This is a genomic window from Microbacterium sp. DT81.1 (assembly GCF_049844955.1).
Taxonomy (GTDB): Bacteria; Actinomycetota; Actinomycetes; order Actinomycetales; family Microbacteriaceae; genus Microbacterium.
Window position 1 is genome coordinate 928,868 of the sequence record NZ_JBNCMA010000001.1, and the last position, 56,512, is coordinate 985,379.

Sequence of the window (56,512 nt, forward strand, 5' to 3'; positions counted from 1 at the left end):
TTGGCGAGGCCGAGCGGCGTCTGCCCGCCGAGCTGGCAGATGACGCCGTAGATCTCACCCGAGGCGCCCTCCGCGTGCAGCACCTCGAGCACGTCCTCCAGGGTGAGCGGCTCGAAGTACAGGCGGTCGCTGGTGTCGTAGTCCGTCGAGACCGTTTCGGGGTTGCAGTTGACCATGACGGTCTCATACCCGGCGTCGGAGAGCGCGAACGATGCCTGCACGCACGAGTAGTCGAACTCGACGCCCTGCCCGATGCGGTTGGGGCCGGAGCCGATGATGACGATCTTGCGGCGGTCCGACGGCTCCACCTCCGTCTCGAAGTCGTAGCTGGAGTAATGGTAGGGCGTGAGTGCGGGGAACTCCCCCGCGCACGTGTCGACCGTCTTGTACACGGGGCGCAGGCCCAAGCCGTGCCGCAGGCCGCGAATCTCGGCCTCTCCCGTGCCGCGCAGCTGCGCGACCTGCACGTCGCTGAAGCCGTGCTCCTTCGCGATGCGGAGGGTGTCGGCATCCAGCTCAGGGGCGGCGCGCACGAACTCGGCCACCTCGTTGATGAGCACGATCTGGTCGAGGAACCACGGGTCGATGCCGGTGGCCTCGAACAGCTGCTCCACGGTCCCGCCGAGACGGAGCGCCTGCTGCACGGCGATGATCCGCCCGTCGGTCGGGGTCCTGGAGATCTCGATCAGCTCGTCGACCGTCAGATCGCCGGTCCCTGAGCCTGTCGAAGGGTCCCCCCAGTGGAAGCTCGATCCCCGCTTCTCGAGCGAGCGCAGCGCCTTCTGCAGCGCCGTCGCGTAGTTGCGCCCGATCGCCATGGCCTCGCCGACCGACTTCATGGTGGTCGTCAGCGTCGTGTCGGCGGCGGGGAACTTCTCGAACGCGAAGCGCGGAACCTTCACGACGACGTAGTCCAGCGTCGGCTCGAAACTCGCCGGCGTGACCTTGGTGATGTCATTGGGAATCTCATCGAGCCGGTAGCCGATCGCGAGCTTCGCGGCGATCTTGGCGATCGGGAAGCCGGTGGCCTTGGAAGCGAGCGCCGAGGAGCGCGACACCCGCGGGTTCATCTCGATGACGATCACGCGGCCGTCGGCCGGATTGACGGCGAACTGGATATTGCAGCCGCCGGTGTCGACGCCGACGGCGCGGATGATGTCGATGCCGATGTCGCGCAGGTTCTGGTACTCGCGGTCGGTGAGCGTGAGCGCGGGCGCCACCGTGATCGAGTCGCCCGTGTGCACGCCGACGGGGTCGACGTTCTCGATCGAGCAGACGACCACCGTGTTGTCGGCGGTGTCGCGCATGAGCTCGAGCTCGTACTCCTTCCACCCGAGGATCGATTCCTCCAGCAGCACCTCGTGCGTCGGCGAGTCGTGCAGGCCCGCGCCGGCGATGCGGCGCAGGTCGCGTTCGTCGTACGCGAAGCCGGAGCCGAGACCGCCCATCGTGAAGCTCGGCCGCACGACCAGCGGGTAGCCGAGTTCCTCCGCGGCGGCGAGGCACTCGTCCATGGTGTGCGCGATCCTGCTGGCCGCGACATCCGCCCCCGCGTCGAGCACGAGCTGCTTGAAGATCTGGCGGTCCTCGCCCTTGTTGATGGCCTCGAAGTTGGCGCCGATCAGCTCGACGTCGTACTTCTCCAGGATCCCGTGGTTGTGCAGCTCGATCGCGGCGTTGAGCGCCGTCTGGCCACCCAGGGTCGGAAGGATCGCGTCGGGCTTCTCCTTCGCGATGATCGTCTCGAGCACCTGCCAGGTGATCGGCTCGACGTACGTCGCGTCGGCGAAGTCAGGGTCGGTCATGATCGTCGCCGGGTTCGGGTTGACGAGGATGACGCGAACGCCCTCCTCGCGCAGCACGCGGCACGCCTGGGTGCCCGAGTAGTCGAACTCGGCCGCCTGGCCGATCACGATGGGACCGGAGCCGATGACGAGCACGCTGGCGATGTCGTCGCGCTTGGGCATTACTTGTTCCCCTCGGAGAGGTCGGTCGCTGACGCTTGGTCTCGCTGCGGGCGCTCATCGATTGTGGTCAGCACGAGCTCGGCGAAGCGGTCGAAGAGGTAGTTGGCATCGTGCGGTCCTGCGGCGGCCTCGGGGTGGTACTGCACGGAGAAGGCCGGGATGTCGAGGGCGCGAAGGCCCTCGACCACGTTGTCGTTGAGCCCGACGTGGCTGACCTCCACCCGCCCGTAGCCGTTGGGGCTGTCGGTGACGCCCTCCAGGGGCGCGTCGACGGCGAAGCCGTGGTTGTGCGCGGTGATCTCCACGCGTCCGGTCTGCTTGTCGAGCACCGGCTGGTTGATCCCGCGGTGGCCGAAGGGCAGCTTGTACGTGCCGAAGCCGAGCGCCCGCCCGAGCAGCTGGTTGCCGAAGCAGATGCCGAAGAACGGCAGCTTCTCATCCAGCACGCCCCGCAGCAGCTGGACATGGTCATCGCTCGCGGCGGGGTCGCCGGGGCCGTTCGAGTAGAACACCGCGACAGGCTCGATCGCGAGCAGCTGCTCGAGCGTCACGTCCTGCGGCAGCACGTGCACGTCGAATCCCCGGGCGGCGAGATTGTTGATCGTGGCCTGCTTGACGCCGAGGTCCAGTACGGCGAGGTTGCCGATCTTCTGAACCGTCGCCGCCGTCACCTCCGCGGCCGGCACGGAGACGGATGCCGAGAGGTTGAGCCCGGCCATGTTCGGTGCCTGGGCGACCAGCGCCAGCTGGGCGTCGGCGCTCAGCGCAGCCGCATCCCCCGAGAAGATCCCGCCGCGCATGCTGCCCGCCGAGCGGATGTGGCGCGTCACGGCGCGGGTGTCGATGCCACTGATGCCCACGACGCCGTCGGTGACGAGCGCGTTGTCGAGGGACTCCTCCGACCGCCAGTTCGAGACGATGCGGGACGGGTCGCGCACGATGTACCCCGAGACCCAGATCCGCCGCGACTCCTCGTCCTCGGCGTTCATCCCGGTGTTGCCGATGTGCGGTGCGGTCTGCAGCACGATCTGCCCGGCATACGAGGGATCGGTCAGCGTCTCCTGGTAGCCCGTCATCCCCGTTGCGAACACGACCTCGCCGACCGTCGTGCCGCGCGCGCCATAGGCGCGGCCGTTGTGGCGGGTTCCGTCCTCGAGCACGAGCACGGCGGGTTCGGGGCTGCGGAGGGAGGCTGCGAAGGCGGAGGTCATTATTCCTGTCCCGTCTGGGGCTGATCGGCGCGGCGAGAGGCGTCGGTGATCGGTGGGGTTCCGCCGGGAGGCAGCAGCTGCGCGACGGCATCGAGCACCGTCGCCGGGTCGGCATCCTGCACGCGGAAGTAGCTGTCGGCGGTCACCTCGTCGGTGACCTCCCAGGCGAGAAAGGGAAGTCCGCCGGGCTCCACCACCCGATCGATGGTCCAGGTGGCCCGGCCGACGGCACGGAGGCGGTCCCTGGCGACGAACACCCGCGGGGCGCCCGGCATGTCCAGCGCGACACCGGCGCTCGTCACGGTGACCGTGACCCGCGAGCGGAAGGCGAGGGGGCGGATGCTCAGGCGGTCGAGCGGCCTGTCGTGCGCGGTCGTCGCCACGTACAGGCCCTCGGCCGTCGCCAGCACCTCCGCGCCGGCGGGGATGTCGCCGAGCGGCGCCTGCAGACCGGCGTCGCGGCCCCTCCGGCGACGCCAGCCCCACAGCATGGCGACGAGGACGAGCAGCGCGACACCGACCATCACCAGCACGGCGGCCTCGCGCGTCATGCGCGCACCCCGTGCTCGGCGAGGACGCCGTCGGCGACGGTCGGCGCCCCGCGGTGGATCGTCCACACGACGCGACCAGGCAGCTCGGTGCCGAGGTAGGGCGAGTTCCTGCTGCGGCCGTGCAGGTCGGATGCCGAGAAGACGCTCGTGGTGCGCGGATCGTAGAGCGTCAGCTCGGCGGGCTGACCGACGTCGAGAGGGGTGCCGTGACCGTCCAGCAGTCCGATCCGCGCCGGCGTCTTCGACAGCACGCGCGCGACGTCGGCCCACGACAGCATCCCGGTGTCGACGACGGCCTTCTGCACGACGTGCAGGGCGCTCTCCAGCCCCACCATGCCGTTGGCGGCCGCCGGCCATTCGCACGTCTTGTGCTCGGAGGGATGCGGAGCGTGGTCGGTGGCGACGATGTCGATCGTCCCATCGGCGAGGCCCTCCCGCACGGCGAGCACATCCTCCTCGCGACGCAGCGGCGGGTTGACCTTGTACCGGGCGTCGTAGCCGCGCACGAGCTCCTCGTTCAGCAGAAGGTGGTGCGGGGTCACCTCCGCGGTCACGCGGATGCCGCGCTTCTTGGCCCACCGGATGATATCCACCGAGCCCGCTGTGGAGAGGTGGCAGACGTGCAGGCGCGAGCCGACGTGCTCGGCCAGCAGCACGTCGCGGGCGATGATCGACTCCTCGGCCACCGCCGGCCAGCCGGCCAGCCCGAGCTCGGCCGACACGGCGCCCTCGTTCATCTGGGCGCCCTCGGTGAGGCGCGGGTCCTGGGCGTGCTGGGCGATCACGCCGTCGAAGGCCTTCACGTACTCGAGCGCTCGCCGCATGATCAGCGGATCCCAGACGCAGAAGCCGTCATCGCTGAAGACGCGAACGCGCGCGCGGGAAGACGCCATGGCGCCGAGTTCGGCGAGTCGCTCGCCCTTCTGGCCGACCGTCACGGCGCCGATCGGCTGCACCGTCGCGTAGCCGGCTGCCTCGCCGAGGGCGAGTTCCTGCTCGACGACTCCGGCGGTGTCAGCCACCGGTGAGGTGTTGGGCATGGCGAAGACGGCGGTGAATCCTCCGGCGGCGGCCGCGCGGGTGCCGGAGAGGATCGTCTCCGACACCTCGTAGCCCGGCTCGCGCAGGTGCGTGTGCAGATCGACCAGCCCGGGAAGCGCCACGAGTCCGTCGGCGTCGATGCGCGTCGCGCCGGCGCGTGAGAGCCCGGTGCCCGCTTCCACGATCCGGCCGCCCTCGACGATCAGATCGGCGGCGTCGCCGCCCTCGATGCGCGCGCCTGCGATGAGGAGCGTCTCGCTCATCGTCCCCCCTCGTTCGTCAGGTCGCCAGTGAGCAGCAGATAGAGCACGGCCATCCGCACCGAGACGCCGTTCGCGACCTGCTCGAGCACCGTGGAGCGCGGCGAGTCGGCGGCATCCGATGAGATCTCGAGCCCGCGATTCATGGGACCGGGGTGCATCACCATCGTATCCGCGGGCAGCATCGCCAGCCGACCCGCGTCGAGACCCCATCGCCTCGCGTACTCGCGTTCCGACGGGAAGTAGGCGGCGTTCATCCGCTCCAGCTGGATGCGCAGCATCATGAGGGCGTCGGGATCGGCGGCGATCGCCTCGTCGAGGTCGTAGACCACCCGCACCGGCCACGCCGACACATCCTGCGGCACCAGTGTCGGCGGAGCGACCAGCGTCACTTCGGCGCCCAGGGCATCGAGCAGCCACACGTTCGAGCGGGCGACGCGAGAGTGCAGGATGTCGCCGACGATGGTGACCCGCAGGCCCTCGAGGTCGCGCCCGCGGCTCGCCGCCCCGTGCCGGCGCTTGCGCATCGTGAAGGCGTCCAGCAGGGCCTGAGTGGGGTGCTCGTGGGTGCCGTCGCCGGCGTTGACCACCCCGGCGGTGATCCAGCCGCTGGAGGCCAGGGTGCGCGGTGCGCCGGAGGCGCCGTGCCGGATCACCACGGCATCCGCCCCCATCGCCTGCAGCGTCTGAGCGGTGTCCTGCAGGCTCTCGCCCTTCGACACGCTCGAGCCCTTGGCGGCGAAGTTGATCACGTCGGCGCTCAGGCGCTTGGCGGCGGCCTCGAACGAGATGCGGGTGCGGGTCGAGTCCTCGAAGAACAGGTTCACAACCGTCTTGCCGCGCAGCGTCGGCAGCTTCTTGACCTCGCGGGACTGGGTGTCGGCCATGTCCTCGGCGATGTCGAGGATGCCGAGGGCATCCTCGCGCGAGAGCGTCTTGGTGTCGAGCAGGTGCCTCATGACTCGATCGTCCCCTCCGCTGCGATCGACACGAACTCCTCGCCGTCGGTCTCGCGCAGCCGCACCTGCACCCGCTCGTCGCGGGCGCTGGGCAGGTTCTTGCCGACGAAGTCCGGCCGGATGGGCAGTTCGCGGTGCCCCCTGTCGATGAGGGTGGCGAGCCGCACGGCCGCCGGCCGGCCGATGTCCTGCAGCGCATCGAGGGCGGCCCGGATGCTGCGACCGGAGAACAGCACGTCATCCACGAGCACCACGACCTTGCCGTCGATCCCGCCGTCCGGGATGTCGGTGCGCTGCGGCGCGCGGGTGGGGTTGCGGTGCAGGTCGTCGCGGTACATCGTCACATCCAGCGCGCCGCACGGCACGGGCTCGTCGCCGAACAGCTCGATCTGGGAGGCGATGCGCCGTGCCAGGGTGACGCCCCGAGTGGGGATGCCGAGGAGGACGAGACCCGCGGGTCCCTTGTTGGACTCCAGGATCTCGTGCGAGATCCGAGTCAGGGCCCGGGCTATGTCGGCCTCGTGCAGCACGGTTCGCGTGCTCATCCGCCGCTCCCTTCTCCGCCTCACGGGACGGTGTTAAAGGTTGCTGGTTGTCTCAGCCTATCTCGGCTCGTCGCTCGCCGAGAATCAGTGCGGCGACCGAGAACCTCCGCGCCGCACAGAGTCTCGGACGCTCGACCCGATTCTCGCGCCGCCTGCACGGCGTCACGCGGCCGGCTGCGCCGCCTCGCGGGTGAGGGCGTCCTCGGCGGTGCGCGAGCGGATGGGATGCCCGTGCGTGCTCAGGCAGCGACCGCTGGCCAAGTCCCACTTCCAGTCGTGCAGGCTGCACGTGAGCACGCCGTCCTCGATCTTCGCGGTCTTGGACAGGTCGGCCCGAAGGTGCGGGCAGCGGCGCTGAACGACCCAGTCGTCGAGCTGCACGTCCTCCGACACGTCAGACTGCTCGGCGTACCAGTTCTCGACGTACTCGATCCGGTCGCGCGACAGGCACTTCATGAAGGTGTAGATGAACTCGTTGAACTTGCCGACGCGGCCCGCCTGGAACTGCATCGACAGGAAGATCGAGTTGGACCAGTCGATCTCGCGGTCGCGGATGTTCGTCGAGACCAGGTCGGCCGGGATGGTGAACCAGTAGCCGGTCTCCTCCCCCGCGTACTCGCGCAGCTTCGCCTTGGGGAAGTCCACGACCATGTCGAGGTCGCCGATCGTGTATCGCACCGGTCCGCCGACGCCCTCCCGGAAGATGCGGCCGCGGCGCAGCAGCGGCTCCCACCACTCCTTGAGCGCGGCGAGCATCTCGTCCGGTGGCAGCACCGGGGCCCGGGAGGCCTCCTCCGCCGCGAGCTCCGCCTGCCGCGAGTCCCGCTGCTCGGCGAGGTAGGACCACTTGTCGTCGAAGATCCGGTCGATCTCGGCATCCGTGTAGAGCGTCTGCGTGACCGAGAGGTCGCCGTCGTTCAGCTCGACCACGGTGCCCGGCAGGAACTCGTAGCCCTTCTGATCGGGTCGATGCTCCTTCATGTGGGCGAGGAACTGCCGCTGGTCGGTGAAGATCGCGTCGCCTTCCAGCCCGTGCCCGTTGTACCGGAAGAGCTCCTCCCGCAGGAACATCGGGGGCCCGGCCATCGGGAAGACGTGCTCGGCATCCACCTTCTCGATGTAGTACATCGCCCGCTTGTCCTGTGCGTCGCGCTTCAGCTTGGCGAAGTTCTGCTTGGCGTCCTGCGGCAGGTCGTAGACCATCGGCCACCAGATCGCGCCGGACACCTGGGTGAAGTACGCCTGAGGCTTGGAGAAGGACAGCAGCTTCTCCAGGTCGAGAGGATGCGAGTCGTTCTGGTTCAGGATGCTCGCGGTGCCGTCGTCGACGCTCAGCGACGAGTCGCCGATCGGGCCGTCGCTCGGCGCGCGGAGCGGGGTGACCATGAGCTTGAGGTCCCCGAACTGCAGGGGGACGCCGGCCTGCGTGTAGATGATGTTGTCGTAGCCGAGCCGCCGCAGATCCTGCTCGAGGTCATCGGTCGGGTAGTCCGGCAGCAGGACCTTGATGTCCTTCGGAATGTAGCGCTCCATCAGGGCGGGGTCGAAGTGATCCCGGTGGCGATGCGAGACGTACAGGAAGTCCGCCTTGCCGAAGCGCTCCCAGTCGAGCCCTCGGTTGTCGGGGAACGGGAACCACGACCCGAAGAAGGTCGGCCCGAGGACGGGGTCGCAGAGGATGCTCCCGCCGAGGGTTTCGATGAACATGCCGGCATGGCCGAGGCCTGTGATCCGCATGGATGTGCTCCCTTCAGGTTCGAGTGTAGGCAGGGGTACCCAGCGAGGCGACCGTCCGCGCCGGGCGGCCCGTCAGCTCGTGCGGGCGACGCGCGCGAGGACGCCGTGCACGAAGGCGCCGGAATCGTCCGTCGAGAATTCCTTCGCGAGCTCGACAGCCTCGTCGATCGCGACGGCCGTGGGGACCTCGTCGTTGAAGAGGACCTCCCAGACGCCCATGCGCAGCAGCGCGCGATCGACCGCCGGCATCCGCTCGAGCTTCCAGTCCCGGCTGTGCGTCGTGATCTGCTCGTCGATCTCGTCGCGGTGATCGATCACGCCGTCCACGATCTCGCGGGCGTACAGCCACGAGGCCTCGCGCGCGGGCTCGGCGGCGGCGCGCTTCGCCTCCGACGCGAGCGTCACACCGACATCGTCACCGCGGACATCGGCCTGGAACAGGATGTCGAGGGCGCGCTTGCGCGCCTTCGAACGAGCACTCATCTGAACAGCACCCGCCGCGTCAGTTCACGCGCCCGAGGTAGTCGCCCGTTCGCGTGTCGACCTTCACCTTGGTGCCGGTCTCGAGGAACAGCGGCACCTGGATCTCGTATCCGGTCTCGACGGTCGCGGGCTTGGTACCGGCCGACGAGCGGTCGCCCTGCAGACCGGGCTCCGTGTAGGTGATCTCCAGAACGACGGATGCCGGGAGCTCGACGTACAGCGGGTTGCCGTTGTTCAGCGCGATCTGCACCTGCTGGTTCTCAAGCAGGAAGTTGGCCGCGTCCCCGACGACCGTGGCCGGCACGGTGAGCTGGTCGTAGTCGGCGACATCCATGAAGACGTAGCCCTCGCCGTCGTTGTACAGGTAGGTGAAGTCGCGGCGGTCGACGTTCTCGATGTCGATCTTGGCGCCGGCGTTGTAGGTGCGGTCGACGGTCTTGCCCGAGACCACGTTCTTGAGCTTCGTGCGAACGAACGCGCCGCCCTTGCCGGGCTTGACGTGCTGGAACTCGATGACGTTCCAAAGCTGACCGTCGATGCTGAGCACGACGCCGTTCCTGATGTCTGCGGTGGATGCCATGGCCTGGAGTTCTTCTTTCGGTTGCTGAGCTTGTCGAAGCATCGGCGAGGTGGCTTTCAAGCGCGCCGACCCTCGAGTCTACCGGTCTTCCCGAGCCGGGCCTGGGGTTCAGCCGTCGGCGCGGCGCGTGATCACGTCGAGGAGCAGCCGCACGGCGGTTGCGTACCCTTGCACACCCTCGCCGACGACGTGCACCGATGCGACATCCCGCACATAGGAATGGTGGCGGAACTCCTCGCGCGCGTGGATGTCGGAGATGTGCACCTCCGCGACGGGCAGCGCGACACCGGAGAGGGCATCCCGGAGAGCGATCGAGGTATGGGTCAGTCCGCCCGGGTTGATCACGATGCCCGCGCATGTCTCGCGAGCCGAGTGGATGGCGTCGATCAGCACGCCCTCGTGGTTGCTCTGCACTGCCTCGACGTCGAACCCGAACCGGCCGGCGGTCCGGGATACGAGGGCCTCGACATCGGCGAGCGTCTCGGTGCCGTAGAGCTCCGGCTCCCGCGTGCCGAGGAGGTTGAGGTTCGGTCCGTTGACCAGGAGCAGGCGCCGGGGAGTCGTCACGTTCGCACGATACCAGCGCCGCCGCCGTCGGGGTGGAGCCCTATGGCAGCGAGCGGGCCATGACGATCTCCGGCCCGATCGGGCCGGAGAGGGTCTCGCCGGTGGGCTCGAATCCCGCCCTGCGGTAGGCCGCCTGTGCGCGTGGGTTGTCGCGATGCACGTCGAGCTGCAGCCGGTCGAGCCCGAGCCCCATCGCCCATTCGGCCGCAGCGGTCAGCAGCAGGTCGACCGCGCCGGAGCCTCGTCGCTGAGGCCGCACATAGACCCCCACGACGAAGGCGCGACGATCGTCCGCGATCCTGCCGAAGTAGTCCGCCTCTCCGCTCGCCCGGATGATCACGGACAGGCTGCCCACCCACTCGTCGGCGTCGACCGCGACGAACTGCGCGGCGACCTCGCTCTCCGCCCCCGTCGCGGCGCGCGTGCGCCAGAAGTCGTCGGGGCGCGCGGCGACCTCGTCGTGGCTCTCCAGGAAGGCGATCGGTGCGTCGGGGTCCGCTGTGGACTCCAGCCGCAGTGCGCGAACAGCGCGCCACTCGTCGGCGAAGATGCGCCGGACCAGAAGGCTGCTCACCCCGCCACTTCCTGGTAGGCGGCGAACAGGAGCGACTCGTCCGGAGCCTGCAGAACCGTGGGCTTGGCGATGTCATCGAGCACGATGAAGCGCAGCAGGCCGCCGCGGCTCTTCTTGTCGCGCTGCATGGTCGCGAGCAGCGTCGGCCATCTGCCCGCGCCGTAGGCGGTTGGTAGCCCGAGCGAGTCCAGCACGTCCCGGTGCCTCTGCGCCGCGGCATCCGAGAGCCGCCCGGCGAGGCGCGAAAGCTCGGCGGCGAAGACCATGCCGACCGATATGGCGGCGCCGTGGCGCCAGCGGTACCGCTCCGCGTGCTCGATCGCATGCCCCAGCGTGTGCCCGTAGTTGAGCACCTCGCGAAGGCCGGCCTCGCGGAAGTCGTCGCTCACGACGCGGGCCTTCATGTCGATGGCCAGCTCGATGCACCGGCGGAACGAGGCCGAGGTCACATCCGTCGCCTCCGCAGGATCGGCCTCGACCAGATCGAGGATCTCGGGATACCAGATGAAGCCGGCCTTGACCACCTCGGCGAAGCCGGCGACCGCCTCGTTCCGCGAGAGCGTGGAGAGCACGTCCAGGTCGCAGAGCACCGCGTGCGGAGCCCAGAACGCGCCGACGAGGTTCTTCCCCTCGGCGGTGTTGACCCCGGTCTTGCCGCCGACGGCCGCATCGACCATCCCGAGCACGGTCGTCGGCACCTGCACCACCGCCACACCGCGCAGCCACGTGGCAGCCACGAAGCCGGCGAGGTCCGTCACCGCTCCACCGCCGAAGCCGACGACCGCATCCGTGCGCGTGAAGTCCGCCTTCCCGAGCACCTGCCAGCAGAAGGCCGCCACCTCGATCCGCTTGCCGGCCTCGGCATCCGGGATCTCCGCCAGCAGCACTTCGCGGTCGCCGCTCAGCGACGCCCTCAGCTCCTCGGCCTGGGCGGCGAGCGTCGGGGGGTGGATGACGAGCACTTTGCGCGCGGCGGGTGGAAGGACCGCGCCCAGCGTCGAGAGGACGCCGTGGCCGACCGTGATCTCATACCCCGCCCCGCTCGTCACTGCGATCGTGGTCGTGTCGCTCATTCGTCTCTCACTTCTGGTCGGTCAGCGCCTCGAGCGGGCCCAGGCGACGATGGCGTCGGCCACGGCGCTCAGGGGTCCGTGCGAGGTGTCGAAGGTGGCGTCGGCCACCTCCGCGTACAGTGGTGCGCGCTCCTCGCTGATGCGCGTCCATTCCGCGATCGGGTCCCCGCCCTGGAGCAGGGGCCGTGTGGTGTCCCGCAGTCTCGAGGCCACGACGCGGGGCTCGACCGTGAGCAGCACGACGTCGTGCGGGGCGAGGTCCGCCCGGGTGTCGGCATCCAGCACCGCCCCTCCCCCGAGCGCGACGACGCCGTTCGTTGCGAGACCATCTCGCACCGCGGCGCGCTCGAGGGCTCGGAAGTGCGCCTCGCCCCGCGCGCGGAAGAGCTCGGGAATGGGCCCGTGAGCCCTCACGATCGCCACGTCCGTGTCGAAGAATCCGACGCCCAGGCCCTTGGCGACCCGCCTCCCGACGCTCGACTTGCCGGCGCCCATCGGGCCGACCAGCACGAGCGCGCGCTGGAGCGGGGTCATGCCCCGGCGAGCGCCGCGTCGCTGCCGGTGAGGGTGCGCAGGGTGTCCGGGATGCTCGCGAGGTACGACTGCAGGTTGCGGCGGGTCTCCGCGACGGAGTCCCCGCCGAACTTCTCGAGCGCCACCTCGGCCAGCACGATCGCGACCATCGCCTCGGCGACGACGCCTGCGGCCGGAACGGCGCAGACGTCCGATCGCTGGTGATGGGCGGATGCCGTGTCGCCGGTGGCGACATCCACCGTCCGGAGGGCGTGCGGGACGGTGGCGATGGGCTTCATCCCTGCGCGGACGCGCAGCACGGTTCCGGTGGACATGCCGCCCTCGGTGCCGCCCGCTCGATCGGAGGCACGCGCGATTCCGCCGTCGGTCGCGAAGAGCTCATCGTGTGCGGCGGACCCCCGGCGGGTCGTCGTCAGGAACCCGTCGCCGACCTCCACGCCCTTGATCGCCTGGATGCTCATCAGCGCCTGGGCGAGCTTGCCGTCGAGCCGGCGATCCCAGTGCACGTGCGAGCCGAGGCCGGGCGGCAGCCCGTAGGCCAGCACCTCGACGATGCCGCCGAGGGTGTCGCCGTCCTTGCGGGCCGCGTCGACCTCCTCGACCATGCGGGCCGACGTCTCGGCATCGAAGCACCGAAGCGGGTCGGCGTCGAGCGCGTCGACGTCCTCCGGCCGCGGAAGGGCGGCGTCGTCGGGAACGCGAACGGGGCCGATGGAGAGCGTGTGGCTGACGAGGGTGATGCCCAGCTCGCCGAGGAATGCGCGGGCCAGGGCGCCGAGCGCGACCCGGGCGGCCGTCTCTCGCGCGCTGGCGCGTTCGAGGATCGGTCGGGCCTCGTCGAAGCCGTACTTCTGCATGCCGACGAGGTCGGCGTGCCCCGGACGGGGGCGGGTGAGGGGTGCTCCCCTGCCGCGCGACTTCTCCGTGAGCTCGAGAGGCTCGGGGCTCATCACCTCGACCCATTTGGGCCATTCGGTGTTCGCGATGCGGAGCGCGATGGGGCTGCCGATGCTGAATCCGTGCAGAACGCCGCCCGAGAAGGACAGTTCGTCCTCCTCGAACTTCATGCGCGATCCCCGGCCGTAGCCGAGCTTGCGCCGGGCGAGGTCGGCGCGCACGGCGTCGGCGGAGATGGGGACGCCGGAGGGAAGGCCCTCCATGATGGCGACGAGTTCCGGGCCGTGCGATTCGCCGGCCGTGAGCACGCGGAGCATTCGTCTAGTCTCCCATGAGTGCCGCGCGCATCGCGGCGAGCGCCAGGGGCTCGTCCGGAAGCGGCGCCTCGACGTCGCCCGTGACGAAGATGCGCACCTGCAGAAGCGCCTGGTGCAGGAGCATCTCCACACCCGAGATCGGCGCACCGCCGCGGCGCTCCCATGCCGTGCCCAGGTGGCTCGGCCACGGCGCGTACGCGGCATCCAGCAGCGCTCCGCCGCCCTCCGCGAGGACGTCCGCGAAGCTCCCCGGCAGTTCGGTGCCGCTCGGAAGCGTGGCGACCGTCACGTCGACGGGTCGCCCGACGGTGCCCGACAGCGGATGGATGCTCACGCGCGTGCCCAGCGCATCGCCGAGGTGCACGAGTGTCGCAGCACGGTCGGGGCGTCGCGCCACGACCTCGATCTGCCGCGCGCCCATCTCCTGCAGGGCGACGACCGCAGAGGATGCCGTCGAGCCCGCTCCGATGACCCTGGCCGCCTCCACCCGCTCGACGCCGCGATCGCCGAAAGCGCCCACGATGCCGCCGACATCCGTGTTGAAGCCCCGCGGTCCGTCTTCGTCGCCGAGCACCAGTGTGTTCACGGCGCCCGTCAGCTCGGCACGGCGATCACGGGTGGGCGACGCGGAGAAGGCCCTCTCCTTGAGCGGCATCGTCACCGACAGACCCCGCCATTGCGGGCCGAGCTCGGCCAGCGCGGCGTCGAACTCCCGCGCGTCGACCCGTCGCCGCTCGTACGTCCAATCGAGCCCGAGCACGGCGTACGCCGCGCCGTGGAGCTGGGGCGACCTGCTGTGGGCGATGGGGTCGCCCCAGACGGCCAGGCGCGTCCCGGTCGGCGGGGGCGTCACTCGGTCAGCACCCGGAGTCCGGGTGATCTTCGCACCACTGGGTCCACTGCTCGATCGCCCGTTCGTGGTCCGCGAAGTTGTCGGTGAACACGGTCTCACCGGTTTCGAGGTTGACGGTGACGAAGTACAGCCATGGGCCGTCCGCCGGGTGCATGGCCGCGTCGATCGCCGTATCGCCCGGATTCGCGATGGGTCCGATCGGCAGACCGGGGTGCACGTAGGTGTTCCACGGGTTGTCGTCGAACTGCGCCTCGGCGGACGTGCTGACGGTGCCGTCGTCGATCTCGTCGAAGCCGTACTGCGCCGTGGAGTCCATCTGCAGCAGACCGAAGGTCTCCTGGTTGTCGGGCTTCAGCCGGTTCTCGATCACCCGGGCGACCTTGTAGAAGTCCTGCTGGAAACGGGCCTCGCGCTGGATGATGGAGGCCTTGATCAGGACCTCCTGGCGCTGCTCCGCCGGCACTCCGGCCGCGTCGAGAGACGCGATCGTGCGGTCCACCATCGTCTGGATGACCTGCGGAGCGGTGACACCCGGATCGAAGGTGTACATCGCGGGAAAGAGCCAGCCCTCCAGGCTGTCAGCCGGCACGCCGTACGCGGCCGGATCGGTCACGGCCGCCTGGAAGTCCTCGATCGGCAGCCCGATCCCCTCCGACAGCTCCACGAGCGTCTGCTCGACGGTGAGGCCCTCGCGCAGCAGCGCCGAGTTCTCCAGCTTGCTGGCGGGATCCTGCAGTGCCGTAAGGGCGGCCGCCGAGGTCATCTTCTGCTGCAGCCGGTAGACGCCCGGATAGAAGACGGGCTGCTCGGGCTGCGCGATCAGCATGGAGTAGAACGCTTCGGGGGTCTTCGTGACACCGGCTTCGTAGAGCGACTGGGAGATCGCCTGGCCGCCGTCGCCCGAATCGATGGTGAGCACCGCCTCACCGGTGGCGAGCCCCTCCTCGTAGTCCTTGGGCTCTTCCCAGCCCATGACCTCGCGGATGTTGTCCTCGTAGGTGTTCCAGACCCAGAACCCCGCCGCGACGATGCCGCCGACGAACAGCGCGAAGATCACCAGCGCGATCAGGCAGCCACCGCGTCGCCTGCGGCGCTTCGCCGCGGGCGGGTCGGCGTGGACCTCGTGCGCCTCCGCGCTGAACAGCTCGTCGATCGTGGGCTGCGCCACCGCGGCCGAAGTTCCGAGGGTCTCGGAAGCCCGCGCCGCCTGTGGGCCCCGAGCCTGAGGAACGGCGCTCATGGCGACCGTCGGCGGTCCGACCCAGGGGTCGTCATCCGGGCGCACCGAAGAGGATGCAGGCACGGAGGGCGCCGCGGGGATCGTCGCGGAGGGAGTGGTGGAGGCCAGTCGAGCGGCGCGTCGCGAGACCGGCGCGTCGGGCGCAGGGCCCCGCGCGCCGCCGCCGGCCGGCGAACGGCCGTCGCCCAGTGGGTCTCCACCGTCTGCGGCGCCTGCCACTCCCCCGTCGGCGTCGCGCTCGTCCGCAGCCACACGGGCTTCCCGCTCCTTCGGATCGGGAAGCTTCCCGTAGAGGTCGGAGAACGGATCGTCGGACGTTGACGATGGATCGGGCATGGTCAGGCGGGCTCCTGGCTGGGCGGTACGGGCAGACCGGGTGCTCGCCCGGTCTGCTTCTCGGTGTCGAGGGCGTGCTGAAGAAGCACGACCGCCGCCACTTGATCCACAATGCTACGAGAGGATCGCTGAGAACGCCCCGCATCGCGCAGAACGGAATTCGCGCTCACGGTGCTGAGACGCTCATCGACCATGCGCACGGGTATCTCGGATGCCGCCGCAAGGGCCTCGGCGAACTGGCGGGCGTCGACCGTCGAGAGGGTCTCATCGCCCTTGAGGTTCAGCGGAAGCCCGACGACGAGCTCGACCGCGGAGTACTCGCCCGCGAGCTCGCGGATGCGCGCGATCGGGTCGCCCACGGCGCGCGCGACGGTCTCGACGGGGGTGGCCAGCATGCCGTCCGGGTCGCTGCGAGCGACGCCGATTCGGGCCTTGCCCACGTCGATGCCGAGGCGCGCGCCGCGCCGGAATCCGCTCACGCCGCGGTCTTGCCCAGCGCGTCGCGCACAGCGATGAGCGCGGCCGGCAGGGCCGAGGCATCCGCGCCGCCGCCCTGCGCGATGTCATCGCGCCCTCCCCCGCCGCCGCCGAGGGTCGCGGCGGCGAGCTTCGCGAGAGCACCCGCCTTCGCGCCTGCCTTCCGCGCTTCGTCGTTCGTCGCGACCATCACGACGGGCCGGCCGCCGATCTGGCCGCCGAGCGCCACGATCGCCGGTGCGTGGCCGAGGCGATCGCGCACCGAGGTGACGAGAGACCGCAGATCATCCTGCGAGGCCACGGCGCCCACCTGGTCCGCGACCAACTGGAACCGTCCCACCGGGACGGCCTGTCCGGCCAGGGTGGGAACCCGCACCGCGAGTGCCCGCGCTTCGTAGGCCGCGATCTTGCGCTCGGCCGCCTTGAGGCTCGCGGCGAGCTCGGCGATGCGGCCGGGAAGCTGGTCGCGCGGCGTCTTGAGCGCGGAGCTCAACTGGGAGACGATGGCGCGCTCCGCCGCCAGCTCGCGGAACGCGTCCTGGCCGACCAGTGCCTCGATGCGGCGGTTCGAGGCGCCGACCGAGGACTCGCCCACCAGGCTGATCAGGCCGATCTCGGCGCTCGAGGAGACGTGGGTGCCCGCGCAGAGCTCGCGCGACCAGGGGCCGCCGATGTCCACCATGCGCACCTCGGAGCCGTACTTCTCGCCGAACAGCGCCATCGCGCCTGCTTCCTTGGCCTCGTCGAGCGAGACGATGCGCGTCTGCACCTCGAGGTTGTCGCGCACGGCGTTGCCGGCGATCTCCTCGATCTCGGTGCGAGTCTCGGGCGAGAGCGCCTGACCCCAGGTGAAGTCGAAGCGCAGGTAGCCGGCGCGGTTGAGGGACCCCGCCTGCGTCGCGCCCTTGCCCAGCGTGTCGCGCAGCGCGGCGTGCACCAGGTGCGTCGCGGAGTGCGCCTGCCGAGCGGCGCGCCGGTTGGCGGCATCCACGACGGATGTCGCCGGCTGGCCGACGCCGACCTCGCCGCGCGTCACCTCGACCGTGTGGCTGATGAGCCCCTGGATCGGCTTCTGCACGTCGAGCACCTCGAGTTCGAAGCCCGGGCCGACGATGGTTCCCTTGTCGGCCACCTGGCCTCCGGACTCGGCGTACAGCGCGGTCTGGCCGAGGATGACCTCGGCGATCTGACCCTGTGCAGCCCGGTTGACGGACTGACCGTCCACGAGCAGGCCGAGCACCGCCGATTCCGTCTCCAGGTCGCTGTATCCGGTGAAGACCGTCTCGCCCTGAGCGCGGAAGTCCCGGTAGACGCTCAGGTCCGCCAGCGCACGCTTGCGCGACTTCGCGTCGGCCTTCGCCCGAGCGCGCTGCTCCTGCATCAGCGTGTCGAACGCGGCGCGGTCGACTGTGAGCCCGGCCTCCTCCGCGATCTCGAGGGTGAGGTCGATCGGGAATCCGTAGGTGTCGTGCAGCAGGAAGGCCTCGTCCCCCGCGAGCGTCGTGCCGCCGGCATCCTTCGTCAGCTCGAGCGCGGTGTCGAGGATCGTCGATCCGGACGCCAACGTGCGGAGGAAGGTCTCCTCCTCGGCGTACGCGTACGCGGAGAGGCGCGCGTAGTCGTCGCCGACCACTGGGTAGGACTCCTTCATCGCATCGCGCGACGCCGTGAAGAGTTCGGGGAACGTCGGACCGTCAACGCCGAGGAGGCGCATGGCGCGGATGGCGCGGCGCATCAGGCGGCGCAGGATGTAGCCGCGCCCCTCGTTGGACGGCGTGACACCGTCGGAGAGCAGCATCAGGGATGACCGGACATGGTCGGCGACGATGCGGAAGCGCACGTCGTCCTCATGATCGGCCCCGTACGTCTTGCCGGAAAGGGCGACCGCTCGGTCGAGCACCGGCCGCACCTGGTCGGTCTCGTACATGTTGTCGACGCCCTGCTTGATGAACGCGACGCGCTCCAGACCCATGCCGGTGTCGATGTTCTTGTCGGGCAGGTCGCCGAGGATGTCGAAGTCGACCTTGGATCGCACGTTGTCGATCGCGTACTGCATGAAGACGAGGTTCCAGATCTCCACGTACCGGTCGTCATCCGTCGCCGGGCCGCCGTCGACGCCATATGCCGGTCCGCGGTCGAAGAAGATCTCGGAGCACGGGCCGGCGGGACCGGGCGTTCCGGTGTGCCAGTAGTTCGACTCCTTTCCGAGACGCTGGATGCGATCCTCCGGGAGGCCGGCGATGCGCTTCCACAGCTCCATCGCCTCATCGTCGTCCTCGTACACCGTGACCCAGAGGTCCTTCGGATCGAAGCCGAGCTTTCCGTCGGCCTCCGACCCCGTCAGGAGATCCCACGCGAAGGTGATCGCGCCCTCCTTGAAGTAGTCGCCGAACGACCAGTTGCCGAGCATCTGGAAGAACGTCCCGTGGCGGGGCGTCTTGCCCACCTCTTCGATGTCGTTCGTGCGGATGCATTTCTGCACATCGGCGGCGCGCGCGTACGGCGGCGGCACATTCCCGCTCAGGAATGGGATGAAGGGCACCATTCCGGCGACCGTGAACAGGAGGGTCGGGTCATCGCTGACGAGCGATGCGCTCGGCACGATGACGTGGCCGTTCTTCTCGAAGTAGTCGAGGTAGCGCTTCGCGATCTCCGCGGTCTTCATCGGTCAGGTGTTCCTTGCATGCGGGCGCTCCCGCTCCCCGGGGTCGTCCGGAGCTGCGGGTTGGATGCGCGAAGGGTCAGTCTGCGAGCTTTTCTGAGGACTGGGTTGCGGCGTTCCCGGCGTCGGCCGCGAGCGCCTGCGCCTTCTGCACGGCTTCGGCGGCGGCGTCCTTGGCGGACTCGATGGCGTCGGAGGCGGCATCCTGAACGTCGCTGAGCAGGCCGCCGAACTTGGCCTCCTGCAGGTGGTACGCATCGGACACGCGGTCGGTGAATTCGGCTATGCGCGCGTCGATGTCGGCGAGCAGCTCGTTCCCGCGCGGATCCTTGCTCATCAGGTGCGCCGCTGCGAAGCCGCCGATCACACCGATCAGAAACCAGAGAGCGTTCTTCATGTCACCCATCCTCGAGCATCCGGGCCGCCTGATCGCGGCATCCGTCCATCGTAGGCCGAAACCACGAGAGGCGCCGGGGGTTTGCCCCCGGCGCCTCTCGGCTGCTCTGCGACCTTCCGGTCATTGAGCCTGTCGAAGTGCTAGCGCGCGGCGTAGTACTCGACGACGAGCTGGACTTCACAGGTCACGGGAACCTCGGCGCGCTTGGGGCGGCGCAGAAGGCGTGCCTGCAGCGTCGGAAGGTCGACCTCGAGGTAGCCGGGAACGGGGGGCAGCACGTCGGCGTGACCACCGGCGGCGGCGACCTGGAACGGCTCGGTGCCCTCGCTCTTGGTCTTGACGTGGATCAGCTGACCCGGCTTCACGCGGAAGGAGGGGCGGTCGACGAGCTGGCCGTCGACCAGGATGTGGCGGTGCACGACGAGCTGGCGCGCCTGCGAAGTGCTGCGGGCGAAGCCGGAGCGGAGCACGAGCGAGTCCAGACGCATCTCGAGCAGCTCGACCAGGTTCTCACCGGTCAGGCCCTCGGTACGACGGGCTTCGTTGAACGTGTTGCGCATCTGCTTCTCGCGGATGCCGTACTGGGCGCGCAGGCGCTGCTTCTCACGCAGGCGGACCGCGTAGTCGCTGTCCTGCTTGCGCTTGGTGCGGCCGTGCTCACCGGGAGCGTAGGGGCGCTTCTCGAGGTACTTGGCGGCCTTCGGGGTGAGGGCGATTCCGAGCGCGCGGGAGAGGCGGGTCTTGCTGCGGGTACGTGACTTGGTCGACACGAGAACCTTTCGATGACGTGGCCGCGTCGTTCGCGGCTCACGGACGTATCGCTCTCCCCTGCAGTTTCGGGCGCACGCCGGGGCGCATCGAAAAGTGGTGTGGGGGTGAGAGGATGCTCGAAATCCGTTTCGAGCCGGTTCAGTCTACCAGGTCGGGCGTTTCCGCCCGTGCGGCGGCGGCGTTCACCGCTCACCGTCCAGGATGCGGCGGATCTTGTCGAGCCGGGCTTGGATGTCGCGTTCCGTGCCGTGGTTGGTCGGCTCGTAATAGCGCGTCCCCCGCAGCTCGTCCGGCAGGTACTGCTGCGCGACGACACCGATGTCGGTGTCGTGGGGGTATCTGTAGCCCTTGCCGTGCCCCAGCCGCTTCGCACCGGCGTAGTGCGCGTCGCGCAGATGGACCGGCACGCGGCCGATCCTGCCGGCTCGGACGTCGGCGATCGCCTTGTCGACCGCGAGATAGGCGGCGTTGGACTTGGCCGTCGTCGCCAGGTAGGCGGTGGCTTCCGCCAGGGGGATGCGGCCTTCCGGCATCCCGATGAAGGCCACGGCGTCGGCGGCCGCGACCGCGATCTGCAGCGCCTGCGGGTCGGCCAGTCCGATGTCCTCCGCGGCGGAGATGACGAGCCGGCGGGCGATGAAGCGCGGGTCCTCCCCCGCCTCGATCATCCGCGCGAGGTAGTGGATGGCCGCGTCGACGTCCGATCCGCGAATCGACTTGATGAACGCGCTGATCACGTCATAGTGCTCGTCGCCCTGCCTGTCGTAGCGCAGCAGCGCCCGATCGACGGCCTGCGCCACGATGTCGGCCGTGACGAGCGGTGCATCCTCGCCGTCGGTCGCCGCCATCCCGGCCGCCGCCTCGAGCGCGGTGAGAGCCCGCCGCGCGTCGCCGGAGGCGAGGCGGATGAGCGCCGCCCGCGCATCGGGCGCGAGGGTCACCGTGCCGTGCAGCCCGCGGGGATCCTCGAGGGCACGGTCGACCAGTGCGCCGAGGTCCTCGTCGCTGAGGGGTTGGAGGGTCAGCAGCAGCGAACGTGAGAGCAGGGGCGAGATGACGGAGAACGACGGATTCTCCGTGGTCGCGGCGATGAGGATGACCCAGCCGTTCTCGACGCCAGGGAGCAGCGCATCCTGCTGCGCCTTCGTGAAGCGATGGATCTCGTCGAGGAAGAGAATCGTGGAGTGACCGTAGAGGTCACGCTGATTCAGCGCGTCCTGCATCACCTCCCGCACGTCGCGCACTCCCGCGGTCACGGCCGAGAGCTCGACGAACCGCCGGCCCGACGAGCGGGCTATCGCCTGCGCGAGCGTCGTCTTGCCGGTGCCAGGCGGGCCCCACAGGATGATCGACACCGCACCGGGTGCGACGGCTTTCGGATCGGCGAGCGCCGTGATGGGCGATCCCGGCTTCAGCAGGTGGGCCTGCCCTGCGACCTCGTCGAGCGACACCGGCCGCATCCGCACCGCAAGGGGCGTCTGTCCCTGGAAGAGGGCGGTGGGACTCGTCACCCACCCAGGCTAATCGCCGACGCCGACACGCGCTCCGCGCACCGGTTTGGGGATGCCGGGACGGGATGCGTAGGCTTCTGCTCGGTTCGATCGGACCACCGTGTCACCGAGGAGGACCCGTGGCGTCTGGCAGCAAGCCGCCCAGCGGCAAGGATCGCGCCGGCCGCGCCGCCCGAGAACGTGCACGTCTGTATCAGGCGCGAGCCGCCTATCACCAGGGTCAGCAGCGCCGCCGCACGCGCGACAACTGGACGGCCGGAATCGTCGCCGGCGTCCTGATCCTCGGCGCCATCGGATCGCAGTTCCTGTACTACACCGTGGGCCCCGCTGCTCCGGAGCCCGCTCCGACGCAGACGACGTCGCCGTCGCCCACGCCGACGCAGACCACGTCGCCGTCGCCCACGCCGAGCGCGACGCCCACGGGTGAGCCGGTGCCGGGACCCACCGAGACCCCCTGAGCGGAACGCCCCGGCGTATTAGGCTGGGGGCGTCCATCCGCACTCCCGTCGGCCCTGGGCCGCGCAAGGAGAATCACGTGTCTTCCACCGAGTCCGCCACCGACGTCCCCGACTCCTCCGGCTCTTCCGAGTCCACCATCGAGACCCCGGAAGGCGCCGACGCGCCCGAGTCCTCCGCCGAGATCACCGAGGCGCCCGAGTCGCCGTTGGAGCGCGACGACGCGGAGGGGTCGTCCCTCGAGGCGGATGACTCGCCCGCGGTCGCGGACGACCCGGCCACCGCCGGACAGCTGGCGGATCCGCGGGAGGTCCCGGCCGACGGCGACCCCGAAGCGGATGCCGCGGGCTCGTCACTGGAGGAGCCGGAGGTCGAGCCGGAGCCGGTCGGCGCACCCGAGCCGGCCGCGGAGCCGGAGCCCGCCGCTGAGCCGGAGCCCGCCGCTGAGCCCGCCCCCGAACCGGAGCCCGCCGCTGAGCCGGAACCCGCCGCTGAGCCCGCCGCCGAACCGGAGCCCGCCGCGGAGCCCGCCGCGGAGCCAGAGCCCACCGCCGCGCCGGAGCCTGCAGCAGAGCCCGAATCCCCCGCAGAGCCCGAACCCGCCGGAGAGACGGAGCCGGTGGCCGCGGCTCCCATCGGTCCCGTCCCCACCCCCCGCCCCGTACCGAGGCCGGCGCCGCGGCCGGGACGTCCGGTCTCCTCGACCGCGCCCAAGCCGGCCGAGCCGTGGGGCCGCGTCGACGAGGGCGGCACCGTCTTCGTGCGCGAGGGCGACTCCTGGCGCGAGGTCGGGCAGTTCCCCGACGGCGACCCGCAGGAGGCGCTCGCGTACTTCGAGCGCAAGTTCCAGGACCTTGCCGCCAAGGTGCGGCTGCTCGAACAGCGCAACAGCCGCGGTGGCGCATCGGCATCCGATCTCGGGTCGGCCGCCGCACACCTGCGCGAGGAGATCACCGGCGCCGCCGCCGTCGGCGACCTGGCCTCGCTGGAAGCCCGCATCGACGCGCTCACGGAGTCGCTGTCCGCCGCCACCGAGACCGAGGCGGCCGCCGCCCGCGAAGCGGTGGACGCCGCCATCGCCGAGCGCACCTCGCTCGTCGAGAAGGCGGAGGCCCTCGCCGCACGCGATCCGCGCACGACGCAATGGAAGCAGGCATCCACCGAACTGGCCGCCCTCTTCGAGTCTTGGCAGTCGCAGCAGCAGAACGGCCCGCGCCTCCCCAAGTCGATCTCCCAGCAGCTCTGGAAGCGATTCCGCGACGCTCGCTCGACGGTGGAGCGGCACCGTCGCGAGTTCTACGCCGAACTGGACGAGACGCACAAGGCTGCCCGTGACCGCAAGACGGCGCTCGTCGAGAAGGCCGAGGCGCTCATTCCCAAGGGCGAGGACGGTATCACCGCGTATCGGGGACTGCTCGATGACTGGAAGACCGTCGGCAGGGCCGGCAAGAAGGTCGATGACGCCCTGTGGGCTCGCTTCAAGGCGGCCGGCGATGCCATCTACGGCGCCCGCGTCGAGCGCGACGCCGCCGAGCAGGCGGAGTCGCAGCCGCGCATCGAGGAGAAGCGCGCCCTACTCGCCGAGGCCGCGGCCGTCGCGGATCAGGCGGACATCGTCAAGGCGCGGAGCATCCTGACGGGCATCCAGCGTCGCTGGGACGAGGTCGGCCGCATCTCGCCGCGCGAGAAGGAGCGAGCCCTCGACGATGAGCTCCGCAAGGTGGAAACGGCTCTGCGGGCGCGGGAAGACGTCGACTGGAAGCGGAACAACCCCGAGACCAAGGCGCGTGCCGGCGACATGTCGCGTCAGCTCAACGAGGCGATCGAGAAGCTCGAGAGAGAGCTGGCGAAGGCCGAGGCGGCCGGCGACAAGGGCGCCATCGCGAAGGCGCAGGAAGCGCTGGACGCTCGGAAGGCCTGGTTGCGGGCGCTCGGCGTCTGAGGATTCCTCGGCCGCGGCCGCTGTGGACGACTGTGTTCTCCACAGAGGGGCGCCTTCGGGCTTCGGGCCCTCCGATTTCGGGCACACTCCAGAGATGCACTCGTCGTATCTCTACTTCGCCGATGACCGGTTCTCTGCGGCCGAGCTGTCGGCGGCGCGGCTCGACGGTCACCTCGTCGAACTCGGAGAGGGATACATCCCCGCGGATGCCGTCGAGACGACGCACCTGAGGGCGGCCTCCCTCGCCGTGCTGCTGGGTGACACCCTCGCGGCGACGCACCTGTCCGCCGCCTGGGTCTACGGCGCCCTCGACGAGGTGCCGGCCCGTCACGCCGTGCAGCGCGCGGTCCCCCGGCGCATCCATCAGCTGATAGATCGCCGTTTCCTCTACCGCGACGGGTACATCGAGACGGATGACGTGACGACCGTAGGCGGGGTCCTCGTGACCGCGCCCGCCCGCACGACGGCGGATCTGGCCCGCATCGTGCAGGCGGAGCCGGACTCCGCCGTCGCGCTCCGAGGCATGGCGCGGGTCTTCCCCGGCGTGCTGGCCGAGGCGCGCGCCTGGTTCCACGCCCACGGGCCCGTACCGGGGAAGCGGGGCGCCCTCCGGGTGCTGGAGGACGAGGAGTCGGAGCTCGTCAGGATGATGTGACGCGATAGACGTCGTACACGGCGTCGATGCGCCGAACGGCGTTCAGCACACGATCCAGGTGCACGGTGTCGCCCATCTCGAACACGAACCGGCTGATCGCCAGGCGATCGTTGCTCGTCGAGACGGTGGCCGAGAGGATGTTGACGTGGTGCTCGCTGAGCACCCGCGTCACGTCCGACAGCAGGCCCGAGCGGTCGAGCGCCTCGACCTGGATCTGCACGAGGAAGAGGCTTTTGGTCGTCGGCGCCCAATCCACCTCGATGATCCGCTCGGGATCCTCCATGAGGGACCGCACGTTCGTGCAGTCACTGCGGTGCACCGAGACGCCGCTCCCCCGGGTCACGAAGCCGACGATCTCATCGCCCGGCACCGGCGTGCAGCACTTGGCGAGCTTGACCAGGATGTCGGGGGCACCGCGCACCAGCACGCCGGAGTCGCCGCTGCGCGGCTGCCGCTGCCGGCCGATCTGCGGGAGGTCGATGGGGCCGGTCGAGGTGTCGTTCGCTCCGACGAGCGACGTGACCTTCTCGATCACCGACTGCGTGGAGACGTGTCCCTCACCGACGGCGGCGTAGAGCGCCGACACGTCCTCGTACTTGAGGTGGTGTGCGACCTCGGTGAAGGAGTCCTGACTCATCAGGCGCTGCAGGGGCAGGTTCTGACGGCGCATCGCTCGGGCGATCGCCTCCTTGCCCTGCTCGATCGCCTCTTCGCGGCGCTCCTTCGTGAACCAGCCGCGGATCTTGTTGCGCGCCCGTGTGCTGGCGACGAAACCCAGCCAGTCCTGGCTCGGCCCGGCATCCGGGTTCTTCGATGTGAACACCTCTACCACGTCGCCGCTGGTGAGCTTCGACTCGAGCGGCACGAGGCGCCCGTTCACCTTCGCGCCCATCGTGCGGTGCCCGACCTCGGTGTGCACCGCGTAGGCGAAGTCCACGGGCGTCGCGCCGCCCGGCAGGCCGATGACGCGGCCCTTCGGGGTGAAGACGTAGACCTCCTTGGCACCGATCTCGAACCGAAGGGAGTCGAGGAACTCGCCCGGATCGGCCGTCTCCGCCTGCCAGTCGGAGATGTGCGCGAGCCAGGCCATGTCAGCGTCCATCGACTTGCCGGTCTCGGACTTGCCGCCGTTCATCCGCTCTTTGTACTTCCAGTGCGCGGCGACGCCGAACTCGGCCTGCTGGTGCATCTCGTGGGTGCGGATCTGGATCTCCACCGTGCGGCCGCCCGGCCCGATGACCGTAGTGTGCAGCGACTGGTAGAGGTTGAACTTCGGGGTGGCGATGTAGTCCTTGAACCGGCCGGGCAGCGGTGTCCACCGTGCGTGGATCGCCCCGAGCACCGCGTAGCAGTCGCGCACCGTGCCGACCAGCACGCGGATGCCGATCAGGTCGTAGATGTCGTCGAACTCCCGGCCCCGCACGACCATCTTCTGGTACACCGAGTAGAGCTGCTTCGGCCGGCCGGCGACCCGCCCGCGCACGCGCAGCTCACGCAGGTCCTCGTCGACGGCCTCGATCACGCTGTGCACGTACTGTTCGCGCTGCGGGGTGCGCTGCTTGACGAGGCTCTCGATCTCGGCATAGAGCTTGGGGTGCAGAACCGCGAACGAGAGATCCTCGAGCTCCGACTTGATGGTCTGGATGCCGAGGCGATGCGCCAGCGGGGCGTAGATCTCAAGCGTCTCGGTGGCCTTCTTCTGGGCCTTCTCGGGCTGCACGAAGCCCCACGTGCGTGCGTTGTGCAGCCGATCCGCCAGCTTGATCAGCAGCACGCGGATGTCCTTCGACATCGCGACGATCATCTTGCGGACCGTCTCGGCCTGGGCGCTCTCGCCGTACTTGACCTTGTCGAGCTTGGTCACGCCGTCGACGAGCATGGCGACCTCGTCGCCGAACTCGGCGGAGAGCTGATCGAGCCCGTACCCGGTGTCCTCCACCGTGTCGTGCAGGAGAGCCGCCGCGATCGCACGCGGGCCGAGTCCCAGATCGGCGAGAATCTGGGCGACGGCGACCGGATGCGTGATGTACGGCTCGCCGCTCTGGCGCACCTGCCCCTCGTGGGCCTTCGACGCGACGGCGTACGCGCGCTCGATGACGCTCAGATCGCCCTTCGGGTGGTTCGAGCGCACCGTGCGCAGCAGATGCTCGAGGTCGTCCCTGCGGGCGGACCTGGAGAAGATGCGCGGAACCAGCCGGCGGAGGCTGGATGACTGCGCGGCCGCCGGGACTGTCTCTGTCACCGCATCACCCCCCTGCCTGCCTGGACGAACTGGTCAATCCTACGCCCGGGCGAGGTGCCTCCAGAGCCGCCTAAGCGGCCACCGTCGCCCGCTGACGCGACTCCAGCACACGGGCGTCCCGCTCCTTGATGGGAGCCTCGTTCTCGCGGAACAGCGAGTACAGCGGCGCCGCGACGAACAGCGTGGAGTACGTGGCGACGAAGATGCCGACGAAGATCGCGAGGGAGATGTCGGTGAGGGTCTCGGCGCCGAGCCAGAAGGCGCCGATGAAAAGGATGGCACCGACCGGGAGGGCCGCCACGATCGAGGTGTTGATCGAGCGGATCAGCGTCTGGTTGACGGCGAGGTTGACGGACTCTCCGAAGGTGCGGCCGGATATCTCGCCGTCCTCCGTCGTGTTCTCGCGGATCTTGTCGAACACGACCGTGGTGTCGTACAGCGAGTACGACAGGATCGTCAGGAAGCCGATCACCGCCGCCGGGGAGATCTCGAAGCCGGCCAGGGCGTAGATGCCGATCGTGATGATCAGCACGTCGATCAGGCCGAGGATGGCCGCCACGGACATCTTCCAGGTGCGGAAGTACAGCGCCAGGATGATGAACGTCAGCGCGAGGAAGATGGCGAGACCCCACAGGGACTGGCGGGTGACGTCCTGGCCCCAGCTCGGGCCGATGAACGACGCGGTGACCTCGGTGACCGGAACGTCGTACGCCGCGGCGAGCGCCTCGGTGACGTCCTGGGTCTCATCCGGGGTGAGCTGATCGGTCTGCACGCGGACGGCCGTGCTGCCGATCGTCGTCACCTTGGTGGTGGCATCCGGTACGACGCTCTGCACGGCCTCCGTGGCATCGTTCTGGTCGGGCGACTCGAGCCCCGACACGGTGAACTGCGATCCGCCGGTGAACTCGATCGAGAACTGCACCGGCCGGATCAGCGGGACCAGCGCCGAGGCGATCACCAGCACGGCGGCGAGGATGAACCACAGCCGCCGGCGTCCCACGAACGGGAACGAGGTCTTGCCGGAATAGAGCTCGTTGCCGAGCTGACTCATGGAGCGCATCAGCGGCCTCCCTCCTTGCCGGACGTGGTCGGTGCCTTGGCTGTCGTCGTGGTGGTGGTCGGCGTGACCGGCACAGCCGTCGTGTTCTTTGCGGGCGCAGGGGCTTTCGTCGACGTCGGGTTCTTGCCCGTTGCCGCATTCTTGCCCGATGCCGGGGGCTTCACCGGCGTGGGGGCCGACGTCTTCGCGGCCGCAAGTTCTGCCTGCTTGCGCTCGGCGATCGTCTGGCGCCGTTCGGCCTCGCCGCGCGAGCGGGTGGCCCGTCCGGCGGCGCCGCCCCTGACCGCCACGGGAACGGGCTCGCGGAACTGCGCCCGACCGCGATAGACCGCCCCGAGCGCCTCGGGATCCAGACCCGACAGGGGGTGTCCGGACCCGAAGAAGCGCGTGCGGGCCAGCAGCTGCATCACCGGATGGGTGAACAGGATGAAGATCAGGATGTCGATGAGCGTCGTGAGGCCGAGGGTGAAGGCGAAGCCCTTCACGGTGGCGTCGGCCAAGATGTACAGCACCACGGCGGCGAGGATGTTGATCGACTTCGAGATGTAGATCGTGCGCCGCGCTCGACCCCAGCCGTCCTCGACGGCCGACGTGATCGACTTGCCGTCACGCAGCTCATCCTTGATGCGTTCGAAGTAGACGATGAACGAGTCGGCGGTGAAGCCGATCGTCACGATCAGGCCGGCGACGCCGGCGAGCGACAGGCGGAAGCCCATGCGCCACGCGAGGATGCACATCGTGATGTAGGTGAGCACGCCCATGACGATCAGCGACGCGATGATCACGAATCCGAGCGCGCGGTAGACGATGAGCGAGTAGATCGCCACGAGCGCGAGTCCGATGAGACCGGCGATGAGCCCGATCTGCAGCTGCTGCGAGCCCAGGGTCGCGGAGATCGTGTCCGAGCTGACCACCGCGAAGCTCAGCGGGAGGGCGCCGTACTTGAGCTGGTCTGCCAGCGTCTTGGAGGTCTCCTGCGTGAACGAGCCGGTGATGCTCGGCTTGCCGTCGAGGATGACGCCGTTCATCTGCGGCGCCGAGAGCACGTAGCCATCGAGCACGAAGGCGAACTGGTCGAGCGGCGCCGTCGCGCCGTACAGCCGCTGGCTGATCTCGCCGAAGGTGTTGGTGCCCTCGTCGTCGAAGTCGAGGTTGACGGCCCACCGGCCGGTGGTCTGCTCGAGGCCGAAGGTCGCATCATCGATGGACGAGCCGTCGAGCTCCACCGGGCCGAGGATGTACTTGACCGAACCCGTGGGGTCGCAGGTGATCAGCGGCTGATCGGCCGGCGCCTGCGCGGGGTCGTTCGCCGGGTCCGCGCAGTCGTAGGCCAGGAACTCCGCCTGCAGGGCCGGCGTGATCCACGCCGGGTCGCTGCCGCTGCTCGGAGCAACGGAGGGCGTCGCCTGCAGCGTCGGGTCCGGTGTGGGATACGGGGTGCGGTTGCCGTCCGTGCCGACGAAGTCGGTGGCGGGCTCGCCGGCGTACAGCACGGCCCGCAGCTCGAGCTGAGCGCTCTGCTCGATCCGGTTGCGGGTCTCCTCATCGGCCGTTCCGGGGATCTGGACGACGATGTTCCGGCCGCCCTCCGTCGTGACATCCGCTTCGCCGACGCCCGTGGCATCCACGCGCTGGCGGATGATCGTCACCGCCTGGTTCAGCTGATCCTCGTTCGGTGCTGTGCCGTCCTCGGTCTGCGCCTCGAGGATGATCTGCGTTCCGCCCTGCAGGTCGAGGGCCAGCTCAGGGCTCCACGAACTCTGCTTGAAGACGTAGACGCCGAGGGCGTTGATGCCGAAGAGAACGGCCGTGATGATGAGGAGGCCGAGGAGCGCGCGCCAGGCGTGCCGGACGGGGGTGGATGTCGCCACGAAGGGATCAGCTTTCTGCGTACGCCCGCGAGCGGGCGAGCGGGTTTAGTCCTCGGTCTTCTTGCGCGTGTCGGGGTCGACGGCGGGCTTGATGGCCACGTCGTCGATCGACTCGATCGCGGGTGCATCCTGGATGGGCTCTTCGGTGAGCTCCGTCTCGGCCACGGGGTCCACGACGCGGAGGATCGCCTGGCTGTGCACCTTGATGACGGTGCCGGGTGCGATCTCGACCTCGGCCGGCTGGTCGAGGTTATCGGGGTCGTACGCCACGATGGTGCCGTAGAGCCCGCCCTGCAGCAGCACCTCGGCGCCGGGCACCGTCTGCCGTGCCTTGGCCTCCTGCTCGAGCTTCTGCTTCTGCATGCGCTTGCGCGAGTTCCAGAACATGAAGACGAGGAGCACCGCCAGCAGGATGAACAGGCCGTAGTTAGCGAAGAATTCTGCCATGCGAGAGGGGATGACCTTCCGGGAGCGGCACGCCACGACGACGAGGATGCCTAGGGGATTGCGGCGAGAAGCCTTCAGCGATTATAGGTCATCGAACCTGAGCGCACCGTCTGGGTGTGGGGCGCCCAGATGCGCGTAGGCCTCGGGGGTGGCGATGCGACCGCGCGGCGTCCTGCCCATGAAGCCGATGCGCACGAGGTACGGCTCGACGACGCTCTCGACGGTGTCGGGCTCCTCGCCGACCGCGATGGCGAGCGTGTTCAGTCCCACCGGACCGCCGCGGAAGCGCTTGACGAGTGCCTCCAGCACGGCCCGGTCCAGCCGGTCCAGGCCGATCACATCCACGTCGTAGAGCTCGAGCGCCGCGCGCACGGCGTCCAGTCCGGCCGGCAGCTCGTGCACCAGCACGTAGTCGCGCACGCGGCGCAGCAGCCGGTTCGCGATACGGGGCGTCCCCCGTGAGCGCCGTGCGATCTCGGCTCGGGCCGGTGGCGGGATGTCGACGCCCAGCATCGCCGCTGAGCGCTCGATCACCCGCTCCAGTTCCGCGGGCTCGTAGTACTCGAGGTGCGCGGTGAAGCCGAACCGGTCGCGCAGCGGGTTGGGCAGCAGCCCCGACCTGGTCGTCGCTCCGACGAGCGTGAACGGCGCCAGGTCCAGTGGAATGCTCGTGGCGCCCGCGCCCTTGCCGACCATGATGTCGATGCGGAAGTCCTCCATCGCGAGGTAGAGCATCTCCTCGGCGGAGCGCGCCATCCGGTGCACCTCGTCGATGAACAGCACCTCGCCCGGCGTCAGGCTCGACAGGAGAGCCGCCAGGTCGCCGGCGTGCTGGATCGCCGGCCCGCTGGAGAGGCGCAGTGGCCGCGCGCTCTCGTGCGCGACGATCATCGCGAGTGTCGTCTTTCCCAGACCAGGAGGCCCCGACAGCAGGATGTGATCGGCCGGGCGCTGCTGGATGCGGGCCGCATCCAGCAGCAGCTGGAGCTGTCCCCGCACCTTCTGCTGCCCCACGAACTCGGCGAGCGAAGCGGGCCGGAGCGCTCCCTCGATCGCGAGCTCGGTCTCATCGACCGGATCGTCGGCGTCCCGGATGTCATCCACGAGCGGCCCCATGCGGTGCGGGACCGAGGGCGGCGAGCGTCAGGCGCAGCAGCACGGGGACCGAGGCGCGATCGACAGCGGATGCCTCGGCGGCGGTCGTGGTGACCGCCTCGGTCGCGACCCGTTCGGGCCAGCCGAGTCCTGTCAGCGCCTCCGCCACCTGCGTCAGTACGGCGGCCGGAGCGTCGATGACCCTGGCCGCGGTGCGCACGGGAGCTTCGAGCTTGCCGGCGAGCTGCACCACGATGAGTTTGGCGGTCTTCGGGCCGATGCCCGGGACCCGGCGGAACGGCGCGTCGTCGTCGGCCGCCACCGCGGCGGCGATCTGCTCCACGGAGAGCCCGGAGAGCACCCCGAGCGCCGACTTCGGACCGACGCCGGTGACTCCCAGCAGCAGCGAGAAGACGGCCAGCTCCTCCCGCGTCTCGAAGCCGAACAGCGACAGCGCGTCCTCGCGCACCACGAGGTGCGTGTGGATGTGCACGACGTCGCCGGGGTGCGTGGAGCGGGCGAGACCCGCGGGGACGGCGACCGTGAGGCCCACTCCCCCGACCTCGACGACCAGGGTGTCCGCGTCGACGTGCGCGGTCGTTCCCCGAAGAGAAGAGATCATTCGCCAAGCCTAGGCGGCGGCGCGGACAGCCTCAGGGTGCCACGCGGGGTGTAGGGCGCCGCGCGATGCGGGATGCCCGTCGCTCGGCATCGCGCCACGCGCGGAGGGCCGGTGTGTCGGACTGCGAGGCATCGCCGGCGGGGCCTCCGCGCCAGCCGTGGCAGAGGGCGAGGGCCAGCGCATCGGCGGCATCCGCCGGCTGGGGAAGGGCCTCCAGGCGCAGCACGCGGGCGACCATGGTCTGCACCTGGCGCTTGTCGGCGGCGCCGTACCCCGTGACTGCCGCCTTGATCTCGGTCGGCGTGTGCAGGGCCGCCGGCAGCCCGTGCTCGGCGGCGATGAGCAGCGCGATGCCACTGGCCTGGGCCGTCCCCATCACCGTGTGCATGTTCTGCTGGGCGAAGACGCGCTCGACCGCGACGACGTGCGGGCCGTGCTCATCGATGACGGCACGGATGCCGGCCGCGATGGCGGCGAGGCGCTCGGCGATCGGTGCGTCCGGAGACGAGCGGACCACTCCCACGTGCACCAGCGTGGCCGATCGGTCGCGCGCGACATCCACCACGCCCACACCGCAGCGGGTGAGGCCGGGGTCGATTCCGAGCACACGGAGGGAGGCCACGCTCCCACGCTAGGCGGGAGGTGCCGGACGGGTCCGCAGGCGCGCCCTTCGTCTCGTCGCGAAGCCGGTCGCTGAGCGAGCGAAGCGAGACGAAGCGTCGCTCAGGGACCGCCTTCGCCGGCGAGGGCCCCATGCGTCTCCGCGGGCGCAGCGCCGACTACTCGTCGTCGGCGAGCTCGGCCTGCACCTCGGGCGTCAGGTCGAAGTTGCTGTACACGTTCTGCACGTCGTCGCTGTCCTCCAGCGCGTCGATGAGCCGGAACACCTTGCGAGCCGTGTCCGCATCCACCTCGACCTTGAGCGAGGGAACGAACTCGACATCCGCCGACTCGTAGTCGATCCCGGCATCCTGCAGCGCCGAACGCACCTTCACGAGGTCGGACGCGTCCGTGATGATGCCGAATCCATCGGCGTGCGGCTCGATCTCCTCCGCCCCCGCGTCGAGCACGGCGAGCATGACATCGTCCTCCGTCGTGCCATCGGAGGACACGACGATGACGCCCTTGCGGTGGAAGTTGTAGGCGACGCTTCCCGGATCCGCCATGGTGCCGCCGTTGCGCGTCATGGTCGTGCGCACCTCCGCGGCAGCGCGGTTCTTGTTGTCGGTGAGGCACTCGATGAGCAGCGCCACGCCGTGAGGCCCGTAGCCCTCGTACATGATCGTGGAGTAGTCGACGGACTCGCCCGTCAGCCCGGCGCCCCGCTTGACCGCGCGGTTGATGTTGTCGATGGGCACCGACGTCTTCTTGGCCTTCTGGACGGCATCCTGCAGCGTGGGGTTTCCCGCGAGGTCGGCGCCGCCCATCTTCGCGGCGACTTCGATGTTCTTGATGAGCTTGGCGAACGACTTGGCACGGCGGGAGTCGATGACCGCCTTCTTGTGCTTCGTCGTGGCCCACTTGGAGTGACCGGACATGCCCCCAGTTTACGGTGCGCGGGGGATGCCACACGTGCCGGGTGCGCGCCCGGTTGCGCACGAGCGGACCCGGTGCAACACTGACGCCCGTGGACGATCGAGACCGCGCGCTCGACGCGGCGCATCGGCGGGCGACGGAGTTCCTGCACTCCCTGGACGAGCGACCGGTATGGCCTCCGGTCTCGCTCGAGGGCATGCTGGCGCAGCTCGACGTGCCTCTCGACGATGCGGGGATGGATGCCGAGGCCGTCGTCGAGGACCTCGCCCGCATCGCGGACCCGGGCCTGGCCGGGATCGCCGGCGGCCGCTTCTACGGATTGGTCATCGGCGGATCGCTGCCGGCCGCCCTCGCGGCGGACTGGCTCGTGTCGTCGTGGGACCAGAACTCCGGCTCGTCGGCGCTGACACCGGCGACCGTCGCGCTCGAGCGCGTCGCGGGCCGATGGATGCTCGACATGTTCGGGCTGCCCGCCTCGGCGAGCGTCGGGTTCGTGACGGGCGGCCAGGTGGCGAACTTCACCTGTCTCGCCACGGCGCGCAATGCCGTGCTGGCCCGCAGCGGGTGGGCCATGGCGGAGCGTGGGATCCGATCCGCTCCATCGGTGCGCTTCGTCGTCGGCGAGCACCGGCACGGGTCCATCGACAGGGCAGCGCGCATGCTCGGGATCGGCCGCGACGAGTTCGTGATCGTGCCGGCGGACGGCGAGGGACGGATGTCGCCCGATGGGCTCCGCGAGGCGCTCGCGCAGGGAGAGGGGCCGCTCATCGTCTGCCTTCAGGCCGGCGAAGTGCACACCGGCGCGTTCGACGACTTCGTGAGCCTCGTCCCCATCGCGCGCGATCGGGGCGCTTGGATCCACATCGACGGGGCGTTCGGCCTCTGGGCCGCCGCCTCACCGTCGCTCCGACACCTCACGGAGGGGATCTCGGGCGCCGACTCGTGGGCGACCGACGCCCACAAGACGCTCAATGTGCCGTACGACTGCGGCATGGCGATCGTGCGTGATCCCGCGGACTCCATCGCCATGTTCCGCACGGGTGGGGACTATCTGGTCCATACGCGACTCGACCCGTGGGATGTCACGCCGGAGCTGTCCAGACGAGCGCGCGGCGTTCCGGCGTGGGCCGCTCTGCGCAGTCTCGGACGGAGCGGCGTCGCCGCCCTCGTGGACAGGTTGCGCGTCAATGCGCGAGCGATGGCGGACGGGCTGGCCGACATCGCGGGCGTCGAGGTCGTCAACGATGTGGTCTATACCCAGGTTCTGTTCCGGCTGAGCGACGACGAGGCGACGCGGAGCCTGGGCTCGGCCATCCTGAGCGACGGAACGGCCGTCGTCACGGGCGCGGAGTGGCATGGCCGCGCGGCGCTGAGGTGCTCCATGTCGTCGTGGGCCACCACACCAGAGGACATCGAGCGCACTCTTGCGGCGATCCGCAGGCTGGTCGTCGACTCCTAGGCGCCCGCTCTGAGGTCGTTCATGATCCGCTCGTACTGACGCCGGCCCACCAGCGCGTAGAGGATCTTGATGGGCAGCGGCACCTCTTTCGCGAAGCTCTCCCGCTCCTGGGGGCTCATCAGGTCCAGGATCAGTCCGTAGAAGAGGAAGATCTGCGAGCGCGCGTAGGACTTCTGCGCGACGTCGCCGAACTCCTCCCACTCCTTCGCGGTCATGACCTCCTCGATCACCGGCACGATGTGCTCCTCCTCGGCCGTGAGGTGGTCGCCCAGCACGCGAGAGATCTCATCGAGCGTGGACGCGAGGGGGGCGGATGTCGTCGGCCCGGGGCCCGTCTGCCATGCCTCCAGCAGGGCGGGCATCTCATCGAGCAGGAGCGCAACCTGGGCGTGGTGGCGCTTCATCAGCTCGACATGGATGGCGCATGCCGGTCGACGACCCTCCACGGTGTCCCACAGCATCGCGTCTTCGAGGCGGTGGTGGTGGTGCAGCGCGTCGTCCACAAGCGACACGTTCTTCCCGATCGATGCGATCCGAGCGCGATCGCCCGGGTCCGCGTGCCGGACCGCCTCGGGTGCGAGCGCGTAGAGCCGCCGGAAGCACAGGTGCGCGAGCACGAGGTCCTGCGCGTCGCAGAGCTTGGCCGGCGGCGGATCGCCGGTCGCGGGCAGCGGAACGCTCATCGCACGGACCCCCGGTTCTGAAAGGATCACCCATTGCCATTGCGCAGGTTATAGCGCGCACGCTTCGAACGGCAAGCGCCTCAGGACGCGATCTTCGCGAGCGTGCGCAGGTTCCGGTTGGTCGTCCGCGACTTGTAGGTCGCCTTCGCCAGGATCTTCGCGAACGGGGTGTCGGTCGTCGAGCCCTTCACGGGATTCCAGTACACGACGCCGGGTCCGGCGGCTGCCGGGTCCACGGCGGGGTCGAGGGATGCCGCTGCCGCCGCGAGCTCGTCGCGGGTGGCCATGTCGACGCAGAAGATCACCCACGGCTGCCGCGCGGCGTCGGACGCGTCGTACGGGAATCCCTCGACCGCGCGGACCAGTTCGGTCAGGGTGACCAGAACGATCCAGGCGTCGTAGCCGAATCGTTCGCGGAGGCCGGCTTCGATGGAGGCCTTGAGCGGATCCCGGCGGCCGGCCGCGGCATCCGTCTCGAATCGCACGTTCCCGCTCGCGAGGTACGTGCGCACGTCATGGAAACCCAGAGTGTCCTGGAACAGCGCAACGAGGTCGGCGTTGCGGATCGTGATGCCACCGACGTTGACCCCGCGAAGGAGCGCGACCCAGGTGGTCACCGGACTGCCCGCACGCTCTCGAGGAAGAGCTCGTGGAAGCGATGCTCGCCCGTGACCTCCGGATGAAACGACGTGCCGAGCAGCGCACCCTGCCGTACCGCGACCACGCGTCCGTCCTCGAGGCTGGCAAGGGTTTCGACACCCTCCGCCGACTCGAGGACGAGCGGGGCGCGGATGAACACGGCGTGGACGGCCGGGTCACCGAGCACCGGGACGTCGAGATCGGTCTCGAACGAGTCGACCTGGCTGCCGAATGCATTGCGCTGGACGGTCACATCCAGTCCGCCGAACGTCTGCTGACCCTCGATGCCGTCCGTGATCCGGTCGGCCAGCAGGATGAGTCCGGCGCAGGTGCCGTACATCGGCATCCCCGCGGCGATGGCGTCGCGCACCGGCTCACGCATGCCGAACGCACGAGACAGCTTGTCGATCACGCTCGACTCGCCCCCGGGTATGACGAGGCCGTCGACGGCGGCCAGCTCCGCAGGGCGGCGGACCAGCTCGACGTCTGCACCGAGGTCGGTCAGCACCCGCACGTGCTCCCGGACGTCGCCCTGCAGCGAGAGGACGCCGATGTGCGGGCGACGCGTGCTCACGCTCGCGAGCCGCTACCAGCCACGCTCTGCGAGGCGGTGCGGCGCGGCGAGGTCCGAAACGTTGATGCCGACCATGGCCTCGCCCAATCCGCGGGAGACATCGGCGATGACCTTGGCGTCGTCGTAGAAGGTGGTGGCCTTGACGATCGCCGCGGCGCGCTCAGCGGGGTTGCCGGACTTGAAGATGCCCGAGCCGACGAACACGCCGTCGGCGCCCAGCTGCATCATCATCGCGGCGTCGGCGGGGGTGGCGACGCCGCCAGCGACGAACAGCACGACGGGAAGCTTGCCGGTCTCGGCGATCTCGGCGACGAGCTCGTACGGCGCCTGCAGCTCCTTGGCGGCGACGTAAAGCTCGTCCTTCGTCAGGGAGCGCAGCACGTTGATCTCGGCGGAGATCTTGCGGATGTGCTTCGTCGCCTCCGAGACGTCGCCGGTGCCCGCCTCGCCCTTGGAGCGGATCATCGCCGCGCCCTCGTTGATGCGGCGAAGCGCCTCACCCAGGTTGGTCGCGCCGCAGACGAAGGGAACGGTGAACTTCCACTTGTCGATGTGGTTCACGTAGTCGGCGGGTGAGAGCACCTCGGACTCGTCGATGTAGTCGACGCCCAGCTCCTGCAGCACCTGCGCCTCGACGAAGTGCCCGATGCGGGCTTTCGCCATGACGGGGATGGAGACGGCGCTGATGATCCCGTCGATCATGTCGGGATCGCTCATGCGGGAGACTCCGCCTTGGGCGCGGATATCGGCCGGCACCCGCTCGAGCGCCATGACGGCGACGGCGCCGGCATCCTCAGCGATCTTCGCCTGCTCGACGGTGACCACATCCATGATGACCCCGCCCTTGAGCATCTCGGCGAGTCCGCGCTTCACCCGGCTGGAGCCGGTCTGTGCGCGGGATGTGGTCTGGTTGCTGCTGTCCGTCATGATGGTCGATTCTATTCCGGTCCGTGGTTCTCGCTTTACCGCCAGTGGGGAGGCGGTGGCATGATCGAGCGGTGAAGATCCTGTCCATCCAGTCCGCGGTCGCGTACGGCCATGTCGGCAATTCCGCCGCCGTCTTCCCCCTGCAGCGCATCGGCGTCGAGGTCCTTCCCGTCTACACGGTCAATTTCTCGAACCACACGGGGTACGGGGCTTGGCGGGGGCCGCTGATCTCCCCGAATGATGTGCGTGATGTGATCACCGGCATCGAGGAGCGCGGCGTCTTCCCCGAGATCGACGTCGTGCTGTCCGGGTATCAAGGCGGCGAGGGCATCGGCGATGTCATCGTCGACGCCGTCGCCCGGGTCAAGGCGGCCAATCCGTCAGCCGTGTACGCGTGCGATCCGGTGATGGGCAACGCGAAGTCGGGATGCTTCGTCGCCCCGGCCATCCCGGAGCTGCTGCGCGAGCGGGTCGTTCCGGTCGCCGACATCATCACGCCGAACCAGTTCGAGCTCGGCTACCTCACCGGCACCGAGCCGGACACGCTCGTGTCCACTCTCGAGTCCGCGGACGCCGCCAGGGAGATGGGACCGAGCACGGTTCTCGTGACCAGCGTGGAGCGTCCCGACCGTGAGCGAGAGACGATCGAGATGCTCGTGGTCGACGATGCGGGGGCGTGGATCGCGCAGACGCCCTTGCTGCCGATGAAGGCGAACGGGTCGGGGGACGTCACGGCCGCCCTGTTCACCGCTCACTATCGCCGGCTCGGGGATGCCGCACAGGCGTTGGCCCACACGGTCTCGAGCGTGTTCGATCTGCTGCGCACCACCCACGAGTCCGGTTCGCGCGAGCTGCAGCTCGTCGAGTCGCAGACGTTCTACGCCCACCCCCGCCTTCAGTTCCCCGTTCGCCAGGTTCGCTGAGACCCGTTCACGAACCGGACGGTGGCCAGCCTTCGGCGATGCTGGCGCGCACGTCACCCAGCAGCTGAGGCAGCGCCTTGGTCTTCGCGATGATCGGGAAGAAGTTCGCATCCGACGCCCAACGGGGCACGATGTGCTGATGCAGGTGAGCGTCTACGCCCGCGCCGGCGATCGATCCCTGGTTCATGCCGATGTTGAACCCGTCGCACCGGGACACCGCACTGAGCACGCGCATTCCGGTCTGCGTGAGGGCGCCGATCTCGGCGACCTCCTCGTCGGTCGCCTCGTCGTAGGTCGAGATGTGACGGTAGGGGCAGACGAGCAGGTGTCCCGAGTTGTACGGGAAGAGGTTCAGCAGCACGTAGGCCGTGCGCCCGCGGGCGACGAGAAGCCCCTCCTCATCCGACAGCGCGGGTGCCGCGCAGAACGGGCATGCGTCGCGCAGCACCTGCGGCCCGGCCTTGATGTAGGCCATGCGGTGCGGTGTCCACAGGCGCTGGAACTCGTCGGGAATCCCCGCGAGCGTCGCGGCGTCCTCCAGCGACCCCTCTTTATCAGTCACGATCCGGTCCCTGAGCGAGCGCGCCCTCATCGGGTCCCTGAGCGAGCGCACCCTCATCCGGTCCCTGAGCGAGCGAAGCGAGACGAAGGGTCACGCCAGGTCCTCCGCGGTGTGCACCAGCGCGTGCGAGTCGATGGCGGTGCGGATGCGCCCGACGGCCTCATCCACCGGCACGCCGTTCTGCTGTGAGCCGTCCCGGAACCGGAACGACACGGTACCCGCCGCACGGTCCTGCTCCCCCGCGATCAGCATCAGCGGCACCTTGCCCGTCGTATGGTTGCGGATCTTCTTCTGCATGCGGTCATCGGAGTGATCGACCTCGGCCCGCACGTCGTCGGCGCGCAGCCGGGCGATCACATCGTCGAGGTACTCGCCGTACTGCTCCGCGACGGGAACTCCGACGACCTGCACAGGCGACAGCCACACCGGGAAGTCGCCCGCGTAGTGCTCCAGCAGGATCGCGAAGAACCGTTCGATCGACCCCATCAGGGCGCGGTGGATCATGACCGGCCGCTTCTTGGCGCCGTCGCGATCCGTGAATTCCAGGTCGAACCGCTCGGGCAGGTTGAAGTCCAGCTGCACGGTGGACAGCTGCCAGGTGCGGCCGATGGCGTCCTTGACCTTGAGGTCGATCTTGGGTCCGTAGAACGCCGCCTCGCCGGCGACCTCGGTGAGCTTCAGCCCGCTCGCGAGCGCCACCCGGCGAAGCGCGTCTGTCGCCTCGGCCCAGTGCTCCTCGTCGCCGATCCACTTCGACTTCTCGTCGTCGCGCATCGAGAGCTCCAGCTCGAAGTCGTTCAAGCCGAAGTCGCGCAGCAGCGAGAGCACGAACTCGAGCACCTCCGCCACCTCGCCCTCGAGCTGCTCGGGGGTCACGAACAGGTGCGCATCGTCCTGGGTGAATCCACGGACGCGGGTGAGACCGTGCAGCGCACCCGACAGCTCGTTCCGGTAGACCGTCCCGTTCTCGGCGAGTCGCATCGGCAGATCGCGGTAGCTGCGCGCGCGCTCGCGGTAGATCAGGATGTGCATCGGGCAGTTCATCGGCTTGAGGTAGTAGTCGACGCCCTGCTTGGTGATCTCGCCGTTCTCGTCGCGCTCCTCATCGAGGTGGATCGGCGGGAACATCCCCTCCTTGTACGTCACGAGGTGGTTGGACTCGATGAAGAGGTCCTTCTTCGTGATGTGCGGGGTGTAGACGTAGGTGTAGCCGGCACGCTTATGGCGACGCAGCGCGTGCTGCTCCATCTCCTGGCGGATGATGCCGCCGCGGGGGTGCCAGACCGACAGGCCCGAGCCGATCTCGTCGGGGAACGAGAACAGGTCGAGCTCCTTGCCGAGCCGGCGGTGGTCGCGCTTGGCGGCCTCTGCGAGGCGCTCCTGGTAGGCGCGCAGCTCATCCTTCGAGGGCCATGCGGTGCCGTAGATGCGCTGCAGCTGCGGGTTCTTCTCACTGCCGCGCCAGTACGCCGCGGCGATGCGGGTGAGATCCCAGCCGTTGCCGATCACGCGGGTGCTCGGCAAGTGCGGACCGCGGCAGAGGTCCTTCCAGACCACCTCGCCGTCGCGGTTCACGTTGTCGTAGATCGTGAGCTCGCCGGCTCCGACCTCGACGGATGCGCCCTCCGCGATCTCGGTCGCTGAGCCTGTCGAAGCGCCGCCCTTGAGCCCTATCAGCTCGAGCTTGAACGGCTCCGCGGCGAGCTCGGCACGCGCTTCCTCGTCGCTGACCACGCGGCGCACGAACCGCTGACCCTCGCGGATGATGCGCTGCATCTCCTTGTCGATCGCCTTCACATCCTCGGGCGTGAAGGGCTCCTCGACGCCGAAGTCGTAGTAGAAGCCGTCGGTGATCGGCGGACCGATGCCGAGATTCGCGTGCGGGTTGATGCGCTGAACCGCCTGGGCCAGCACGTGGGCGGCTGAGTGGCGCAGGATGTCGAGGCCGTCGGGGCTGTCGATGGTGATCGGCTCGACGGCATCCGAACCGGCGACCGGAGTCGCGAGATCCTTCAGCTCGCCGTTCACGCGCATGGCGACGACGGATCGATCGGGGAAGAGGGCGAAGCCGTCGTGAGACGGCTGGGCGTTGTCAGACAAGGGAACTCTCCAAGAGTGGTCGGATCAAGGCTACTGCTCAGCTTCGGGCGCGCTCGCGCCCTGCCCGCTCAGGCCCGAGGCGTTCGCGTGCCGGTGACCGCGACGAGAGCCGCGAGGTTCAGCCGGTGGAGTTCCATGCCCGAAGTCTACCGGGCGGGGTCAAGGTGCTTGAGGGCTTCACGCCGGCTCAGCGGGCTGAGCGCGTGTGAGTCGGCGAACCCGCGCACCCAGTCCGGGGCGACGCGGGCGTACTCCCGCAGGGCCCAGCCGATCGCCTTGCGGATGAAGAACTCCCGGTCGGCGACGTTCGGCGCGATCACGTCCGCCAGCAGCTGCGGATCCACCCGGTCGCGACGACCGAGCTGGGAGATGATGGCGATCCGCCGTATCCACATGTCGTCGTCGACACTCCACGAGCGCGCGAGCTTCGCGGTGCTCTCCGGATGCCGATCGTGCAGATCGGCGAGCCGATGCGAGAGCTCGTCGGTGTAGTCCCACCACCGCCCGGTGCGCACCATATGCTCGATGACCGCCGTGACGGAGAGATCATCGGATGCCGGCGGCACGGCCAGCAGGGCCATCGCGGCGTAGCGCTCCTCGCGAAAGGCGGCCTCGTCCCAGAGTTCCCGTGCTGCGCGTCGAAGGACCGCCGCATCCTTTTCGCCCTTGGCGGCGGCGCGTGCGATGCGGCGTGTCTGTGGCACGCCCACGCCGAGGAACGGCATGGCGGACTTCATGTAGGCCTGCTGCCCCGCGGCACGCGGCGGATCGGCCGCCGCGCGCACGCCATGACGGATGTCGCGCACGAGGTCGCTCATGCGCTCAGCCTAGGAGGCGCCCGTGCGCGCTCGCCGGGAACGAGAAAACCCCCGAAGAGCCGGGGGTTTCATCTGTGCGCGATACTGGGATCGAACCAGTGACCTCTTCCGTGTCAGGGAAGCGCGCTACCGCTGCGCCAATCGCGCCCGTTCGGGCTATTCAGTTGCAGTGAAGGTGACAGTGTTCTTGAGGTGGCGACGGGATTCGAACCCGTGTAAACGGCTTTGCAGGCCGGTGCCTAGCCGCTCGGCCACGCCACCGCGTGTGGTTTGACCCCACGTGCCGTGGTCTCCCAGAAAGAGGAGACCCCTGCACTCGAGCGGATGACGAGACTCGAACTCGCGACCCCAACCTTGGCAAGGTTGTGCGCTACCAACTGCGCTACATCCGCGTTTCCGGATCGCTCCGGGCACTCGTGCAACTTTAGCCGACAAAATCGCGAGCGCAAAACCATGACGCTCCGCGCGCGTCATCCGCTGCCGGTTCGTTCGCGGCCGAGGCATCCGGTAGTATCGTGAACCGGTCCTGCGGGGCCGACGGGCGATTGGCGCAGTTGGTAGCGCGCTTCCTTCACACGGAAGAGGTCATCAGTTCGAGTCTGGTATCGCCCACCGAATCAGTTCCCGACGGCCCAGCCGAAGCGGCGATGCAGCGCGTCCGCGACGCGCACGAATCGCTCGAGATCGAGCGCGGCCGCCTCGCGTCGCATGCCGTCCACGTGCACGCTGTAGACCTGCTCGATGTCGACCCAGGACGGCCGCCCCTGCGCATCCCATGTGCCCGCCCCGAGCGCGAGGAAGTCACGATCGCCGTCGTGCGACTTGCTCGTGAGGCGCACCGCGTAGACGCGATCCTCCGACTGCCGGCCGATCACCAGCACCGGGCGGTCCTTGCCACGACCGTCGTTCTCGGCGTACGGCACCCAGGTCCAGACGATTTCTCCGGCGTCGGGATCGCCATCGGGGTGCGGGGCGTAGGAGATCTGCAGCCCGTTGCGTGCGGGCGGCGCCACGGCCGCGGTCACCGTCGCTCCCGTGCGCCCGAGCTCGCCGGTGGAGGCGACGAGACCCGCGCCCGGCGCGACCGCCGGGGACCTCGTCCCGAAGAGCCGGCGGATCGAGCCGAGGATTCCGCGTCGTGCAACCATCACCGGCCCACCCTACTTGCGCGAGTCGGCGGGAACGCCGGAAGGGGCGCCGCGTTTCCGCGACGCCCCTTCCGGACGGGTGGTGCCAATACGGTTCAGCGGCGGCTGTCCGCGAGCACGTAGCCTTCCTCGCCGTGGACGATGGTGTCGATGCCGGCGACCTCGTCCTCGTTCTTGACGCGGAAGCCCATCGTCTTCTGGATGACCCAGCCGATCGCGTAGGCCAGCACGAACGAGTAGGCGAGCACCGAGAAGGCCGCGATCGCCTGAACGAGCAGCTGCGTTCCGTCGCCGCCCATGAACAGGCCGGTGCCGTTGGCGAAGAAGCCGAGGTAGAGCGTTCCGATGAGACCACCGACGAGGTGGATGCCCACCACGTCGAGCGAGTCGTCGAAGCCCCACTTGAACTTCAGCTCGATGGCGAGGGCGCAGACGGCGCCGGCGATGAGGCCGAGCAGGATGGCCCAGACCGGGCTGAGCGCGGCGCACGCGGGCGTGATGGCGACGAGACCGGCGACGGCGCCCGAGGCGGCTCCGACGGAGGTCGGCTTGCCGTCCTTGATCTTCTCGACGATCAGCCAGGCCAGCAGGGCGGCGGCCGGTGCGGCGATCGTGTTGACGAAGGCCAGCGCCGCCACGTTGTCCGCTGCCAGCTCTGAGCCGGCGTTGAAGCCGAACCAGCCGAACCACAGGAGACCGGCGCCGAGCAGGACGAACGGCGGGTTGTGCGGAACAGTGATGCCCTTCTGGAAGCCGACGCGCTTGCCGAGCACCAGTGCCAGGGCGAGGGCAGCCGCACCCGCGTTGATGTGCACCGCGGTACCGCCGGCGAAGTCGATCGCACCGACGCCGAACCACGTCTGCATGCCGTAGGTGATCCAGCCGCCGTAGGAGAAGCTGCCGTCCTCAGCCAGGCCGAAGTTGAACACCCAGCTCGCGACCGGGAAGTAGACGATGGTCGCCCAGACGGCGGCGAACACCATCCACGCGCCGAACTTGGCGCGGTCGGCGATGGCGCCGGAGACGAGGGCGACCGTGAGGATCGCGAACGTCGCCTGGAACGCCACGAACGCCAGGGGCGGGTAGGCCGCGCCCTCCGGTGCCTCGAGCAGGCTCGCCAGCCCGAACTCGGCGGGGTCGATCGTCCAGGGGAACTGGATGGTGCCGGCGGCGGTCGTCGGGAATGCGATGGCGTAGCCGTAGAGCACCCAGAGGACGCCGATGAGACCGAGCGCGCCGAAGCTGAGCATCATCATGCTGATGACGCTCTTCGCCTTGACGAGACCGCCGTAGAAGAACGCCAGCCCTGGCGTCATCAGCAGGACGAGCGCGGCGGATAGGAGGATGAATGCTGTGTTGCCTTGATCCATCTCGTGTGGAACCTCTCTGCGGGGGACGCAGGTGTAGCGTCGGGTTCCCTCAGTGTCGCGACCGCGGGTTTCCCCCGCCGTGCGTGTCGTGTTTCACGAGCGTTACGTGCCACGCCCCCACGTAAACATCACGTTTCGACGGGCCGGGAGGCGGCCATGGACACGCCCCTCAGGCGTGCGTCGAGGCGTTCAGTCGTGAGATGGCCCGCAGGTACTTCTTGCGGTAGCCGCCGGCCAGCATCTCCTCGCCGAAGACGAGATCGAGGGGCAGCCCCGTAGCACGCACGGGGATCTGGGCGTCGTAGACGCGGTCGACGAACGCGACGAAGCGCAGAGCCTCGGACTGATCGGTGAGCTCTCGCACACCGGTGACGCCGACGAGGTCCAGCTCCTCCACGAGGCGGATGTACTTGGACGGGTGCAGGCGGGCGAGATGCCCGATGAGTCCGTTGAACGGGTCATCGGACGCGACGCCGCGGGTCGCGGCATCCGCCACCGCCGCTTCGTACTCGCTCTCGCCCAGCACCACCGCGTGTCCGTCGAAGGAGCGCTGCCGGTAGTCGACGCCGTCGATGCGGATCGTCTGGAAGCTGGCGGACATGGCGTGGATCTCGCGCAGGAAGTCCTGCGCGGCGAAGCGGCCCTCGCCGAGCGCGTTGGGCGGGGTGTTGGATGTCGCCGCCAGGCGCGTGCCGGAGGCGACGAGCTCTCCCAGCAGCCGCGTCATGACCATCGTGTCGCCCGGGTCGTCCAGCTCGAACTCGTCGATGCAGAGCAGCTCCGACCCGCGGAACAGGTCGACGGTGTTCTTGTAGCCCATCGCCCCCACGAGAGCGGTGTACTCGATGAACGACCCGAAGTACTTCCGGCGGGCGGGCATGGCGTGGTAGATCGCCGCCAGCAGGTGGGTCTTGCCGACGCCGAAGCCGCCGTCGAGGTAGACGCCCGGCTTGAGCTCCGGCCCCTTCTTCGGGCGGCTGAAGAAGCCGCCGCGCTTGGCCGCCGGGGCGATGCCCGAGAACGCCATGAGCGTCTCTTTCGCGCCCTGCTGGGACGGGTATGCGGCATCCGCGCGGTAGGTCTCGAACGTGGCCTCGTCGAACTGCGGAGGCGGCACGAGGCTCGCCACCATCTCGGCTCCGGTGACCTGCGGCTGGAGGTCGGAGAGATGGATGATCCCCGTGCGGGCGGATGTCGCTGTCATGCAGTGATCCTGTGTCGAACCTTTACAGAACGGGTGCGGTCGGTGTCACGGCGACTTATGGTCGAAGGGACGGGAACAACCCTACGCCGTCAACGATGAGCGATCCGCTCGCGCCCACCCGAGGAGCCCCATTGTCCGTCGAATTCGACACGTCATCCGACAAGTTTGCCGAGTACGCGGAGCCCGGCCGGCTCGTCACCGGCGACTGGTTGCAGGCACGGCTCGGTACGCCGGGCCTGGCGATCGTGGAATCGGATGAGGACGTGCTGCTCTACGAGACGGGGCACATCCCCGGAGCCGTCAAGGTCGACTGGCACACGGAGCTCAATGACCCCGTGGTGCGCGACTACGTGGACGGCGCCGGCTTCGCCGCGCTGCTCAGCCGGAAGGGGATCTCCCGCGACGACACGATCGTGATCTACGGCGACAAGAACAACTGGTGGGCTGCCTACGCCCTCTGGGTCTTCTCGCTCTTCGGGCACCAGGATGTGCGCCTGCTCGACGGCGGCCGCGACAAGTGGATCGCCGAGGGTCGTCCTCTCACCACCGACGCCCCGGCGCCAAAGCCGACGGAGTACCCGGTGGTCGAGCGCGACGACCGGGCCCTGCGTGCGTACAAGGACGACGTGCTCGCTCACCTCGGCAAGCCGCTCATCGACGTGCGCTCCCCCGAGGAGTACTCGGGCGAGCGCACCACCGCTCCTGCCTACCCCGAAGAGGGCGCGCTGCGCGCGGGCCACATCCCCTCGGCGCGCAGCGTCCCGTGGGCGAAGGCCGTGGCCGAGGACGGCGGGTTCCGCAACCGCGCAGAGCTCGACGCGATCTACCGGGAGGGCGCCGGGCTGAAGGACGGCGACGACATCGTCGCGTACTGCCGCATCGGCGAGCGCTCCAGCCACACGTGGTTCGTGCTGCACCACCTGCTCGGCTTCGACAAGGTGCGCAATTACGACGGCTCGTGGACCGAGTGGGGCAGCGCGGTGCGCGTTCCGATCGCCACGGGCGCGGAACCCGGAGAGGTCCCGGCTCGCTCCTGACCGTCCACGCCGGCGGGTGCGTGGGAGAATTGGCGTGATGAGCGACACCGCACTCCCCCAGTCCCTGGCCGACATCCGGGACGAATTCCTCGAGCTGCCCGAACCCGACCGGCTCCAGCTGCTGCTCGAGTTCTCCCACGAGCTGCCGGCCGTGCCACCGCAGTACGAGGGGCACCCCGAGCTGTGCGAGCGGGTCGTGGAGTGCCAGTCGCCGGTCTACATCATCGTCGACGTGGATGCCGACGGCCGGGTGGCGATGCACGCGACCGCACCACGCGAGGCGCCGACGACCCGCGGCTTCGCCAGCATCCTCGCGCAGGGCATCACCGGTCTCTCGGTCGACGATGTGCTCGGCATCCCGAACGATTTCCCGCAGACGCTGGGCCTCACGCGGGCCGTCTCACCGCTTCGGCTCGGCGGTATGACCGGCATGCTGATGCGGGCGAAGCGCCAGGTGCGCGCCAAGGCCGCCGTCTGAGCGCCCTGTGATCGTCACAGAGGTCGTTCCGCACTCGCTCGCCGTCGCCGATGTCTCCCCGGGCACCGGAAGGGACTGGCTCGCCGAGATCTACGCCAGAGCGCCGGGCCCGTACGTGCGCCTGAACATGGTGACGACGCTGACGGGATCGGCCGCCGGGCCGGACGGGACCAGCGAGACGCTGACCAGCAGGGTCGACCGGGCGATCCTCGGCGTGATCCGGCGCGACGCGGACGTGGTCGTGGTCGGAGCCCAGAGCGTGCGTGCCGAGGGCTACGTGGTACCCCGCGCCGCCCGCCTCGCCGTCGTCACCAGCACCGGCGACATCACGGGACATCGCCTCGACTTGGAGGGGGACGAACCCGGCCGAGTGCTGCTCGTCTGCCCCGCGACGAAAGTGGACGAGGTCGCCGAGCGCGCCGCCTCGATCGGTGCCCGGGTGCTCGGTGTGCAAGGCTCCGGCGACCGGATGGAGCCGGCCGCGATCCTCGCCGCGCTCGCCGCGGAGGGCATGACACGCGTCGTGTGCGAGGGCGGCCCCTCGCTGTCGTCGCAGTTCATCGCGGCCGGGGTCATCGACGAGTACTGCGTTACGACGGCACCGCTGATCGAACCGGCGCAGGCGCCTTTCGTGACGGTGGATGCGGCATCCCGCCCCGACACGGAGGTCGCCGGGATGCTGGTGGATGAAGCCGGCTTCAGCTATCTCCGCCTGCGGCCACGCGCGTGAGACCGAGGTCGGTCAGCCACGACCCGATCACCGTGATCCAGCGCTCCTGGTCGTAGTTCCAGAGCTTCGTGTGCCGCGCCGTATCGAAGGTCTGAAGGGTGACGAGGTCGGGCCGCGCCACCAGCAGGTCGTGCGAGGCGTCCGACGGGACGAATCCGTCGTCATCGCTGTGCAGGATGAGGATCGGATGCCGCAGCTCGGCCGCGCGCGCCACGACGTCGAGCCTGTCGAAGGGGATGGGCTCGCCCGTTCGTGTGACGCGGGTCGCCCAATCCGCGCCGAGGGCGCCGATCGCCATGTCGGTGACCGCGTGCGGGAGCCCGAGCAGCCCGGCCTGATGGTCCAGGACGACGCGCCACTCCACCACCGGCGATTCGAGCACGATGCCGGCGATCACATCCGCGTGCGGCGAGGACAGCGCCAGCTGCAGGGCGATCGACCCGCCCATCGACCAGCCCATGAGGACGATGCGCTTCGCGCCCCTTCGCCGAGCGAAGGCGATGGCGGCATCCACATCACGCCACTCCGTCGCGCCGAGCCCGTAGGTGCCCGTTCGGCTGCGGGGCGCTTCGCCGTCGTTGCGATAGGAGACGAGCAGGCTGTGGATGCCGAGATCCCGGAAGGGCGGCACGGCCCGCAGGCACTCGGCGCGCGTCGTGCCGCGTCCGTGGATCTGGATGACCCAGGTCTCGTCGTCCGCGCCGCCGTCCGGCGCCGGGGCCGCGGGAAAGAACCAGGCGGGACACGGTCCGAGGGAGGCTCCGATCAGTTCGGAGGTGAAGGGCACGTGCAGCTGATCGGGCGAATCGAAGTACCAGCCGCTGAAGGCGGCATCGCGGGAGAGCGTCGTCTCGTTGTCGACCCGGGTCAGCAGCTTCCGTTTCACCGACGTCTCGTCTTCGGCCAGCACGGAGCCCAGCTTCAGGTACGACTCGCTGCCGCTCGTGAAGAGCCCGTAGCGACCGGGCAGCTGCGTGTCGGCGGTGCGGGACAGGGTGATCGTCTGCGCGCCGGTGTCGAGTCCGAGGATCACCGTGTCGGCCTGACGGGCGGCGGGCGTCACCACTCTGCGCGCCACGCGCACGGAGACGAACGCCATCGCGCCGACCACGCCGGCGAGGGCCGCTGCGAGCACTGCCGTGGTGAGCTGTACCGCCACGACGAGGGCAGGAGCGGCGGATGCGGCGTGCCTGGGGGTCTTCATCGATGCATCACTCTAGTCTGTCGCCGTGACAGGTGATCGCCCGATGGATGCGTTCGCGCGCGCGGAGGCGGAAATGCGGGCCGTCGTCTTCCGCAGCGACCTCTCGGTGCGCGAGATCCCGGCGCCCGGCGGTCTGGCGCCGAACGCGCTCGCACTGGCCGGGGATGTGCGCCCGGAGCAGGAAGGCGTCGACTCGGCCTTCGGCACCGGCCGCTTCATCCTGCTACACGACCCCGCAGAGCCGCCGCCGTGGAACGGGAGTCAGCGCATCGTCTGCTTCGCCCAGGCACCGCTCGAGCCGGAGATCGGCACCGACCCGCTCCTGGCCGACGTCGCGTGGTCCTGGCTCGTGGATGCACTCGATTCCCGCAGCGCCGCCTACCACTCCGCATCCGGCACCGCCACGAAGACCCTGTCCAAGGGGTTCGGGTCACTGGCCGCCGAGGGCGACGGAGCGCAGATCGAGTTGAGGGCGTCGTGGTCACCGGAGGGGCCGCTCGGCCCGCACGTCGAAGCGTGGGCGGAGCTCGTCTGCATGCTCGCCGGGCTGCCACCGGGGTCGGAGGACATCGCCGTCTTCGGGAGTCGTCGGGTGACACGTGGCTGACTACGCCGTCATCGACACCGCAGAAGGCCTTGCGGCGGCATCGGAGGCGCTCGCCGGGGGACACGGTCCGGTGGCCGTCGACGTCGAGCGGGCATCGGGATTCCGCTACTCGCAGCGCGCGTACCTGATCCAGGTCTTCCGCCGGGGAGCCGGCATCTTCCTCTTCGACCCGCCGCCCATCGGGGACTTCGCCGCACTTCAGGCGGCCATCGGCGAGGAGGAATGGATCCTGCATGCGGCGAGCCAGGACCTCCCGTCGCTGCGGGAGCTCGATCTCGTTCCGCGGGTGATCTTCGACACGGAGCTGGCCTCCCGCATGCTCGGACACGATCGGGTGGGGCTCGGGGCGGTCGTCGAGGACACGCTCGGCATCACCCTGGCGAAGGCGCACTCCGCATCGGACTGGTCGACGAGGCCGCTCCCCCAGTCGTGGCTCGATTACGCGGCCAAGGATGTCGAGCACCTGGTGGACGTGCGCGATGCCCTCGTCGACGAGCTCGAGGAGCAGGGCAAGACCCAATTCGCCCGCGAGGAGTTCGCCGCGGTGCTGGAGCGCGCCCCCAAGGCGGCACGGGAGGACCCGTGGCGCCGGCTGAGCGGGCTGCACACCGTACGCGGTCGCCGAGGGCTCGCCGTGGCGCGTTCGCTCTGGCAGGCAAGAGAGGCGTACGCGCAGGAGCAGGACATCGCCCCCGGCCGCCTGGTGCCCGATCGCTCGCTGATCGCGGCGGTCCTTGCCGATCCCAAGTCGAAGCAGGAGCTGGCCGCGCTGAAGGACTTCTCGGGCCGCGCCAGCCGGTCGCAGCTGGACCGCTGGTGGGCGGCCATCGAGGCCGGTCGAGCGGAGACGGAGCTGCCACCCGATCGCGTGCCCAGCGACACGCTGCCGCCTCCCCGGGCGTGGGTGGATCGAAACCCCGACGCCGACGCGAGGCTGAAGGCGGCGCGTCCCGTGGTGGAGGCCATCGCCGAGCAGCTCGGCATGCCCACCGAGAACCTCCTGACGCCCGAGATGCTGCGGCGAGTGGCGTGGTCGCCCCCCGGCGAGGACGCGGAGTCCGTGGCAGGCGCACTCGCGAGTCTCGGGGCGCGGCGGTGGCAGATTGCGCACACCGCACAGCAGATCGCCCAAGCCTTTGTCGAATCCCACCAACCCCCGGCAGAGCCCTCGGAACCCCCTTCGTAGGTTCAGCCCAACCGATTCCTGGCCCTCCGACGCCGCTCCTAGGCTGGATGCATTCCCCTAGTTTGGAGGCAAAGTGGCCGAGATTTCGGACGTCTACTTCGTAGACGGCGTGCGTACCCCCTTCGGGCGCGCCGGCGAAAAAGGCATGTATTGGAACACCCGCGCCGACGACATGGTCGTCAAGGCGATGATCGGGCTGATGGAGCGCAACCCCGATGTGCCCGGTGCCCGCGTCGATGACGTGGCCATCGCCGCGACGACGCAGGAGGGTGACCAGGGCCTGACCCTCGGACGCACGGCGGCGATCCTTGCGGGTCTCCCCCAGTCGGTGCCGGGGTTTGCGATCGACCGGATGTGCGCCGGCGCCATGACCAGTGTCACGACCATGGCCGGCTCGATCGGCATCGGCATGTACGACATCGCCCTCGCCGGCGGCGTCGAGCACATGGGACGGCACCCCCTCGGCGGCGACGCCGACCCGAACCCGCGCTTCCTCACCGAGAAGCTGGTCTCGGCCGATGCCCTGAACATGGGCATCACGGCCGAGCGGATCCATGACCGCTTCCCGCACCTGACGAAGGAGCGGGCGGATCGCTTCGGCATGCTCAGCCAGCACAAGGTGCAGGCGGCGTACGACGCGGGCAAGATCCAGTCGGACCTGGTGCCCGTGGCGATCAAGAACGCGGACGGAGCATGGGGTCTCGCGACCGAGGACGAGGGCCGCCGCCCGCAGACCACCATGGAGGACCTCGCGTCGCTCAAGACGCCGTTCCGCCCGCACGGTCGCGTCACCGCCGGCACGTCTTCGCCGCTGACCGACGGCGCGACGATCAGCCTGCTCGCGGGCGGTGCCGCGGTGAAGGAACTGGGCCTTCAGCCCAAGATGAAGCTCGTCTCCTTCGCCTTCGCCGGCGTGCAGCCCGAGATCATGGGCATCGGCCCCGTGCCGTCGACCGAGAAGGCACTCAAGAAGGCCGGACTGACGATCGACGACATCGGCCTGTTCGAGCTCAACGAGGCCTTCGCGATCCAGGTGCTCTCGCTCCTGGACCACTTCGGCATCGCCGATGATGACCCCCGCGTGAATCAGTGGGGCGGCGCGATCGCGTTCGGGCATCCGCTTGCGGCATCCGGCGTTCGCCTGATGATCCAGCTCGCTGCTCAGTTCAAGGAGCGGCCCGACGTGCGCTACGGCCTCACCGCCATGTGCGTGGGTCTCGGCCAGGGCGGCTCGGTCATCTGGGAGAACTCCTTCTACAACGGCAAGCGGAAGTAGGAACCGACGGATGACGAACTCCTCTGTGGCCCAGTACGACGGGATCGACTTCTCCCCGCTGGAGGCGATGTCTGGTGATGAGGTCGTCACGCACTCCCGCGTGCGCGACATCACCCTCCCCAGCGGCAAGGTGCTCGCCCTGATCACCCTCGACAACGGGCGCGACCACAACCGGCCCAACACCCTGGGTCCGGCGACGCTGACCGAGCTCGAAGCGACCCTCGCGGGTCTGAAGTCTCGCGCGGCCGCGGGCGAGATCCAAGCCGTCGGCATCACGGGCAAGCAGTACATCCTCGCCGCCGGGGCGGATCTGTCCGATGTCAGCCGCCTGCCATCGAGGGAGATCGCCAGGCTCATCACCCAGCGTGGACACCAGGTGCTCGGCACGCTGTCCGAACTAGGTGTGCCGAGCTTCGCCTTCGTCAACGGCCTCGCCCTGGGCGGCGGACTGGAGATCGCGCTCAACTCGACCTATCGGACCGTCGATGCCTCGGCAGCCGCGATCGCGCTCCCCGAGGTGTTCCTCGGCATCATCCCCGGCTGGGGAGGCGCGTACCTGCTGCCGAATCTCATCGGCATCGAGAACGCCCTCGAGGTGGTGATCTCGAATCCGCTGAAGCAGAACAGGATGCTGAAGCCCCAGCAGGCGTTCGATCTGGGGATCATGGACGCCATCTTCCCCGCCGCGAGCTACCTGGAGAGCTCGCTGCGGTGGGCGGACGGCGTGCTCGGCGGGACCGTCAAGGTGCACCGCAAGAACGAGCCTGGCAAGATCGAGCGTCTCACCAAGTGGCCGATCGCCATCAAGATGGCCCGCAACATGCTCGAGAGCCGCATCGGCACCGTCCCCCGCTCCCCCTATGTCGCCCTGGAGCTGCTCGAGAAGGCGAAGAGCGGAACGAAGGCCGAAGGATTCGCCCGCGAGGACGAGGCGCTCGCCGACCTGGTGGTCGGCGACCAGTTCGCGGCATCCATGTACGCCTTCGATCTCGTGCAGAAGCGGGCCAAGCGTCCGGTGGGTGCACCGGACAAGGCGCTCGCCCGCAAGGTCACGAAGGTGGGCATCATCGGCGCGGGGCTCATGGCCAGCCAGTTCGCGCTGCTGTTCCTCCGCCGCCTGCAGGTGCCCGTGCTGATCACCGACCTGGATCAGTCCCGGGTGGACAAGGGCCTCGCGCACATCCGCGAGGAGATCGACAAGCTCGAAGCCAAGGGCCGCCTCGACGGCGACGGAGCCAACAAGCTGCGGGGCCTGCTGCACGGCACCACCGACAAGTCGGAGTACGCCGACTGCGACTTCGTCATCGAGGCCGTGTTCGAGGAGGTCGGGGTCAAGCAGCAGGTGTTCGCCGAGATCGAGCCGATTCTCGCCGAGGACGCGATCCTGGCCACGAACACGTCGTCGCTGTCGGTCGAGGAGATCGGCGCCAAACTGTCTCGGCCCGAGCGGCTCGTCGGCTTCCACTTCTTCAATCCGGTCGCGGTGATGCCGCTCATCGAGATCGTGAAGACGCCCACGACCAGCGACGCGGCCCTCTCCACGGCGTTCGTCGTGGCCAAGGGACTCGGCAAGAATGCCGTGCTGACGGCCGACGCGCCGGGCTTCGTCGTGAACCGGCTCCTGGCGAAGGTCATGGGCGAGGCGGCTCGCGCGGTGTACGAGGGGACTCCCCTGCTGACGGTGGAGAAGGCGTTCGCCCCGATCGGCCTTCCGATGACCCCGTTCCAACTCATCGACCTCGTCGGCTGGAAGGTGGCCGCGCACGTGCAGGACACCATGGTGCACGCCTTCCCGGACCGCTTCTTCTCATCGGAGAACTTCCACGAGCTCGCCGCGCTGCCCGAGGTCGTCGAGAAGGACAGGAGCGGACGGGTCACCGGGTGGACGAAGTCCGCCCAGAAGGTGCTGAGGACCGGATCGACGCCTGCCAGCGAGGAGGAGATCCTGCGCCGCGTGCAGGACGGGCTCGCGAGCGAGATCCGGATCATGCTCGAGGAGGGCGTCGTGCCCGAGGTACAGGACATCGACCTGTGCCTCATCCTCGGCGCGGGCCTGCCGTTCATCGACGGTGGCGTCTCGCCCTACCTCGACCGCGAGGGCGCATCCGAGCGCGTCAACGGGGACACCTTCCACCACCCGGCCATCAAGGGCATCGGCGGCTGACGCCGAGCTGAGCGAAGGGGCCCACGACTCGTCGAGTCGTGGGCCTCTTCGTGGTGCGGCGGTGGTGCCGCCGAGCGTCGCCGACGCGTCGCCGGTTCGGCAACGGCCGCCTACGACATGCACAACGGTCGTCGTCGACCTGATGAACACTCACTCGTAACGGCCGAGGCGGCCCTCCAAAGCTCCGCCGAGAAGGCATCCTGTCATCGTCGGGCGAACGAAAGGGCACGGATGCTGGATGCGATCTCGACGATGTTCAGCGGTAACGCGCTGAGCGTGCTCGTGAAGACGAGCGGTGCCGCGCTGACGCTGCTCATCGTCATCCCTGCGCTCATGAAGCTCTTCCTCGTGACCATCGACGAGGGGTCCGCCGCGATCCGAACGCGAAACGGCAAGCCGATCATCCGGCGCGGTGCGCGAGGTGGGGGTGACGATCGTCGCGAGGTCGTCGTCCTCCGTCCTGGAACACACGGTGCCTTCCCGATCTTCTACTGGTATCGCACGGTCGACGTGCGCGCGCGCTCCACGGATCTGCCGGCGCGCAGCCTCACGGGCGCCGACGGGCACCAGCATCTCGTGCACGCGTCGTTCGACTGGCGACCGATCGTCTCCGGCCACGACCTGCGGATCCTGGAGCTGGATGTCGTCAACGTGCGCGAGCGTGCCGGCAACATCGTGGGGGCCGCGCTGCGCGACATCGTGCACGACCTCGAAGGCGCGGTCCTTCCACCGAATACGCTCTTATCGCCGCGCATCGTGGACGAGTGCACCGACCGCGTGCGCCACGATTGCGGCATCGAACTGCTGAGCGTTCTCGTGACCGGCGATGCGCTGACCGACGGGTACCTGCTCTCGAAGGCGATCTCGCCCTCCGTGCCCGACCCGGCAGGCGAGAAGTGGGATGCTGCGCCCGCCGCCTTCGCGAGCCACCTGACCTCGGTCCGCTAGGGCATCGGTCACGCGTCCGAGCGCCGCCCCGCCAAGTCCGGAATCGTCGGCAACTCGCTCGTCAGCGTCTGACGCGCGACCGGGATGCGGGTGCCCAGCACCTGCGCCACGACGTCCTGGGCGATCTTGGCGGCCGTGAGGCCGGCATCCTCGAGGATCTGCTCGCGGCTGGCGTGATCGATGAACGAGTCCGGAAGGCCGAGCTCATCGACGGCCGTGTCGACGCCGGACTCGCGCAGAACCTGCCGGACCCGGGTGCCGACGCCTCCGACGCGGATGCCGTCCTCCAGCGTGATGACGAGGCGATGGGATGCTGCAAGGTCGACGATGGACTGCTGCACCGGGATCGCCCACCTCGGATCGATGACCGTGGCGCCGATTCCCTGCGCTCGCAGACGCGCGGCGACATCCATCGCCAGATGGGCGAACGGACCGATACCGACGAGCAGCACATCCTGGGCGTCGCACTCGACGAGCACGTCGACGCCGTCCGGAAGGCGGCGCACCGCATCGATCGGCGGTGCCACGTCACCCTTCGGGAAGCGGATCACCGTGGGGGCATCGGACACCTCGACCGCCTCGGAGAGCAGTTCCCGCAGGCGCTCGGCGTCGCGCGGAGCGGCGATGCGGATGTTCGGAACGATCTGCAGCATCGCGAGGTCCCACATGCCGTGGTGGCTCGGGCCGTCGGGGCCCGTGACCCCTGCCCGATCCAGCACGAAGGTGACTCCGGCGCGGTGCAGGGCGACATCCATCAGCACCTGATCGAACGCGCGGCCCATGAAGGTCGCGTAGACCGCCACGACGGGGTGCAGCCCGCCGAATGCCATGCCGGCCGCGGATGCCACCGCGTGCTGCTCGGCGATCCCGACGTCGTAGACGCGGTCGGGGAACCGCTCCGCGAACGGGGCGAGGCCCGTGGGCCGCAGCATCGCGGCCGTCATCGCGATGACGTCGTCGCGGCGGGCGCCGATCTCCACCAGTTCGTCGGCGAAGACATCCGTCC

General features: G+C 69.3%; 54 protein-coding genes and 4 tRNA genes (2 of these 58 cut by a window edge). 14 read left to right on the forward strand and 44 right to left on the reverse strand.

Translation table 11 applies throughout. The features are described from left to right. The 21 genes from carB to ACLQ2Q_RS04460 form a co-directional block, all read right to left on the reverse strand. Positions 1–1,967 carry the 5' portion of a carbamoyl-phosphate synthase large subunit gene (gene carB, locus ACLQ2Q_RS04360; RefSeq protein WP_425818293.1) on the reverse strand. The gene continues 1,342 nt to the left of window position 1, outside the view, so 1,967 of the gene's 3,309 nt are visible here — the first part of the coding sequence; it begins with the start codon at positions 1,965–1,967; its stop codon lies off the left edge, out of view. Then, positions 1,967–3,178 carry a glutamine-hydrolyzing carbamoyl-phosphate synthase small subunit gene (gene carA, locus ACLQ2Q_RS04365; RefSeq protein ID WP_425818295.1) on the reverse strand — a complete coding sequence of 404 codons (1,212 nt, stop codon included), beginning with the start codon at positions 3,176–3,178 and terminating at the stop codon, positions 1,967–1,969. Before carA ends, carB begins: the two co-directional genes overlap by 1 nt. Further along, positions 3,178–3,729, reverse strand: a complete 552-nt coding sequence (locus ACLQ2Q_RS04370) for a hypothetical protein (RefSeq protein WP_425818297.1) — start codon at positions 3,727–3,729, stop codon at positions 3,178–3,180. The genes carA and ACLQ2Q_RS04370 overlap by 1 nt, the downstream gene beginning before the upstream one ends. After that, on the reverse strand, positions 3,726–5,033 hold the full coding sequence (locus tag ACLQ2Q_RS04375; protein ID WP_425818299.1) for a dihydroorotase: 1,308 nt from the start codon (positions 5,031–5,033) through the stop codon (positions 3,726–3,728). Before ACLQ2Q_RS04375 ends, ACLQ2Q_RS04370 begins: the two co-directional genes overlap by 4 nt. Beyond that, positions 5,030–5,989, reverse strand: coding sequence for an aspartate carbamoyltransferase catalytic subunit (locus tag ACLQ2Q_RS04380; protein ID WP_425818301.1), 960 nt, complete (start codon positions 5,987–5,989; stop codon positions 5,030–5,032). The genes ACLQ2Q_RS04375 and ACLQ2Q_RS04380 overlap by 4 nt, the downstream gene beginning before the upstream one ends. Next, entirely contained in the window at positions 5,986–6,534 is a 549-nt protein-coding gene (pyrR, locus tag ACLQ2Q_RS04385) for a bifunctional pyr operon transcriptional regulator/uracil phosphoribosyltransferase PyrR (protein ID WP_425818302.1), read from the reverse strand. Before pyrR ends, ACLQ2Q_RS04380 begins: the two co-directional genes overlap by 4 nt. A 162-nt stretch (positions 6,535–6,696) precedes the next feature. Further along, positions 6,697–8,271, reverse strand: coding sequence for a Rieske 2Fe-2S domain-containing protein (locus tag ACLQ2Q_RS04390; protein WP_425818304.1), 1,575 nt, complete (start codon positions 8,269–8,271; stop codon positions 6,697–6,699). 72 nt (positions 8,272–8,343) lie between these two features. Continuing rightward, positions 8,344–8,754 (reverse strand): transcription antitermination factor NusB, encoded by a 411-nt coding sequence (nusB, locus tag ACLQ2Q_RS04395; protein ID WP_425818306.1) that lies wholly within the window; start codon positions 8,752–8,754, stop codon positions 8,344–8,346. Positions 8,755–8,773: 19 nt separating this feature from the next. Next, a complete protein-coding gene (efp, locus tag ACLQ2Q_RS04400) occupies positions 8,774–9,334 on the reverse strand; it encodes an elongation factor P (protein ID WP_425818308.1) in 561 nt (186 codons plus the stop codon). 108 nt (positions 9,335–9,442) lie between these two features. Then, positions 9,443–9,901 (reverse strand): type II 3-dehydroquinate dehydratase, encoded by a 459-nt coding sequence (gene aroQ / locus ACLQ2Q_RS04405; protein WP_425818310.1) that lies wholly within the window; start codon positions 9,899–9,901, stop codon positions 9,443–9,445. A 40-nt stretch (positions 9,902–9,941) separates the two neighbouring features. Then, entirely contained in the window at positions 9,942–10,475 is a 534-nt protein-coding gene (locus ACLQ2Q_RS04410; protein WP_425818312.1) for a GNAT family N-acetyltransferase, read from the reverse strand. After that, complete coding sequence (gene aroB / locus ACLQ2Q_RS04415; RefSeq protein WP_425818314.1) at positions 10,472–11,548, reverse strand: 3-dehydroquinate synthase; 1,077 nt, start codon at positions 11,546–11,548, stop codon at positions 10,472–10,474. Before aroB ends, ACLQ2Q_RS04410 begins: the two co-directional genes overlap by 4 nt. A gap of 21 nt (positions 11,549–11,569) precedes the next feature. Then, positions 11,570–12,082: a shikimate kinase gene (locus tag ACLQ2Q_RS04420; RefSeq protein ID WP_425818316.1), complete on the reverse strand. Its 513-nt coding sequence runs from the start codon at positions 12,080–12,082 to the stop codon at positions 11,570–11,572. Next, positions 12,079–13,296, reverse strand: coding sequence for a chorismate synthase (gene aroC / locus ACLQ2Q_RS04425; protein WP_425818318.1), 1,218 nt, complete (start codon positions 13,294–13,296; stop codon positions 12,079–12,081). The genes ACLQ2Q_RS04420 and aroC overlap by 4 nt, the downstream gene beginning before the upstream one ends. A 4-nt stretch (positions 13,297–13,300) precedes the next feature. After that, positions 13,301–14,149, reverse strand: a complete 849-nt coding sequence (locus ACLQ2Q_RS04430) for a shikimate dehydrogenase (RefSeq protein WP_425818320.1) — start codon at positions 14,147–14,149, stop codon at positions 13,301–13,303. A gap of 4 nt (positions 14,150–14,153) precedes the next feature. Further along, positions 14,154–15,725: an endolytic transglycosylase MltG gene (gene mltG / locus ACLQ2Q_RS04435; RefSeq protein ID WP_425818322.1), complete on the reverse strand. Its 1,572-nt coding sequence runs from the start codon at positions 15,723–15,725 to the stop codon at positions 14,154–14,156. Positions 15,726–15,727: 2 nt separating this feature from the next. Then, the gene (gene ruvX / locus ACLQ2Q_RS04440) at positions 15,728–16,204 is read right to left on the reverse strand and encodes a Holliday junction resolvase RuvX (RefSeq protein WP_425818324.1); all 477 of its coding nucleotides are present in this window, start codon (positions 16,202–16,204) and stop codon (positions 15,728–15,730) included. Next, complete coding sequence (gene alaS, locus ACLQ2Q_RS04445; protein WP_425818326.1) at positions 16,201–18,867, reverse strand: alanine--tRNA ligase; 2,667 nt, start codon at positions 18,865–18,867, stop codon at positions 16,201–16,203. The genes ruvX and alaS overlap by 4 nt, the downstream gene beginning before the upstream one ends. Before the next feature lie 76 nt (positions 18,868–18,943). Beyond that, entirely contained in the window at positions 18,944–19,261 is a 318-nt protein-coding gene (locus ACLQ2Q_RS04450) for an ATPase (RefSeq protein WP_425818328.1), read from the reverse strand. Positions 19,262–19,401: 140 nt separating this feature from the next. Beyond that, on the reverse strand, positions 19,402–20,031 hold the full coding sequence (gene rpsD / locus ACLQ2Q_RS04455; protein WP_425818330.1) for a 30S ribosomal protein S4: 630 nt from the start codon (positions 20,029–20,031) through the stop codon (positions 19,402–19,404). 183 nt (positions 20,032–20,214) lie between these two features. Next, positions 20,215–21,492, reverse strand: a complete 1,278-nt coding sequence (locus ACLQ2Q_RS04460) for a replication-associated recombination protein A (protein ID WP_425818635.1) — start codon at positions 21,490–21,492, stop codon at positions 20,215–20,217. Positions 21,493–21,662: 170 nt separating this feature from the next. On the opposite strand from ACLQ2Q_RS04460, the gene ACLQ2Q_RS04465 reads away from it, so the two are divergent. The 3 genes from ACLQ2Q_RS04465 to ACLQ2Q_RS04475 all read left to right on the forward strand — a co-directional run bounded on the left by ACLQ2Q_RS04465 (position 21,663) and on the right by ACLQ2Q_RS04475 (position 24,596). Continuing rightward, positions 21,663–22,001 carry a dioxygenase gene (locus ACLQ2Q_RS04465; protein ID WP_425818332.1) on the forward strand — a complete coding sequence of 113 codons (339 nt, stop codon included), beginning with the start codon at positions 21,663–21,665 and terminating at the stop codon, positions 21,999–22,001. A gap of 77 nt (positions 22,002–22,078) precedes the next feature. After that, positions 22,079–23,941: a DUF349 domain-containing protein gene (locus tag ACLQ2Q_RS04470; RefSeq protein ID WP_425818334.1), complete on the forward strand. Its 1,863-nt coding sequence runs from the start codon at positions 22,079–22,081 to the stop codon at positions 23,939–23,941. A 94-nt stretch (positions 23,942–24,035) separates the two neighbouring features. Continuing rightward, on the forward strand, positions 24,036–24,596 hold the full coding sequence (locus ACLQ2Q_RS04475) for a type IV toxin-antitoxin system AbiEi family antitoxin (protein WP_425818336.1): 561 nt from the start codon (positions 24,036–24,038) through the stop codon (positions 24,594–24,596). Here ACLQ2Q_RS04475 and ACLQ2Q_RS04480 read toward each other — a convergent pair. From ACLQ2Q_RS04480 to ACLQ2Q_RS04515, 8 genes are all read right to left on the reverse strand, one after another. Next, positions 24,583–26,838: a RelA/SpoT family protein gene (locus ACLQ2Q_RS04480; RefSeq protein WP_425818338.1), complete on the reverse strand. Its 2,256-nt coding sequence runs from the start codon at positions 26,836–26,838 to the stop codon at positions 24,583–24,585. The two genes, ACLQ2Q_RS04475 and ACLQ2Q_RS04480, sit on opposite strands and share 14 nt — an antisense overlap. A gap of 70 nt (positions 26,839–26,908) precedes the next feature. Next, positions 26,909–27,898, reverse strand: a complete 990-nt coding sequence (gene secF, locus ACLQ2Q_RS04485; RefSeq protein WP_425818340.1) for a protein translocase subunit SecF — start codon at positions 27,896–27,898, stop codon at positions 26,909–26,911. Beyond that, on the reverse strand, positions 27,898–29,769 hold the full coding sequence (gene secD, locus ACLQ2Q_RS04490; protein ID WP_425818342.1) for a protein translocase subunit SecD: 1,872 nt from the start codon (positions 29,767–29,769) through the stop codon (positions 27,898–27,900). Before secD ends, secF begins: the two co-directional genes overlap by 1 nt. A gap of 45 nt (positions 29,770–29,814) precedes the next feature. Further along, positions 29,815–30,216, reverse strand: coding sequence for a preprotein translocase subunit YajC (locus ACLQ2Q_RS04495; RefSeq protein ID WP_425818344.1), 402 nt, complete (start codon positions 30,214–30,216; stop codon positions 29,815–29,817). 81 nt (positions 30,217–30,297) lie between these two features. Then, positions 30,298–31,320: a Holliday junction branch migration DNA helicase RuvB gene (gene ruvB, locus ACLQ2Q_RS04500; protein WP_425818346.1), complete on the reverse strand. Its 1,023-nt coding sequence runs from the start codon at positions 31,318–31,320 to the stop codon at positions 30,298–30,300. Further along, positions 31,313–31,933 (reverse strand): Holliday junction branch migration protein RuvA, encoded by a 621-nt coding sequence (ruvA, locus tag ACLQ2Q_RS04505; protein WP_425818348.1) that lies wholly within the window; start codon positions 31,931–31,933, stop codon positions 31,313–31,315. Before ruvA ends, ruvB begins: the two co-directional genes overlap by 8 nt. 31 nt (positions 31,934–31,964) lie before the next feature. Then, positions 31,965–32,555 carry a crossover junction endodeoxyribonuclease RuvC gene (gene ruvC / locus ACLQ2Q_RS04510; RefSeq protein ID WP_425818350.1) on the reverse strand — a complete coding sequence of 197 codons (591 nt, stop codon included), beginning with the start codon at positions 32,553–32,555 and terminating at the stop codon, positions 31,965–31,967. A 157-nt stretch (positions 32,556–32,712) separates the two neighbouring features. After that, positions 32,713–33,471, reverse strand: coding sequence for a YebC/PmpR family DNA-binding transcriptional regulator (locus tag ACLQ2Q_RS04515; protein WP_425818352.1), 759 nt, complete (start codon positions 33,469–33,471; stop codon positions 32,713–32,715). 89 nt (positions 33,472–33,560) lie between these two features. Between ACLQ2Q_RS04515 and ACLQ2Q_RS04520 the strand changes: the two genes are divergently transcribed. Then, positions 33,561–34,928 carry a pyridoxal phosphate-dependent decarboxylase family protein gene (locus ACLQ2Q_RS04520; RefSeq protein WP_425818354.1) on the forward strand — a complete coding sequence of 456 codons (1,368 nt, stop codon included), beginning with the start codon at positions 33,561–33,563 and terminating at the stop codon, positions 34,926–34,928. On the opposite strand, the gene ACLQ2Q_RS04525 is transcribed toward ACLQ2Q_RS04520, so the two are convergent. From ACLQ2Q_RS04525 to pdxS, 4 genes are all read right to left on the reverse strand, one after another. After that, positions 34,925–35,611 (reverse strand): hemerythrin domain-containing protein, encoded by a 687-nt coding sequence (locus tag ACLQ2Q_RS04525; RefSeq protein ID WP_425818356.1) that lies wholly within the window; start codon positions 35,609–35,611, stop codon positions 34,925–34,927. The genes ACLQ2Q_RS04520 and ACLQ2Q_RS04525 overlap by 4 nt on opposite strands. An 80-nt stretch (positions 35,612–35,691) precedes the next feature. Next, entirely contained in the window at positions 35,692–36,228 is a 537-nt protein-coding gene (locus ACLQ2Q_RS04530) for a DUF1697 domain-containing protein (protein ID WP_425818358.1), read from the reverse strand. After that, entirely contained in the window at positions 36,225–36,824 is a 600-nt protein-coding gene (pdxT, locus tag ACLQ2Q_RS04535; RefSeq protein WP_425818360.1) for a pyridoxal 5'-phosphate synthase glutaminase subunit PdxT, read from the reverse strand. Before pdxT ends, ACLQ2Q_RS04530 begins: the two co-directional genes overlap by 4 nt. Positions 36,825–36,836: 12 nt before the next feature. Then, positions 36,837–37,751 (reverse strand): pyridoxal 5'-phosphate synthase lyase subunit PdxS, encoded by a 915-nt coding sequence (gene pdxS / locus ACLQ2Q_RS04540; RefSeq protein ID WP_425818362.1) that lies wholly within the window; start codon positions 37,749–37,751, stop codon positions 36,837–36,839. A gap of 71 nt (positions 37,752–37,822) precedes the next feature. On the opposite strand from pdxS, the gene pdxY reads away from it, so the two are divergent. Next, complete coding sequence (gene pdxY, locus ACLQ2Q_RS04545; protein ID WP_425818364.1) at positions 37,823–38,674, forward strand: pyridoxal kinase PdxY; 852 nt, start codon at positions 37,823–37,825, stop codon at positions 38,672–38,674. 7 nt (positions 38,675–38,681) lie between these two features. Here pdxY and ACLQ2Q_RS04550 read toward each other — a convergent pair whose 3' ends face one another. The 6 genes from ACLQ2Q_RS04550 to ACLQ2Q_RS04575 form a co-directional block, all read right to left on the reverse strand. Beyond that, on the reverse strand, positions 38,682–39,236 hold the full coding sequence (locus ACLQ2Q_RS04550; RefSeq protein ID WP_425818366.1) for an HIT family protein: 555 nt from the start codon (positions 39,234–39,236) through the stop codon (positions 38,682–38,684). A 90-nt stretch (positions 39,237–39,326) separates the two neighbouring features. After that, entirely contained in the window at positions 39,327–41,270 is a 1,944-nt protein-coding gene (thrS, locus tag ACLQ2Q_RS04555) for a threonine--tRNA ligase (protein ID WP_425818637.1), read from the reverse strand. Between the two features lie 212 nt (positions 41,271–41,482). Then, positions 41,483–42,154 (reverse strand): DNA alkylation repair protein, encoded by a 672-nt coding sequence (locus ACLQ2Q_RS04560; protein ID WP_425818368.1) that lies wholly within the window; start codon positions 42,152–42,154, stop codon positions 41,483–41,485. A 75-nt stretch (positions 42,155–42,229) separates the two neighbouring features. Next, a tRNA-Val gene (locus tag ACLQ2Q_RS04565) sits at positions 42,230–42,301 on the reverse strand. 43 nt (positions 42,302–42,344) lie between these two features. After that, positions 42,345–42,415 (reverse strand) — tRNA-Cys (locus ACLQ2Q_RS04570). A 58-nt stretch (positions 42,416–42,473) separates the two neighbouring features. Further along, a tRNA-Gly gene (locus tag ACLQ2Q_RS04575) sits at positions 42,474–42,546 on the reverse strand. 147 nt (positions 42,547–42,693) lie between these two features. Between ACLQ2Q_RS04575 and ACLQ2Q_RS04580 the strand changes: the two genes are divergently transcribed. Continuing rightward, positions 42,694–42,766, forward strand: a tRNA-Val gene (locus ACLQ2Q_RS04580). Between the two features lie 5 nt (positions 42,767–42,771). On the opposite strand, the gene ACLQ2Q_RS04585 is transcribed toward ACLQ2Q_RS04580, so the two are convergent. The 3 genes from ACLQ2Q_RS04585 to zapE all read right to left on the reverse strand — a co-directional run bounded on the left by ACLQ2Q_RS04585 (position 42,772) and on the right by zapE (position 45,876). Further along, positions 42,772–43,302, reverse strand: coding sequence for a type II toxin-antitoxin system PemK/MazF family toxin (locus tag ACLQ2Q_RS04585; protein WP_425818639.1), 531 nt, complete (start codon positions 43,300–43,302; stop codon positions 42,772–42,774). A 95-nt stretch (positions 43,303–43,397) separates the two neighbouring features. After that, positions 43,398–44,672 carry an ammonium transporter gene (locus ACLQ2Q_RS04590; RefSeq protein WP_425818370.1) on the reverse strand — a complete coding sequence of 425 codons (1,275 nt, stop codon included), beginning with the start codon at positions 44,670–44,672 and terminating at the stop codon, positions 43,398–43,400. A 169-nt stretch (positions 44,673–44,841) separates the two neighbouring features. Continuing rightward, positions 44,842–45,876 carry a cell division protein ZapE gene (gene zapE / locus ACLQ2Q_RS04595; protein ID WP_425818372.1) on the reverse strand — a complete coding sequence of 345 codons (1,035 nt, stop codon included), beginning with the start codon at positions 45,874–45,876 and terminating at the stop codon, positions 44,842–44,844. A 131-nt stretch (positions 45,877–46,007) separates the two neighbouring features. Between zapE and ACLQ2Q_RS04600 the strand changes: the two genes are divergently transcribed. From ACLQ2Q_RS04600 to ACLQ2Q_RS04610, 3 genes are read left to right on the forward strand one after another with little or no spacing between them, the layout of a single operon-like run. Beyond that, positions 46,008–46,913, forward strand: a complete 906-nt coding sequence (locus tag ACLQ2Q_RS04600; protein WP_425818374.1) for a sulfurtransferase — start codon at positions 46,008–46,010, stop codon at positions 46,911–46,913. Positions 46,914–46,950: 37 nt separating this feature from the next. Further along, positions 46,951–47,391 (forward strand): SufE family protein, encoded by a 441-nt coding sequence (locus ACLQ2Q_RS04605; protein WP_425818376.1) that lies wholly within the window; start codon positions 46,951–46,953, stop codon positions 47,389–47,391. Between the two features lie 7 nt (positions 47,392–47,398). Continuing rightward, complete coding sequence (locus ACLQ2Q_RS04610) at positions 47,399–48,121, forward strand: dihydrofolate reductase family protein (RefSeq protein ID WP_425818378.1); 723 nt, start codon at positions 47,399–47,401, stop codon at positions 48,119–48,121. Here the strand turns inward: ACLQ2Q_RS04610 and ACLQ2Q_RS04615 are convergent. After that, entirely contained in the window at positions 48,090–49,325 is a 1,236-nt protein-coding gene (locus ACLQ2Q_RS04615; protein ID WP_425818380.1) for an alpha/beta hydrolase family protein, read from the reverse strand. The genes ACLQ2Q_RS04610 and ACLQ2Q_RS04615 overlap by 32 nt on opposite strands. A 43-nt stretch (positions 49,326–49,368) precedes the next feature. Here ACLQ2Q_RS04615 and ACLQ2Q_RS04620 point away from each other — a divergent pair, with 43 nt between their 5' ends. From ACLQ2Q_RS04620 to ACLQ2Q_RS04640, 5 genes are all read left to right on the forward strand, one after another. Continuing rightward, entirely contained in the window at positions 49,369–49,932 is a 564-nt protein-coding gene (locus ACLQ2Q_RS04620; RefSeq protein WP_425818641.1) for a DUF3000 domain-containing protein, read from the forward strand. Then, positions 49,925–51,118: a ribonuclease D gene (locus tag ACLQ2Q_RS04625; protein ID WP_425818382.1), complete on the forward strand. Its 1,194-nt coding sequence runs from the start codon at positions 49,925–49,927 to the stop codon at positions 51,116–51,118. The genes ACLQ2Q_RS04620 and ACLQ2Q_RS04625 overlap by 8 nt, the downstream gene beginning before the upstream one ends. Positions 51,119–51,191: 73 nt before the next feature. After that, complete coding sequence (locus ACLQ2Q_RS04630) at positions 51,192–52,394, forward strand: thiolase family protein (protein WP_425818384.1); 1,203 nt, start codon at positions 51,192–51,194, stop codon at positions 52,392–52,394. A 10-nt stretch (positions 52,395–52,404) separates the two neighbouring features. Then, positions 52,405–54,558 (forward strand): 3-hydroxyacyl-CoA dehydrogenase NAD-binding domain-containing protein, encoded by a 2,154-nt coding sequence (locus ACLQ2Q_RS04635; RefSeq protein ID WP_425818385.1) that lies wholly within the window; start codon positions 52,405–52,407, stop codon positions 54,556–54,558. A gap of 231 nt (positions 54,559–54,789) precedes the next feature. Next, complete coding sequence (locus ACLQ2Q_RS04640; RefSeq protein WP_425818386.1) at positions 54,790–55,506, forward strand: SPFH domain-containing protein; 717 nt, start codon at positions 54,790–54,792, stop codon at positions 55,504–55,506. A gap of 8 nt (positions 55,507–55,514) precedes the next feature. On the opposite strand, the gene dxs is transcribed toward ACLQ2Q_RS04640, so the two are convergent. Further along, positions 55,515–56,512: the 3' portion of a 1-deoxy-D-xylulose-5-phosphate synthase gene (gene dxs, locus ACLQ2Q_RS04645; RefSeq protein WP_425818387.1), read on the reverse strand. Its footprint extends 955 nt past the window's final position; only the last 998 of its 1,953 coding nucleotides appear in the window; the start codon falls outside the window, past its right edge; its stop codon occupies positions 55,515–55,517.

Bases quoted from the DNA above. Each gene is read 5' to 3' on its own strand.
- carA (WP_425818295.1), bottom strand. From the start codon at position 3,178: ATGACCTCCGCCTTCGCAGCCTCCCTCCGCAGCCCCGAACCCGCCGTG.
- ACLQ2Q_RS04370 (WP_425818297.1), bottom strand. From the start codon at position 3,729: ATGACGCGCGAGGCCGCCGTGCTGGTGATGGTCGGTGTCGCGCTGCTC.
- ACLQ2Q_RS04375 (WP_425818299.1), bottom strand. From the start codon at position 5,033: ATGAGCGAGACGCTCCTCATCGCAGGCGCGCGCATCGAGGGCGGCGAC.
- ACLQ2Q_RS04380 (WP_425818301.1), bottom strand. From the start codon at position 5,989: ATGAGGCACCTGCTCGACACCAAGACGCTCTCGCGCGAGGATGCCCTC.
- pyrR (WP_425818302.1), bottom strand. From the start codon at position 6,534: ATGAGCACGCGAACCGTGCTGCACGAGGCCGACATAGCCCGGGCCCTG.
- ACLQ2Q_RS04390 (WP_425818304.1), bottom strand. From the start codon at position 8,271: ATGCGGATCACAGGCCTCGGCCATGCCGGCATGTTCATCGAAACCCTC.
- nusB (WP_425818306.1), bottom strand. From the start codon at position 8,754: ATGAGTGCTCGTTCGAAGGCGCGCAAGCGCGCCCTCGACATCCTGTTC.
- efp (WP_425818308.1), bottom strand. From the start codon at position 9,334: ATGGCATCCACCGCAGACATCAGGAACGGCGTCGTGCTCAGCATCGAC.
- aroB (WP_425818314.1), bottom strand. From the start codon at position 11,548: ATGAGCGACACGACCACGATCGCAGTGACGAGCGGGGCGGGGTATGAG.
- ACLQ2Q_RS04420 (WP_425818316.1), bottom strand. From the start codon at position 12,082: ATGACCCCGCTCCAGCGCGCGCTCGTGCTGGTCGGCCCGATGGGCGCC.
- aroC (WP_425818318.1), bottom strand. From the start codon at position 13,296: ATGCTCCGCGTGCTCACGGCCGGCGAATCGCACGGCCCGGAACTCGTC.
- mltG (WP_425818322.1), bottom strand. From the start codon at position 15,725: ATGCCCGATCCATCGTCAACGTCCGACGATCCGTTCTCCGACCTCTAC.
- alaS (WP_425818326.1), bottom strand. From the start codon at position 18,867: ATGAAGACCGCGGAGATCGCGAAGCGCTACCTCGACTACTTCGAGAAG.
- ACLQ2Q_RS04450 (WP_425818328.1), bottom strand. From the start codon at position 19,261: ATGAAGAACGCTCTCTGGTTTCTGATCGGTGTGATCGGCGGCTTCGCA.
- ACLQ2Q_RS04460 (WP_425818635.1), bottom strand. From the start codon at position 21,492: ATGCGGCCGGTGTCGCTCGACGAGGTCGCAGGGCAGGCCCACCTGCTG.
- ACLQ2Q_RS04475 (WP_425818336.1), top strand. From the start codon at position 24,036: ATGCACTCGTCGTATCTCTACTTCGCCGATGACCGGTTCTCTGCGGCC.
- secF (WP_425818340.1), bottom strand. From the start codon at position 27,898: ATGCGCTCCATGAGTCAGCTCGGCAACGAGCTCTATTCCGGCAAGACC.
- ACLQ2Q_RS04495 (WP_425818344.1), bottom strand. From the start codon at position 30,216: ATGGCAGAATTCTTCGCTAACTACGGCCTGTTCATCCTGCTGGCGGTG.
- ruvA (WP_425818348.1), bottom strand. From the start codon at position 31,933: ATGATCTCTTCTCTTCGGGGAACGACCGCGCACGTCGACGCGGACACC.
- ACLQ2Q_RS04515 (WP_425818352.1), bottom strand. From the start codon at position 33,471: ATGTCCGGTCACTCCAAGTGGGCCACGACGAAGCACAAGAAGGCGGTC.
- ACLQ2Q_RS04525 (WP_425818356.1), bottom strand. From the start codon at position 35,611: ATGAGCGTTCCGCTGCCCGCGACCGGCGATCCGCCGCCGGCCAAGCTC.
- pdxS (WP_425818362.1), bottom strand. From the start codon at position 37,751: ATGACGGACAGCAGCAACCAGACCACATCCCGCGCACAGACCGGCTCC.
- thrS (WP_425818637.1), bottom strand. From the start codon at position 41,270: ATGCGCGTGAACGGCGAGCTGAAGGATCTCGCGACTCCGGTCGCCGGT.
- ACLQ2Q_RS04560 (WP_425818368.1), bottom strand. From the start codon at position 42,154: ATGAGCGACCTCGTGCGCGACATCCGTCATGGCGTGCGCGCGGCGGCC.
- ACLQ2Q_RS04585 (WP_425818639.1), bottom strand. From the start codon at position 43,302: ATGGTTGCACGACGCGGAATCCTCGGCTCGATCCGCCGGCTCTTCGGG.
- ACLQ2Q_RS04590 (WP_425818370.1), bottom strand. From the start codon at position 44,672: ATGGATCAAGGCAACACAGCATTCATCCTCCTATCCGCCGCGCTCGTC.
- zapE (WP_425818372.1), bottom strand. From the start codon at position 45,876: ATGACAGCGACATCCGCCCGCACGGGGATCATCCATCTCTCCGACCTC.
- ACLQ2Q_RS04605 (WP_425818376.1), top strand. From the start codon at position 46,951: ATGAGCGACACCGCACTCCCCCAGTCCCTGGCCGACATCCGGGACGAA.
- ACLQ2Q_RS04615 (WP_425818380.1), bottom strand. From the start codon at position 49,325: ATGAAGACCCCCAGGCACGCCGCATCCGCCGCTCCTGCCCTCGTCGTG.
- ACLQ2Q_RS04620 (WP_425818641.1), top strand. From the start codon at position 49,369: ATGGATGCGTTCGCGCGCGCGGAGGCGGAAATGCGGGCCGTCGTCTTC.
- ACLQ2Q_RS04635 (WP_425818385.1), top strand. From the start codon at position 52,405: ATGACGAACTCCTCTGTGGCCCAGTACGACGGGATCGACTTCTCCCCG.
- ACLQ2Q_RS04640 (WP_425818386.1), top strand. From the start codon at position 54,790: ATGCTGGATGCGATCTCGACGATGTTCAGCGGTAACGCGCTGAGCGTG.